The sequence below is a fragment of the Neorhizobium alkalisoli genome, assembly GCF_007829835.1.
Classification (GTDB): Bacteria; Pseudomonadota; Alphaproteobacteria; order Rhizobiales; family Rhizobiaceae; genus Neorhizobium.
Genome location: NZ_VIWP01000004.1, coordinates 283268 through 338918, shown reverse-complemented (window position 1 = coordinate 338918; position 55651 = coordinate 283268). Strand labels below are relative to the sequence as shown.

Genomic DNA, 55651 nt, shown 5'->3' with positions numbered 1-55651 from the left:
GAGCTCTTTTACGGCAATAGCAAGTGAAGGTGCTTCTGGATTCTCACCTGCTGGTCTGGCTTGTCGGGGCGTCAGACCGATTACCGGCGATGGCACGCGGCGCAATCGAAAATCCCGACAATATCATCTACTTCAGTTCGGCAAGCATCTGGGAACTATCTATCAAGCACGCCTCCGGCAGAGCGCGCTTGGCGCTACCTCCGATGCTTCTGTACGAAAAGCTGATAGATAACGACTTCAGAGAAGTTCCCGTGACTGCGGCGCACGGTTTGAGAACTGTTTCGCTCCCTGCCATCCACAAGGACCCGTTCGACCGGATCCTCATTGCGCAGGCCATGTCGGAGGAGATGATCCTTCTCACCTCCGACGCAGCGATGGCGCAATACGATGCTCCGGTCCGGCTGGTCCTTTAGATCGGGTCGCCGGACTTGGTGGCGAAGCGGTTGGCGTCGGCGCCGTAATGGGCAACATAACGCTCGGAAATCGACGCGATCGGCAGGACGATCAGCACGTCGGTCGTGTTGAAGGCGTGGTCGATGACCGCGCCATTGCCGACCATTGCGCCGAGACGCAGATAACCCTTGATCAGCGGCGGCAGTGTCGTGACAGCCCGGCGCGCGTTGATGTCGTCGAAAGGCATCAGATCCATGTTGGTATAAAGCTCGGGCAGAGCCGAGACCGCCCATTCCTCCTTGCCGAGCACCGTATGGTGCAGGAAGGACAGGGCCAGCGCATGTTCCTGCGGGTTGGTGCCCGAGAAGGAAGCGCAGCCGAACATGGCGCCCATGCCGTGCTTGACCGAATAGGACCAGTTGCCCTGCCAGAGAAGCTCGACGGTGCGCTTGGTGCGGTGTTGCGGCAGAACGCAGGAGCGGCCGAGCTCCATGAACTGCTTGTCCGGATGGCGGGCGAGAAGCGGCTCGATGTCATATTCGGAGGCCGAATAGAACCCGCCGTTCGCCATCGCCACTTCCTGCCGCAGCAGGCGATACGTGCCGACGATCTGGTCTTCGATCTCGCCTTCTATGGCATTGTCGACGACGAGAAGGTGGTCGCAGAATTCGTCATACTTGTCGAAATCCCGCCGGCGGGCCATTGCCTCGGGGCTGAGTTTCGCATGCATTTCTTCGGCAAAAACGCGAAAACGTACGGATTGTGCTGCATCGATCTCACGATCGTTGCGCGCAAGCCGCGTTTCCAGCGAGCCAATGCGGCCGAATACATCGCCGCTTTCCGGGATAGGCGCCGGTGCCTGGTTTGCTTCTGGGGTCAATTCGCGGTTCAGGAGCTCAAGTGCCATGGTGATTTTCCCCGTCCCGGTTCGATCACCGTCATAAAACATCTCTCTGCTACAGGAACGTGACAGAGACTGTCATAATAGGAACTGGGAACCTCAGCGTCAACGGACAGGTCAACGCGCCTGTTTCAGTTCCACCGCAGTGCGGCCAAGAAGTCGCACTTCCTCGATCAGCACGCCCGGATCCACCGGCTTCTGCAGCACTTTGCACGCGCCGTGTTCGATCACCTTGCGGCGCGCTTCGCCGCGGCTGTCGCCGGTCAGCACGACGACGGGGACGTCACGCACGTCGACAGCGGCCCGATGGGTGAGAAAATCGACGATCGTGCCGCCGGGCATATGCATGTCACAAATCACCAGATCGGCCGCCGCCTCGCCCAACGCACCCGTCAGGGATGGAAAATCCCCCATCAGCCTCACCCGATGCCCCGCCTTGCGCAGGATAGCGGAGACCAGCATGGCATTGACCGGATCATCCTCGCCGAGAAGGATGTCGAGACCGACTTCCTGATCGACCTTCTCCTCCTGTTTCGGAGGCGGTGCGGACGGTGCTGCCCTGTCGGCAAAGGCGTCACGCGTCCCGAATCCGCGCAGGCGACCGCTCAGGACGTCGATCAGCGACTTTTCGCGCAGCGGCCGGATCAGCCAGGCATCGAAGAAGTCCTGCGGCTGCGAGGCGCGCTCTTCCGGATTGACGAGAAGGATACGGTGCAGCGCCGAATGGGACGGCTCGCAGGCATATTCGGATGCCAGCCGGTGATCGACGATCAGGTCGGTATAGGGCGAGCCGATGGCGGCGGCGCGGTCGATCAGCATCTGGACATTCTGCGGGCTCGATACATGGCGGCAGACGCCGCCGAGTGTTTCGATGCTGGCGACGGTGGCGATGGCCGCCGGGCCCTCCGGTGCGAGCAGAAGGACGCGCGATCGCAGCAGCGCACGGCTGCGATCGTGATCCCCCGCTGCCGCATCTTCGGCAAGTCGCAGCGGGAAGCGGATAATGAAGGTGCTGCCGGTTCCCTTGCGGCTGGTGACGGAGAGCGAACCACCGAATTCGGACAGGATGCGGGACGCGATGCCGAGGCCAAGGCCCGTACCTTCGCTGCGCGCCTCGGCAGAGCCGACCTGTTCGTATTCACCAAATATCCGTATCTGCTCTTCGGGTGTCATTCCGGGGCCGGTATCGGCGACGGAGATCGCAATCATGCCGCTCTCTTCAAGCAGCACACGAACGAGGACGCCACCGATCGTGGTGAATTTCACCGCATTGCCAACGACGTTGAACAGAACCTGGCGCAGACGCGCGGGGTCGATATCGAGAAGTTCCGGCACTTCGGCCGACACCGTGGCCGCTATTTCGATGCGTTTGCCGTGGGCCCGCGGCGCCAGCATTTCGACCACGCCTTCGATCAGCTGGCGCAGGTCTGCGGCGCGGGTGTTCAGCCGGAAACGACCGGCCTCCAGCGTGGAATAATCGAGAAGATCCTCGACCAGCTGAGCGAGCGCATAACCAGACTGGCGGATGCCGCTCAGGTAATTCTGCTGCTCGGCGGTGAGCCGTGTCTGGCCGAAGAGATGGGTCATGCCCAAAATGCCGTTGAGCGGTGTGCGAAGCTCGTGGACGACGGTGGCGATCTGGCGCGACTTGGCGGCACTTTCCGCCTCGGCATTCTTCAGATCCCGTTGAAGCCTTGCGGATGGCGTGCTGCGCCGCCATTGCACGATGCGGGCCAGCAGGCCGCCGATCGAGCTGCGGGATGCCGGCTTTGCCTCTGAACCGAGGCCAATAGGAGGCACTCTCTGCTCGACGGTCGTTTCAACGACGTCGACAGACGCGGAAGACGCGAACGCTTCGGAGATACGTTCCTGTATTTCGGCAATATCGCGCATGGGAAGGAGCCTATCGAGGTTTCCTTCCCATTCCCTAGCGCAATCAGGTAAAATTTTGCTGATCGTTCTTTTTCGGGCCAAACAACTCGTCGAGGATGACGAAACCGGCACCGATGGTAATAAAACTGTCAGCCAGATTGAAGACTGCGAAGGACCATGTCTCGGTGTGGAACAGAACGTAGTCCACCACGTGACCATAAACGATACCATCGATCAGATTGCCGATCGCTCCAGCGATGATCAGCGCATAACCGATATGGGCAAGCGGCCTCTGTTTGGAGGTTTTCCGCCATAGCCAGATGACGAAAGCGACGATGATGATCCGCATGCCGATGATCACCTCGCGCTCCATGCCGGACAGAAGCGAGAAGGCGACGCCGAGATTATAGGTGCGATAGAGCGCCAGAACCGGCAGGAGCGGCACGGCCTGTTCCAGCGGCAGGTACATTTCGACGGCGATCTTGACCAACTGGTCGAGCAGGACGGCGATGGCGATGAAGATCACGGCGCTGAGCGGGCGGGACAGGAGGGCGCGGCTTTCCGTCATTTTCTTTCTTCCAGGGTCAGCAGATGGCGGCGGGCCTCGAATAGCATGACGGCGGTGGCGACGGCGAGATTGAGTGAATCCGCCCTGCCCTGCTGCGGAATACGCACTGTGCGGTCGGCGGCCTTGGCGAGATTGTCCGGCAGGCCGGACTGCTCGTTGCCCATCAAAATCACGACCGGCTTTTTCGCGTAATCGACGGTGCGGTAATCGACGGCGCCGGCGAGATGGGTGGCGACAACGGAGACACCGGCGCTCTTCTGCCAGTTCAGAAACTCTTCGGCCGAGCAGCGGATGACCGGCATGGCGAAAACCGAACCCATCGTGGCGCGCACGGTTTCCAGCGAGAACGGGTCGGTGCTTTCGCCGACCAGGATGACGGCGCTGGCACCGGCGGCATCGGCGGTGCGGATGATCGTGCCGAGATTGCCGGGATCACGGACACGGTCGAGGGCAACGAAGGTCTGCCCTTTGGCCGGAGCGAGATCGGAAAGACGCTGCCAGCGATGGGCGAAAATGCCGACCACCATCTGCGGATTGTCACGGCGGGTAATGGAGGACAGGACCTTTTCGCTGACTTCCAGCACAAGGCCGCCGCTCGCCACCGTCTTTGCTGCTACCTGTTCGACCAGAGGCTTGCCCTTGGCGGCCTTGGCATAGACCAGAGTGCGGATTTCCCAACCGAGTTCCAGCGCATCGATGACGAGTTTCAGGCCTTCCGCCATGAAGGTACCGCTCTCCTCGCGGTGCTTCTTGTCGGTGAGCGACTTGATGTCCTTGATGATCGGGTTGGCAAGTGAGGTGACTTCCTTCACCTGCCCTACCCGGCGCGGTCCTGTGTTCGAATAGTGCTCGCTCATGCGGGTACCCAGCGGCTGAAGAGGGAAGTGGACAATGCGCGACCACGGGTCTTGCCGTCGAGGCCTGCCTCGCGGATCACCAGTTCGCCGGATTCGACGACACCGCCGGCACCGCGCATGGTTTCACGCATCAATTCATGGATCGAATAGAAGCTGGCGCGGATGGAATAGGCAGTCAGTACGAGACCGACAGCATTCGGCGACAGGAGCTGGCGGCAGACATCGAGCATCAGCGGCAGGTGGTCGAACAGATGCCAGACCTCGCCATTCGGACCACGGCCGAATTTCGGCGGGTCGGTGAGGATGATGTCGTAATGATTACCGCGGCGTTCCTCGCGCAGGATGAACTTCATCGCGTCCTCGCAGATCCAGCGGATAGGCGCCTTTTCCAGCCGCGACATGGCCTGGTTTTCTCGGGCCCAGCCGATCGCCTTTTTCGAGGCATCGACATGCGTGACTTCGGCGCCGGCTGCAGCCGCGACCAGGGAGGCGACACCGGTATAGCCGAAAAGGTTCAGGACCTTGAGGGTGCGACCCTGGGCTTTGGCTTCCTCAACGCGGGCTTTCATCCATTCCCAATGGACGATCTGTTCCGGGAACACGCCGACATGGCGAAAGGCGGTGAAACGGCCAAGGAAATCAACGCCGAGCAGGGAGAGCGGCCAGGTTTCGCCGAGCGCTTCCGCCGGAAACCGCCAACGGCCCATGCCGTCCTCGTCGGTATCGCCGGTGAAGACAGCGCTTGCCTTTTCCCAGACATGATCCGGCAAGGTCGGCTGCCATAGAGCCTGTGCCTCAGGGCGGACGATGCGGTAATCGCCATATTGCTCGAGTTTCAGGCCGCGGCCGGTATCGATCAGGTGAAAATCGCCGGCGCCAGAGGATTCGAGAATGACGGGCACGCGCTCGGCCGGCAGGTCGCCGCTGCGCGGCCAGAGCGGGCGCGTCTCGACGGGTGCTGCCTGGCTCGCCTGCTGCTGCGGCTTTGCTTGTACGCGGGCGGGAGCATCCTTGCGCGCCGGGGCTTCCTTACGCACGGGGGCCTCGCTGCGGTGCGCCGGCTTTGCCGGCCCGGCGGTGCGGGACGGCCGGCTGCTACCGGCATCGGGCCGGCCCTTCGACAGCGGCCGCCTTTCCTTGTTCTTCAATGGGTCATCCGTTCGGGTTCATCAATTCAAGGCAGCAGATAACACTTGCACCGCATTCTTCAAAGTGCAGCCACCACCTTGCGGCATTTTTCCCGCCGTGCCGCCCTATCCGGACCTCTTGCCTCACCCGACGGCGCACCCCATGCTTAAGGACGAGACCGTCATGAATTCAAAGAAGACGGCCGGACGATGGGAGGAATCGCATGGAACCTCAGGACGAAGAAAAGGGCAGCGAAAGCCTGATGGGTGATATTGGCGGCGAGGAACGCATCGCCGCACCCCGTGACGTGGTCTGGGCAGCGCTCAACGATCCCGACATGCTGAAACCCTGCATTCCGGGCTGCCAGACACTGGAATGGATTTCTGCCAACGAGCTCGAAGCCAGTATCCGAGTAAGGATCGGGCCGATACCCGCGCATTTTTCCGGAAAGATCACACTGTCAGACGTGGTTGCGCCGGAGAGCTATACGATTTCCGGTCAGGGCAAAGGGGGCATTGCTGGCTTTGCCAAAGGTTCTGCAAAGGTGAGGCTCAAAGCCGATGGAAACGAGACGTTGCTGCATTACGAGACGGAGGCGCAACTCGGCGGGCGCCTTGCCAAGCTCGGCGCCAAGCTGATTGCGGCAGCGGCGCAAAAACTCGGCTCGCGTTTCTTTGCGGATTTCAGCGAGGCCGTGACCAGACGGGCCTCGGATGCCCGAAACGGCTGATTACTTGGACGGAAGCTGGGAGACGGTGCGCGGCGTGGTCGCGGCCGCATGCTGGCCCTGCCACTTCATCGCCTCGCGTGCCTCGACACGGGCCTGACGGCGATAACGGCCCTGGTTCCACCATGTGACGGCCGAACCAATCGCCATGCCGATCAGGACAGCAAGAATGAGGAATAAGAAGAAAGGTGCACTGACCGAGAGCATGCTGTCTTCGGGCCGGAAGGGATTGAGCGCGAGCGTGACGCTCTGGCGGTTGGCAACGGCGAGCACGATCAGCACGATGCCCAGCGGCACGAAGATCACGAGGCTGATGATCCGCTTCAACTTGCTCATAAAATTCTCCCGGCGCTTTTCAGTCGCGGCAGAAGATTGCCGCTCCTGATGGCAGAATAGGGGCGCCCGTCAGGCTTTCAAGGTGCTTCGGGGCGAGGCTGGCCCCCTGCCCGTCTCAATCTTCGTCTTCGTCGGCGAGGTCGGGATTAAGGCGCTCGCGCAATTCCTTACCGGTCTTGAAGAACGGCACCCATTTTTCCTCGACGAAGACGCTTTCGCCGGTGCGCGGATTGCGACCAGAGCGCGAAGGACGGTTTTTCACGGAGAAGGCACCGAAACCGCGCAATTCGACGCGGTTTCCGGCGGCCAGGGCATCGGTGATCTCGTCGAGGACCGCATTGACGATGTTTTCGACATCGCGATGGTACAGATGCGGATTACGCGCTGCGACGATCTGCACCAATTCAGACTTGATCACGTTTGCCCCCTGAAAAATTTGGACTTTCAGCCACGCCCAACCTGCCAAACGGAAACAAGACCGTCAAGGAACAACTTATCGGTGCCGAATACGCCCAGCGCTTCCGGTGACAGCTGGTCACCGAGACCGGCAAGCCGCAGGAACTGAACCATGGAGCGAGCAAACCAGAAGGACGAGGACTTCTCCTTGTCTTTCCAGTCGACGATCGGCAGGTCCTTGGCCACGCCGCGGGTCTGCAGATAGTCGCGGATGTCCTTTTCGCCGCCGAGCTTGTCGACCAGTTTGACGCCGAGCGCCTGGCGGCCTGTATAGATCGTGCCGTCGGCGATCTTCAAGACCTCTTCCCGCGGCATTTTGCGCCGGTCTGCGACGAGATCGACGAACCAGGCATAGCTGTCCATGACCATGTTGCGGATCATCGTCTTGGCTTCCTCGCTTGCCGGATGGAAAGGCGAAGGTTCGGCCTTGAGCGGCGAGGACTTGATCTCCTCCAGCGAGACGCCGACCTTTTTCAGCACTTCGTCGATCTGCGGATACTGGAAGATGACACCGATCGAGCCGGTGATCGAGCTTTCGCCGGCAATGATCTCGTCGCCGGCGGTCGCGATCATATAACCGGCAGAGGCGGCAAGCGTGCGCACTTCGGAGACGACGGGCTTCTTAGCGGCAACCTCGCGGATCGCCTTGAAGATGCGTTCGCCGCCATAGGTCGTGCCGCCCGGCGAATTGATCGAGACGATCAGCGCCTTCACCTTGTCGTTGTCGGCGATCGTCTCCAGCCGTTCCAGCAATTCCTTGTTGTCGACGATCATGCCGGAAATATCGACGCGTGCCACATGCGGAACCGCCGCGCTGGAATCGCTGCCAAGCGTGACGCGGTAAAGCGCAAAGCCGATACCCACCAGGAAGACCAGCGCGACCACGCGCCAGAAGCTCAGTTTACGCCGCAGATGCCGTCTTTCGGCAATTGCCATTGGATCCATCGATCATATCCCTCGTCTTGCCCGGTCAGCCCTGTCGGCTCCATGCCGCCTGTTTCGCATAGCCGATTCTGATGGCCAGCCGGCACCACATAGAAGCTTTTCTGGGCTTTCCAACCGCTCCTATCACGTTTTTATGTTGTCCATTATTGTTTGTTGATAAATAAAAACCATATTGGGGCCGGCATTACCCAGCCCGCATCACTCCCGTCCGTGTTCGAGACGGCTACCAGACAATGACCAGACCGGAAGGACCGGGCGCATCGCCATGCTGCAGCAGACCGCAAAACAGGCAGGCATAGCCGGCACGCTGACGTCGCGTACCGCGGCTTATCAGGCGGCACTTTCGCATTCCAAGCTGGTGCGCAAGCTGAAAGTCCTGTTGCCCGTGACCGCCGGCATCATTTCGGCCGCGTTCATCGGTGTCGCGATCCTCAAGACCTACCTGCCAGAGAACCTCTCGATCGAAAGTGCGCGGATTGAAAACGGCAAGATCGTCATGGAGAAGCCGGCTATTTCCGGCCGCAACCAGGACGGCATCAGCTATTCGATGATCGCGACACGGGCGCTGCAGGATATCCAGAACCCGAACATGATCAGCCTCGAGGACGTCAAGGCCGCAGTGCCGATCAATGACGACGTTATCGCCCGTGTGACCGCAAGCGGCGCAGACTTCGACCGCGGCGCCGACAAGCTGGATCTGACGAAGCCATTCGACGTCAATCTGAGCAATGGCATTACCGCCAAATTCAAATCCGCGCATCTCGACATTCCAGGCGGATTGATGAATACAGCCGACCCCGTCAATATCTCCATGAACGCAGGCTCGATTGTTGCGAACTCGATGAAGATAACGGATAAGGGGCATACAATCACCTTCATCGGGCAGGTTCGCGCCAATTTCGACCCCGTCCGCCTCCGCAACCAAGGCAAATAGGGCACGGCCGCCATGATCACTCGACGCCTTCATACTTTCTCCGCAGCCGTGATCGCAGCAGGCATCCTGTCCTGCGGTGCCATTGCGGCCCATGCCCAGACCACGTCCAGCTCTATGCCTGGGATGAAGCTTTCCAACGACCAGCCGATTCAGATCCAGAGCGACCAGCTCGAGATCAAGGATCAGGAAAAGAAGGCCTTCTTCACCGGCAATGTCCAGGTCGTGCAGGGTACGACGACGATGAAGGCCGGCAAGATGACCGTGCTTTACAAGCAGAAGGCGGCCGCTGCCGGCGACGCCGCTGCAGCTCCGGCATCGATCTCCAGCGGCAATGCCGATATCGACAAGATCTTTCTCGACGACACCGTGTTCCTGACCTCCGGCACCCAGCAGGCGACGGCCGATAACGGCCAGTTCGACATGGCAAGCCAGACCTTCGTTCTGACCGGCAAGCAGGTCGTGCTGTCCGACGGCCCGAACGTCTTCAAGGGCTGTAAGCTGACGGTGCAGATGCAGACTGGCCAGGCCAAGCTCGATGCCTGTGGCGGCCGCGTTGAAATCATGCTCGATCCGAAGTCGCGGCCGAAGCAATAGAAACCGTCTCCACGTGAAAATACCTTTTCTTTCCAGCCTGTCGGCCAGCCGGCAGCCCGCGCCCGAACCCTTCATCGCCCGCGACAAGGCGCGTTATGAAGGAACCCTGGTCGCGCACGGACTTTCCAAGACCTATGACACGCGTCGTGTCGTCAACGGCGTTTCGCTTGTCGTGCGCCGCGGCGAAGCGGTTGGCCTGCTCGGCCCGAACGGCGCCGGCAAGACGACCTGTTTTTACATGATCACCGGCCTCGTGCCGGTGGATGAGGGCATGATCGCCATCAATGGCGACGAAGTCACCCGCATGCCGATGTATCGCCGCGCCCGCCTCGGCGTCGGATACCTGCCGCAGGAAGCCTCGATCTTTCGCGGCCTGACCGTCGAGGAAAATATCCGCGCCGTGCTCGAAGTGCACGAAAAGAACCGCGACAAGCGCGAAGCCAAGCTCGACGAACTGCTTGAGGAATTCCACATCGGCCAGCTGCGCAAATCGGCTGCCGTGGCACTTTCGGGCGGCGAACGCCGCCGTCTCGAAATCGCCCGCGCGCTCGCGACCGACCCGGCCTTCATGCTGCTCGACGAGCCTTTTGCCGGCGTCGATCCGATTTCCGTCTCCGATATCCAAAACCTGGTGCGCCACTTGACTGCGCGCGGTATCGGGGTACTGATAACCGACCACAACGTGCGGGAGACGCTCGGACTTATCGACCGGGCCTATATCATCCATGCAGGCGAGGTACTGACACACGGCCGGGCTGACGACATCGTCAACAACCCCGACGTCCGCCGCCTTTACCTTGGCGACAAGTTCAGCCTTTAGCGAATAAAGAAATTTGATTTCGCTCAAAAGCGGCGCTTGACCAAATCTATCAAAAAAGCAATTCTTGTGCCAGATGCAGATCTGGCCGGGTGGGGGCCTGTCCCGGGTTTGCTCGAAGCGGCACAATGATCGTGCGGCTCACGGGTTCAAGGGGAGTTTCGCGTCCACCATGGGTTTATCCGCCAGTCTTTTTCTGCGACAGACGCAATCCCTGGTGATGACACCGCAGCTGATGCAATCCATCCAGCTGCTGCAGATGACCCATTTCGAGCTCAATCAATTCATTGCCCAGGAAGTCGAAAAGAACCCGCTGCTTGAAATTTCGGCAGGAGAGGGTGAAGGCAGCCTAGAAAACGCTCACGAGCATGGTCACGGCCATGATCGGCATGATCACGAGACCGGCCATAACGAGGCTTCCGGCGACCGCTACGGAGATGTTTCCAGCGAAGACGGTTCCGGTGACGGGCGGGATGAAAAGAATGCCCTCGACTGGTACGAGGGAACCGGCACGATCAGTGCTGCGAAAATTTCCGACGATCTCGATACCGGCTTCGAAAACGTCTTTCCCGACGACATGCCGCCGCGGCGCGCCGATGCACCGGAACTGGCCGGCCAGTGGAAATCGATGCCGGGCGGGGAATCCGGGGACGATTACGATCTCGAGGATTTCGTCGCCGGTCATCTGACTTTGCGCGACCATATCCAGCAGCAGCTTCCCTTTGCGATCGGCCCCGCTGCGGATCGCCTGACCGCCGTCCACCTGCTCGATCAGCTGGATGATGCCGGTTATTTCCAGGGTGATACCGAAGAGATCGCAGCCCAGCTCGGGCGCTCGTCCGAAGCCGTCGAAGCCATTCTCCAGAGCCTGCAACTGCTCGATCCGCCAGGCGTCTTTGCCCGTTCGCTCGGCGAATGCCTGGCGATCCAGCTGCGCCAGCAAGACAGGCTCGATCCCGCCATGGCGGCATTGATCGACCATCTCGACCTGCTCGCCAAGCGCGACTTCGCCTCGTTGCGCAAGATCTGCGGCGTCGATGACGAAGACCTGCTCGACATGCTGGCCGAGATCCGCAAGCTCAATCCGAAGCCGGGCGCCGGTTTCGAAGGCGGTCATTCCGAAGCAATCTCGCCCGACATCGTCGTCCGGCCCGCCACAGCTGGCGGCTGGGCGATCGAGCTCAATCCCGAGACACTGCCGCGGGTTCTGGTCAACCAGACCTATTTCAACACCGTTTCGAAACATTGCCCGAAAAACGGCAATGACCACAATTTCCTGTCGGAATGCCTGCAGAACGCCAATTGGCTGGCCCGCAGCCTCGACCAGCGGGCAAAAACGATCATGAAGGTGGCAACCGAGATCGTTCGCCAGCAGGACGCATTCCTGATGCATGGCGTCGACCATTTGCGGCCGCTTAACCTGAAGACCGTGGCCGAAGCGATCAAGATGCACGAATCGACCGTCAGCCGCGTCACCTCAAACAAGTACATGATGACGCCACGCGGCCTGTTCGAGCTCAAATATTTCTTTACCGTGTCGATCGGCTCGGCAGAAGAAGGCGGCGACACGCATTCGGCCGAAGCCGTGCGTCACCGCATCCGCCAGCTGATTTCCAGCGAGACGCCGGAAGCAGTGCTTTCCGATGACGATATCGTGCTGCGCCTAAAGGGCGGCGGCGTGGATCTCGCCCGCCGCACGGTCGCAAAATATCGCGAAGCGATGAACATCCCCTCTTCCGTGCAGCGCCGCCGGGAGAAGCGGGCGCTTGCCAAGCTCACACCGGCCTGAGGCGCTGAAAACCGCCGGAATGTGGACAGGCACGACCGGCACAAAGCCGGTACATTGACATCCCCAACGGTCAGGTTTATTAGCCCGCCGCAATCGGACCGGTGAAAACCGAAACCTCAATCGAGATCGCTGCACTCAATTTAGCCTTGTCGCGTTCAACGGCTTGGATGAGGAGGCGGCTTGGCGTAGACTGCAACACGCAAGTCACGACAAGAAGGAAAAATTCCATGAGTGTGCGTGTATCCGGTAAACATATGGAAATCGGTGACTCGTTCCGTCAAAAGATCGAGGACCACATCGGCGACGCGATTACTAAATACTTCGACGGCGGTTATTCCGGACAAGTCATTGTCGAAAAGTCCGGGTCTCGCTTTTCCGCAGATTGCAAGGTCCACCTCGATACCGGGGTTGTCCTGCATGCAGCGGGTGAAGCGAATGATCCCCAGGCGAGCTTCGATGCCGCCGCAGTGCGTATCGAAAAACGCCTGCGTCGCTACAAGCGCCGCTTGAAGGATCATTATGCCGGCAACCATGTGAATGGTGGCATAGAAGTTGCCTATACGGTAATGGATCGCGTTCCGGACGAGGATGACGAGGTGCCGGAAGATTTCGCACCCACGATCGTGGCGGAAAGCACCAAGCGACTGAAGACGATGTCGGTTGCGACCGCCGTGATGGCGCTCGATATGACCGACGAACCGGTTCTTCTCTTCCGCAGCCCTGGCAAGGAAGAGCTGAACATCGTCTACCGGCGCACAGACGGAAACATTGGCTGGATCGATTCCACCAATATAAAGAACTAACAGCTACGGGAGAGCGTCGGCCACGGCGCTCCCCTCGCCCTTCGCGGCAAAAGGATGAAGAGAATGGCGTTGGCAGATCTCCTGCAGCAAGATGCGATTATTCCTGCCCTGAAAGTCACCACCAAAAAACAGCTGCTGCAGGAACTGGCTGTCAAGGCAGCCAAGCTGACAGGCCTGTCCGAGCGCGAAATCTTCGACGTCATCCTGCAGCGGGAACGGCTGGGCTCAACCGGCGTCGGCCATGGCATCGCCATTCCGCATGGCAAGCTCGCCAATATTTCCTCGATCAAGGGCATTTTCGCCCGACTGGAAGCGCCCGTCGATTTCGAGGCGCTGGATGACGAGCCGGTGGATCTGGTGTTTCTGCTGCTTGCCCCCGAAGGTGCCGGCGCCGACCACCTGAAGGCGCTGTCGCGCATTGCCCGCGTGCTGCGCGACCAGGATCTTGTCGCCAAGCTGCGCAAGACCGATTCGGCTTCGGCCATCTATGCTTTCCTCAACGAGGAACAGGCGAACCACGCCGCATAAGACCCCACCAGGCACAAAAAAGGGCGCTGGAATTTCCGCGCCCCTTCAATTTTCCAAAGTCAGAAACGGACGAATGCCGGATGCATGCACCCGGCAGTCAAAATCGTCACTTCTTTTCGCCAGCCGGCTCGGCTGCTGCTTCCAGCTTCGGGCCGCCCTTGGCGACGCCGACCATGGCTGGGCGCAGAACGCGATCACCGATGGTGAAGCCGGCCTGGACGACCTGAACGACGGTATTGTTCGGAACGGCCGGGTTCGGGATTTCGAACATGGCCTGATGGAAATTCGGGTCGAACTTCTGGCCTTCCGCATCGATCTTCTTGACACCATGGCGATCGAGCGCCGAGAGCATGGCGCGCTCGGTCATCTCGACGCCTTCGAGAAGCGTCGTCAGAGTGGCATCGGCAGCGCCGCGGGTTTCGGCCGGGATGACGTCCAGCGCGCGGCGCAGGTTGTCCGACACGGCCAGCATATCACGGGCGAAGCCCGAAACGGCATAGGACTTGGCATCCTTGACGTCGCGTTCGGTGCGGCGGCGCAGGTTATCCATTTCAGCGGCGAGCCGCATGAAGCGGTCGCGAAGTTCGGCATTCTCGGCCTTCAGCAGTTCAAGCGGGTCCGGCTCGGAGGCAATCTCTGCATCGGCGCCGTTATCGGCCACGTCCTCGAAAGCGGCAGAAACAGCTTCAGCTGCCTTGTCGGCAGTCGCTGCGTCAGGTCCGTTCTTCTTGGTTTCGTCGGTCATGACGGTCTCCGGTTTTAAAAAATTGTTCTGGGATATCCCGCAGTGCGAGATTTGTGCCCGATATCGAGGTTCGGGGCGGAAAAATCAAGGCTTTCGGCGAAACTAGCGCGAGAGGCGGGCAAGAAGCTGCGCCGTATAGTCGACCATCGGCACGATACGGGAATAATTGAGCCTTGTCGGGCCGATGACACCTACCGCACCGACGATGCGGTCCTCGCCATCGCGATAGGGTGCGACGATCAGCGATGAACCCGAGAGCGAAAAGAGCTTGTTTTCCGAGCCGATGAAAATGCGCACGCCGGGACCGTTTTCGGCCAGTTCGAGAAGCTCGATCAGGCTGTCCTTCTTTTCGAGATCGTCGAAAAGAAGCCGCAGACGATCCAGATCGGCGGTATCGGCGAGGCCCTGAAGCAGGTTGGCGCGGCCACGGACGATCAACTGGCTTGGCTTGCCCTCCTCATGGTCGCCCGACCAGACGGCGAGGCCACGCTCAACGAGATCCTGAGAGAGGGTGACAAGCTCGCTCTGCACCTCGTCCTTCAGCCGTTTCAGCTGGTTGCGCAGTTCGAGCATGGTCTGGCCGCCGAGATGGGCGTTCAGAAAATTCGCAGCTTCCGTGAGCTGCGACGTCGTCACTCCCGCCGGCAGGTCGATGATGCGGTTTTCCACCTGATTATGCTCGCCGACGAGCACGGCGAGCGCCTTGGTGGGCTCCAGCCGGATGAATTCGACATGTTTGATGACCGGATCGCTCTTGGTGGTGATGACGATGCCGGCGCCGCGTGAGACACCCGAAAGCATCAAGCTTGCATCGGCGAGCAGGCTTTCCAGCGTCTGGTCGCGATTGGAGGGGCGGATCTGGCGATCGATGCTGGAGCGCTCGTCTTCGGAAAGATCGCCGACCTGCATGAAGGCATCGACGAAGAAACGCAGCCCCGTCTGGGTCGGCAGGCGGCCGGCGCTGATATGTGGCGAATAGATGAGGCCGAGCTCTTCCAGATCGCTCATGACATTGCGCACCGAGGCCGGTGACAGCGACATGGGCAGGAGGCGCGACAGATTGCGCGAGCCGAGCGGCTCACCGGTTTCGAGATAACCTTCCACGATGCGGCGAAAGACTTCCCGCGAACGGTCGTCCAATGCGCCGCCCTGACTGTCGATCGGTCCCGGAAATGCCATCTATCCCTTCGCAATATTGTTGGCGATACCGACAAAATATAGTCATTCACCGTGCATCCGCAAAAGGGAAATTGTTTGCAACACACAGGCCGGAGTCTTAGAAGGCGGACATACACAAAGAGGAGTACAGCATGCGCCCTTCAGGCCGACAGACGAACCAGATGCGCAAGGTCTCGTTCGAACGGAATTTCTCCAAGCACGCGGAGGGATCGTGTCTCGTGAAATTCGGCGACACGCATGTGCTCTGCACGGCGAGCCTCGAAGAAAAGACGCCGCCGTGGCTGCGCAATAGCGGCAAGGGCTGGGTCACCGCCGAATACGGCATGCTGCCGCGCGCCACCGGCGACCGCATGAAGCGCGAGGCCGCGACCGGCAAACAGGGCGGCCGCACCCAGGAAATCCAGCGCCTGATCGGCCGTTCGCTGCGCGCCGTGATCGATCTCGAAGCGCTTGGCGAAAAGCAGATCACCATCGACTGCGACGTCATCCAGGCCGATGGCGGCACCCGCACCGCGGCCATTACCGGCGGCTGGATTGCGCTTTACGACTGCCTGAAATGGATGGAAACGCGCTCGATGATCAAGCTCGACAAGGTTTTGAAGGACCATGTCGCAGCAATCTCCTGCGGTATTTTTGCGAACCAGCCGGTGCTCGATCTCGACTATCTCGAGGATTCGGCCGCCGAGACCGATGCCAATTTTGTCATGACCGGCGCTGGCGGCATTGTCGAAATTCAGGGCACGGCCGAAGGCAAGCCTTTCAGCCAGGAAGAGTTTTTGCAGCTCCTGTCGCTGGCGCAGGCCGGCACACAGGAACTGGTGGCGCTGCAGAAGGCGGCGATCGCTTAAGTTCTGCAGGCGCTAGGGCATATCATTTCCGGTGCCGGTAACGATTGTCGTATCCGGCGCAGGATTATGGCCATGAGGCTCGGGAAAGAGCGATTTTCCGGGCTTCGGCCAAGGTCGAAATGCCCACCAGAAGACGGCGGCCAGCACTGCGCCACCGAGAACAAGGCCCGCAACAACTGATATCAGGATCGGCATTGGCACCCTCCCGGCCAGGCTTGGCCGTTTGCAGCGGATGCCACCATCCTAACAAATGGCCTCACGATGATCGACGGCATTCTTGAAACCGCGCTTTATGTCGATGACCTTGACGCCGCCGAGGCGTTTTATGATGACCTGCTCGGACTGACAAAAATCCTGCGGGCCGGAGACCGGCATATCTTCTTCCGCTGCGGGCCCGGCATATTGCTGATCTTCAATCCAACCGAGACCATAAAGCTGCCGCCAGCCGATGCATTGCCGGTGCCGCCGCACGGAACGTCCGGAGCCGGGCATATCTGCTTCCGGATGGATGGCGAGGCGATTGACAGAATGGCGGAAAAGCTCAACAAGGCGGGCATTGCGATCGAAAGCGACTTCCGCTGGCCAAACGGTGCCCGCTCGATCTATTTCCGCGATCCGGCCGGCAACAGCCTGGAATGTGCAGAGCCGAAACTCTGGAACCTAGAATAGGAATTTCATGCGCAAGCTCGATACCAAGACGATCGTCGTCGCCAGCCATAATGCCGGAAAGATCCGCGAGATCGCCGACCTGATCGGCCCGTTTGGTTTTTCGGCGAAATCGGCAGCCGAGCTGAAATTCGAGGAACCGGACGAGACCGGCACCACCTTCGAGGAAAATGCGGCGATCAAGGCACTCGCCTCAGCAAAGGCTTCCGGTCTGCCGGCGCTGTCAGACGATAGCGGCATCGTCATCGACGCGATGGATGGCGCGCCCGGCGTCTACACCGCCAACTGGGCTGAGCGCGAGGACGGCACGCGCGATTTTCAGATGGCGATGGAAAAGGTCGAGAAGGCGCTTGCAGACAAGGGCGCGATCGCGCCGGAACAGCGCAGCTGCCGTTTCGTCAGCGTACTCTGCCTTGCCTGGCCGGACGGCCACACCGAGCTTTTCCGCGGCGAGGTCGAAGGCACGTTCGTCTGGCCGCCACGTGGCACGGCCGGTTTCGGCTACGACCCGATTTTTCAGCCGGAGGGTTATGACAAGACCTTTGGCGAGATGAGCGGCGAGGAAAAGCACGGCTGGAAGCCGGGTGACGAACATGCGCTGTCGCACCGGGCGCGGGCCTTCAAGCTCTTCGTCGAGACCTGCCTGGAGGCTTGAGTTTAGTTGAACACGCTCGCCCCCATCGTGGCCGACACGCTTTTGCCCGATACCGGTGAACCCGGTTTCGGCGTTTATGTGCATTGGCCTTTTTGCGCGGCGAAGTGTCCCTATTGCGATTTCAACAGCCATGTCCGCCATCAGCCGGTGGATCAGGAACGGTTTACCGCCGCCTTCCTGAAGGAGATGGAGACGATGCGCCGCATGAGCGGCCCGAAGACGGTGACCAGCGTTTTCCTCGGCGGCGGCACGCCTTCGCTGATGGACCCGGCCACCGTCGAGGCGATCCTCAACGGGATCTCCCGCCATTGGCATATGCCCGACGGCATCGAGATCACCATGGAGGCCAACCCCTCCAGCGTCGAAGCCACGCGTTTTCGCGGTTATCGGGCTGCCGGCGTCAACCGAGTCTCGCTCGGCGTGCAGGCGCTGAACGATGCGGACCTTAAATTTCTAGGCCGTCTGCATGACGTTGCCGACGCGCTGAAGGCGATCAAGCTGGCGCGCGACATCTTTCCACGCATGTCCTTCGACCTCATCTATGCACGGCCGAGACAGACGGTGGAGGAATGGGAGGCGGAGCTTGCGCAGGCCATCTCCTATGCCGTCGATCACCTTTCGCTCTACCAGCTGACGATCGAGGAAGGCACGCCCTTCTACGGCCTGCACAAAGCCGGCAAGCTGATCGTGCCCGATGGCGATCAATCGGCAGCGCTTTACGAGGCGACGCAGGAAATTACTGCGCGGCACGGGATGCCGGCCTACGAAGTTTCCAACCACGCCCAGCCGGGCGCAGAAAGCCGCCATAACCTCACCTATTGGCGTTACGGCGATTATGCCGGCATCGGTCCCGGCGCCCATGGCCGCCTCAGCCGCGGCTCCCAAAAGATCGCGACCGCTACCGAGCGTCGTCCGGAAACCTGGCTGGAACAGGTGGAAGCGCAAGGTCATGGAATGGTCGACCAGGAATTGCTGGGTTACGACGAGCAAGCCGACGAATTGCTTTTGATGGGCCTTCGCCTGCGCGAAGGCGTCGATCTTGCCCGCTGGCAGCAGCTTTCCGGCCGTGATCCCAATCCGGACCGCGAGCAGACTTTACTGGAACACGGGTTTATCGAACGCATCGGCAATTCGAGACTGCGCTGCACGCCGAAGGGCATGCTGATCCTCGACGCGGTCGTGGCCGATCTCGCCTTCTGAGACCCAGCGAGGTTTTTCAGTCTTTCACCGCCATGACCTGCAGCCATTCGGTCGGCTTACGGTCATAGGCGCCACCAAGATCCTGAGCGATCTCGACACTCTTCCATTCCAGCGCTGCATAGGCGTTCCCGAGCCATTCTCGCGATGGGTAGTTGAAGAAGCGACCGAGCGCGTCAAAACCTTCCGCCTCGCCTGCTTTGAAGCTGGCATAAAAAACGCCACTAGGGCGCAGCGCCCGGTGGATACGGGAAAGAATGCCGGCGAGGTTTGCGCGGGGGACATGCAGGAGGCAGGCATTGGCCCAGATGCCGTCGAAGGCGCTTACGCTTTCAATGTCTTCGAAGCGCAGGACATCCACAGCGACGCCAAGGCGCCTGGATGCCTCCTCTGCCATTTCCGGAACGCCATCCGTCGGCGTGACGGAAAAGCCGCGGGCGATCATCGCGGCGCTGTCGCGGCCATTGCCACAGCCGAGTTCGAGGATGGCCGCCTCCGGCGACAGTTTTTCGAGAAAACGGTCGAGCTGTTTCGGGCTCGCCTTGGAGAGCTCCGCCGCATAGATGGCGGCATTTTCGGCATAGAATTGAGCGGTCTCGTTCCTGCCGTCGCTCATCGGCCATTTACCTCTGGGACAAAAGCAGCTTCGTGCCGAAACCGATGAAGACGGTCGCGACACCGAGGTCTATCTTGCGCTTGGCGCGGATATAACCCGCAGCGACGGCCGGATGGGTGATGAGGGCGATCAGGCAGGTGTAATAAAGTGTCGAGATCGCGATCATCTCGGCAATGGCCGCGAGGCCATAATAAAAAGGCGTGCCGACCGGCATGGTCGCGGCAAACAGCGAGGCGACGAAAAGCGCCGATTTCGGATTGGCGAGATTGGTGGCAAGGCCCATGCGATAGGCCGTCTTCAAGGGCACATCGATGCGCGCTGCGGCAATCTCGGGCGCATGACGGCGCGACTTGCGCAGATCGAGAAACACTTTGACACCCAGCCAAACGAGATAGAGCCCGCCGGCAATCTTAAGCCCCAGATAGGCAAAGGGGGCGGCCTGGAACAGGACGTTGATACCGAGCCAGCCAGCAAGTCCCCAGCAGAACGTGCCGGTGATCGTGCCCGCAGCAGCGGCGACCGCGACTTTGCGCGGTGAGGTCAGGCAATAACGAATGGCAAGCAGCGTGCTTGGGCCGGGCGTGATGCAGGCGATTGCCCAGATTGCCGCGACGGACAGGAAAAACATTTTTTGAAGGCCCCGATATTCTCGAAACCAAGACATGCGCCCCGATTTGAGATCGGTCAAGCGCAGGATCGCCTGTCAGCCATCCCGTAAATGCATTGCAGACGGTCCCGCGATTTGCGGGACCGTCTTGTCAAAACGATCAGGCGTTATTTTCGTTGATCAGGCGCTTCAGAAGCTCGACTTCATGGCTGAGCTTGGTATCGCCGGAGATCAGGTCCTCGATCTTGCGGACGGCATGCAGGACCGTCGTGTGATCGCGACCGCCGAAACGACGGCCGATTTCCGGGAAGGAACGCGGCGTCATGGTCTTCGACAGGTACATGGCGACCTGGCGCGGCTTGACGATGACGCGGGTGCGGCGGTTCGAGACCAGCTCCTGGCGCGAGACATTATAATGCCGTGCGACAATGCGCTGGATGTCCTCGATACGGACGCGCTTGGCTTCGCCGGCGCCGACCAGATGGGCCAGCAGCTCGTCAACACGGTCGATCGTCAGCGACGGCTCAAAAGAGCGGCGGAAGATCAGCTGGTTGAACGCGCCTTCGAGTTCGCGGCCGCTATTGGCGACATTGCGCGCAACGTGGCTCAGAATCTCGGCCGGAATATCCAGCGACGGATCGTCCTGCTTGGCGACAGCCAGACGGTGCTTCATCATCTCGAAACGCATGTCGTAATCGGGCGCTTCGAGTTCGATGGCAACACCACCCTGAAGGCGCGAACGGACGCGCGGATCAAGCGATTCCAGCTCCCAGGGCGCACGGTCGGCGGCAACGACGACCTGCTTGGCGCTGTCGAGCAGCATGTTGAGGAGATGGCAGAACTCGTTCTGGATCATCTTGCCCTGCAGGAACTGCATGTCGTCGATGATCAAAAGATCGATATTGCGCAACGAGTCCTTGAGCGTCAGGGCGTCGTTGTCGCGAATGGCGGTTGCGAAACGCCACATGAAATATTCGGCGGTCAGATAAACGACGCGCGGCATGCGGGCGCTGCCAACGGCGGCATTGGCAATGGCCTGCAGAAGATGCGTCTTTCCAAGGCCGACATTCGAATGAATGAAGAGCGGATTGAAGCGGACGGCACCGGCACCGGCTTCGGCAATCGTCTTGGCGGCAGCAAGCGCAACGCGGTTGGAAGCGCCTTCGACGAAGGTTTCAAAGGTAAAACGGCTATCGAGCGGCGAACCGAACAGCGGGCCCGGCTGCGAGGCACGGATCGGCGTGGAAGCGGCGGTCGGGAAAGTGGCGATCTTGCCGATCTCGCGCGGCATCGAAGCGCGCGGTGCGGCCGGAGCGGCGGTTTCCTGGCTCATCGGTGCGCGATCTTCGGCAACCGGCGCCTTGGCGACCGTGCGGCTTGCGCTGCGCACCAGGATCTCGACCTTGAGGATTTCAGCGTCCTCGGCCTGGAAGATGGTGGTGATCAGATCGAGATAACGGTTGTTGATCCAGGACTTGAGAAAAGTCGTCGGGACCGTCAGCCGCACAACACTCTTTGAGATCGAATGGAGCTTCAACCTCGCGAACCAGCTTGCATAAACGTCCTGACCAACCTGTGCCTTCAGACGTGCGCTGAAACGCTCGAAAAGAGCATCATGCTTCATTTCTGATGTGTCCCCTGCCGCTTGGGAGCAAACGGAATCATACGCTTCCCGTGCAGGCTCGCCGTTACCAGCCGCACGAAACGAAACGGTGTTCATTTGCATTAGTTTTGCCGCCTTCTAAAAACAGCCCGGCGGTTCTTTGCCGCCAGGATCAACCTCGTTCAAAGGCGCGGCAGATCATTCCCCGAAGAGAAGCTTTGCCGCACATCCCCTTTTTCAAGCCACGGCTCGCATGCCATGACTGTTAGGCGCAGCCCGCCTCGTAAACGGCCTGCCCCTGCGGGAGCCAACCCGCATTCCCGAATGTGCCATCCTCGTCATGGCAATCCGGGCTTTCATTCTCCACTGTCCGGTCACTTGCGTTTCCAGACATTCACCCTCCGGTCAAAGACCGGCTTATTACGCAAACCAGAAGCGTCGCCGGAAATGCCGATTTCCAGGCTGCAACCCTTGGTTATTTAGGAAACGGGAATTTAGTCCCGCAACAAGTGGCAGAAAGTGCGTAACCTAACCCGGATGGGTAGGCGTTGGCAGCTCTCTGTAGTTTTCCCCGTGCCCCTTGCTGGAATTCATTTAGGCAGGATCGACTGACAAGATCAACGATGAATTTTACGCAAAATTAAGAGCCGGGCGTTGACTCTTGGGACGTGATTTGAATGTCACAGACGCCGTCACGGAGAATCCAAATTGAATCAATGGGATTCAAATTTTGGCCGATGCCGACGCCCCGATTCAGAGAAAAAATAAAAAAGTCCTTGACTCGAAATTGGCCCCTTCGAGTGTGCCAAAACTGTGGCACGATCCTAACTACCTCGCTCAAGCTATTGTTTTTAATTGGAAATTTCTGTCACGCCAGTGACACGGAAACGTCAATGAGCCGGATAAGAACCAAACGTCTGAATAGAAACACAAAGAGCCCGGTCTTGCGACCAGGCTTCTTGTTTAATGCTCAACGAAATGTGAATTAGGCGGAAAGTGCCTTCACACGGGCAGCGAGGCGCGAGACCTTGCGGGATGCCGTGTTGCTGTGCAGGACGCCCTTGGTGGCTGCACGCTGGATCTCCGGCTGAGCTGCCTTGAGGGCTGCTGCTGCGACCGACAGATCGCCCGTTGCGATGGCTTCTTCAACCTTGCGGATGAAACCACGTACGCGCGAACGGCGAGCCTTGTTGACTGCGGTACGGCGAGCGATCTTGCGGGTCGCCTTTTTCGCCGAAGTTGTATTGGCCATTTATGCCTCTCTACGAATTCGAACCAAAACTCCGCCACTGCCGCGTCGGTCCTGCGACCCTTGATCCAGCAATTCGGGAGCAATAGAGGAAGCCGTTGATCAGGCTTTCCCAACTGTGGGCGGGCATATAGCTGGAATAGATGCGGCAGTCAACGCGCATTTTGATGGTTTGCGCGGTCTATCATCGGTTCCGGAAGGCGGGTTTGCGCTTTTCGACAAAGGCCGCCATGCCTTCCTTCTGGTCTTCGGTGGCAAACAGCGAGTGGAACAACCGGCGCTCGAACCGCAGACCTTCCGTCAGCGTCACCTCGAAGGAGCGGCTGACCGCCTCCTTTGCCATCATCACGGCCGCGCGCGGGAAGGAGGCAATTTTCTGCGCCGCCTCGACCGCCTCGTCGATCAGCCGCTCGGCCGGCACGATGCGCGAGACGAGCCCTGCCCTTTCCGCTTCCGCTGCATCCATCATACGGCCCGTCAGGACGAGATCCATGGCCTTGGCCTTGCCGACAGCCCTGGTGAGGCGCTGCGAGCCGCCGGCGCCCGGAATGATGCCAAGTGTGATTTCCGGCTGGCCGAATTTCGCCGTGTCGGAGGCAATGATGAAATCGCACATCATCGCCACTTCGCAGCCGCCACCGAGCGCAAAGCCGGAAACGGCAGCGATCAGCGGCTTGCGGAAGGTCGAGACGGCATCCCAGCCGCCGATGAAATCGCTGACATAGGCATCGACGAAATCGAGACCCTGCATTTCCTTGATATCGGCACCAGCGGCAAAGGCCTTTTCCGAGCCTGTGAGGACGACAGCGCCGATGGCGTCGTCCTTCTCATAAAGGGAGAGGACATCGGCAAGCTCGGCCATCAGGGTCGAATTCAACGCATTCAGCGCCTTCGGCCGGTTGAGGGTAACAAGCGCCACGGAACCGCGGATTTCGGTCAGCAGGGTTTCGTAGCTCTTCGTCTCGTCGCTCATGGGGATGTCTCCTCTCGATATGGTGTCGGCCGTTATTTCCGGCAGCCGATTACTTCTGGCAGGATGGGCAGTAGAAGGTGGAACGGCCCGCCTGGGTGATGCGGGCGACCGTACCGCCGCATCCCGCCGTCCGGCAAGGTTTTCCCTCCTGGTCATAGACCGAGAAGGAATGCTGGAAATAACCGAGCGAGCCATCCGTCTGGATATGATCACGCAAAGACGAGCCGCCGGCGGCGATCGCATCGGCGATCACCTCGCGGATCGACTCGTTCAGGAGGAGAAGCTCCTTGTTCGGCTTGCCGGTCTTCGTGACGATCGTTCCCGCCGCCCGCTCGGGCGAAAGATGTGAACGCCAGAGCGCCTCGCAGACATAAATATTGCCAAGACCGGCAATGACCTTCTGGTCGAGCAGCGTGCTCTTCAACGGCTGTGCCTTGCCCGCGAAACGGGTGGCAAGATAATCGGCATCGAGCGCATTGCCGGTCGGCTCCGGACCGAGCTCGGCAAAGGCCGGGTAAAGATCGAGTTCGCTGCGCTTCGACAGATGCATGAAGCCGAAACGGCGAGGGTCATTGTAGATGACCTTCACGAGACGCTCTTCCCGCTCCAGGTGAAAAATCACGTGATCGTGCTTACCGTCCTTGGAGCGTGAATGATGAAACTCGCCGAGTGTCTCGTCTTCTATCCGGAACGAGCCGGACATGCCGAGATGGGCAATCACGGTGAGATCGTTCTCAAGATCGATCAGCAGGTATTTGGCGCGGCGGCCAAGCGACACGATGCGGCGGCCGGCGACGGCTTCGGCAAAATTTTCCGGCAGCGGAAAGCGCAGGTCGGGGCGGTTCAATTCCAGCCTAGCGAGCCTTGCGCCCTCCATGGCCGGGGCAAGGCCGCGACGGACGGTTTCCACCTCTGGCAATTCGGGCATGGCTCTCCAACTTCCTGTTTCAACTCGGCCGCTCGCGGTCTATAGAACGATCGCCCCATGGACGACAGGCGGCTGCAGTCACATCTATAAGCGTGAAGCTTCAGATAGCGAGGCAGTGGCGATTTCGCTATGGTCGCCCCACATTGAGTTACCCGAGTTTGCCGAAGGAGTTTTCGATGACCGAAGCACGCACCAGCGCCGAAGGCGGCATGGAAACGTCCTACGGCTTCCGCAAGGTTGCCGATGGCGAGAAGCAGGGTCTCGTCAACGAGGTCTTTCACAAGGTCGCCAAGCGCTATGACGTGATGAACGATGTCATGTCGGTCGGCATGCACCGTGTCTGGAAGGATGCGATGATTTCGGCGCTGAACCCGCGCAAGGACGACGCTTACCGCACGCTGGACGTTGCCGGTGGCACGGGCGACATTGCCTTCCGCATCGTCGAGGCGTCCGGGCGCAAGGCGCATACGACCGTGCTCGACATCAACGGCTCGATGCTGGCCGTCGGCGCCGAGCGGGCTGAAAAGAAGGGACTTTCCGACAACCTCACCTTTGTCGAGGCGAATGCGGAATCGCTGCCCTTCGAGAACAATTCCTTCGACGCCTATACGGTCGCCTTCGGCATCCGCAACGTGCCGCGCATCGACGTGGCGCTCTCCGAAGCCTATCGCGTGCTGAAGCGCGGCGGCCGGCTGCTGGTGCTGGAGTTTTCCGAGGTCGAGCTTCCGGGTCTGGAAAAGATCTATGACGAATGGTCTTTCCGCGCGATCCCGCGCTTCGGCAAGATGATCACCGGCGATGCCGAGCCCTACCAGTATCTGGTGGAATCGATCCGCAAGTTTCCGAACCAGGAAAATTTCGCGACGATGATCCGCACGGCCGGTTTTTCGCGCGTGACCTATACGAGCTATACCGGCGGCATCGCCGCCCTGCATTCCGGCTGGAAGCTCTGATCGCATGAGCACAATAGGCGCCTATTTCCGGCTCGCCCGCGTCGGCTGGGTTCTCGTGCGCGAGGGCGTGGTCTCCGACATACCCACGCAGGGCCTGCCGCCCGTGGTCGGCCTGTTCAAATCGCTGATCCAGCCTTTTGCCAGCAAGCGGGCGCTGAAACAGAAACGCTCCGAGCGGCTTGCGCGCGCCGTCGAGCGGCTCGGACCGTCCTATGTGAAGATCGGCCAGTTTCTGGCGACCCGGCCGGACGTCGTCGGTGTCGACTGGTCGGTCGATCTTGCGCTTCTGCAGGACCGGATGGCCTTTTTTCCGACGACCGCCGCCCGGTCCGCGATCGAGAGCTCGCTCGGCCGCAAGGTGGACGAACTCTATGCCGATTTCGGCGAACCGATCGCCGCAGCCTCGATCGCGCAGGTGCATCCCTGCATCGTCGACGGACAAAAAGTGGCGGTCAAGGTCGTGCGTCCCGGCGTGCGCCAGCGTTTTGCCAATGATATCGAAGGGCAATATCTGCTCTCGCATCTGCAAGAACGCTTCATTCCCTCCAGCCGGCGCCTGAAGCCGGTCGAGGTGACGCGCACGCTCGAGCAGACGACCAAGATGGAAATGGACCTGCGCCTTGAGGCGGCAGCCCTTTCCGAGATCGCCGAGAACACCAAGGACGATCCCGGTTTTCGGGTGCCGAGCGTCGACTGGGAGCGCACCGGCCGCGACGTCATCACCATGGAATGGATCGACGGCGTCAAGATGAACGATATCGAGAGCCTGCGCGCTGCGGGCTACGATCTCGAAAAGCTTGCCGAAATCCTGATCCAGTCCTTCCTGCGCCATACCCTGCGTGACGGCTTCTTCCACGCCGATATGCATCCCGGCAACCTCTTCGTCGACAATACCGGCACGATCGTCGCCGTCGACATGGGCATTACCGGACGGCTCGGCAAAAAGGAGCGGCGGTTCCTGGCCGAAATCCTCTACGGCTTCATCACCCGCGATTACCTCCGCGTGGCCGAAGTGCATTTCGAGGCCGGTTACGTGCCGGCCCATCACGATGTCGCGGCGTTTGCGCAGGCGATCCGCGCGATCGGCGAACCGATCCACGGCCAGCCGGCCGAGACGATTTCGATGGCGCGGTTGCTGGCCCTGTTGTTCGAAGTGACCGACCTGTTCGAAATGCAGGCAAGGCCGGAACTGATCCTGTTGCAGAAGACCATGGTCGTCGTCGAAGGCGTGTCGCGCATGCTCGATCCCCGCTTCAACATGTGGAAAGCCTCCGAACCTGTCGTCGGCGACTGGATTCGCGACAATCTCGGACCGAAGCGGATCGTCTCCGACCTGCGCGACGGCGTGAAGGCGATGGTGAAGCTGGCCGAGGCGGCCCCTGAAATCGCAGCACGCACGGAAAAATTCCACCAGGAAGTCATGCATATGACGGAAAACGGCCTGCGCTTCGACGCCGAGACCGCGGACGCGATCGGACGTTCGGAAGCGCGGCACAGCCGTTCCGGCCGCTGGGCTCTCTGGATCATCGCAATCGCCCTCGTCGTCATCGCCTTTTCTGTCGGTTGATCCTTTCGCCCCTGCAACATCGTATGTCCAACTTCTGGGATATACCCTGACCGGGGATATGGATTAGTGTGTCGAGAAAAAGGGATGAGATGTCCGGCACACTGAAGCATATCGAACTGACGGGTCAGCCGATCGGATTTGCGGAACTCCTGCTGATCGGCAAGGCGGAGGCGTCTATCAGCGCCAATCCCGACGGCCTTGCCCGCGTCGCCGCTGCCCGCGCCATTCTCGAAAGCACGATTGCCCATGGCACGCCCGTCTATGGCGCGACGACCGGCGTCGGCGCGATGAAGGACGTCGCCTGGACAAATGAAGAAATCGATATCTTCAATCTCGGCCTTGTGCGCGCCCACCATTTCGGCACCGGCGAACCCTTTGCCTGCTCGGTCGTACGCAATGCCATGGCAATTCGGGTGAATACGGCACTGACCGGTTATGTCGGCTGCTCGACGGAACTGGTTCAGGCCTATCTCGATCTTCTGCATGCCGATGTCATTCCGGTCGTGCGCCGCACCGGTTCGATCGGCTGCGCCGATATCGGCCTGATGGGCCAGATCGGTGCGGTGCTGACCGGCGTCGGTGAGGCGATCTACAAGGGCAAGAGATTGCCTGCCGTGCAGGCCTTTGCCGAAGCGGGCATCGCACCGGCCAGAATGGCACCGCGTGACAGCCTTGCCTCACTCAGCGTCAATGCCGTGAGCTTTGCCGCCGCCGCAGGGGCAACCCGCACGGCGGCCGGCGCGATCCGCACCCTGCTTGCCACCGGACTGACGGCGGCCGGTGCGATGGGCGCCTCGCGCGATCCGTGGATCGCCGTCACCCATGTCGGCACCGCCCGCGAGGCGATGATCGGTCAATGGCTGTGCAATGCTTCCGAAGGCTGGGATTGGCCGGAAGCGACGCATGTGCAGGACCCGCTCAGCCTCAGGATGATCGCTCAGGTATTCGGCTCGGTGTTCGAAAGCGTGCTGACCGCCGGCCACAAGGTTCTGGCCGCGACCGGTCGCTCCGACGACAATCCTGTCATCGCCGAAGGCCGGGTGCTGACCTCTGGCGGATCGCTGCCGCTCGACGTCACCGTGCTGCTCGAATCCGCCTCGCTCACCATGGCGCATGCGGCCCGCAACGCCTTCAACCGATGCGTCCTGCTCGGCAACGGCCAGAGGCGCGACCTGCCGGTCAATCTGGTGCCGCCGGGCGCGATCGCCACCGGTTTCGGGCCGATCATCAAGCTGGCCGGCGAAATCTTTTCGCGCGTGCTGTCGATGACCAATCCGGTCTCGGCCCAATCGCTTGTCGTTGCCGGCGGGATGGAGGATGAGGCGGCCTTTCTGCCGCTCGTGATCGAACGGTTCGAACGACAGGTGCAGGCGCTGAAGCGTCTGGCGGCGCTTGAGGCGCTGCTGGCGGCGCAGGCGATGGATATCCATGGCGACCAGCCGGGTGGTGCCGTAAAGCTCGTCTATGACGCCGTGCGCCGGCATGCGGCCTTCTATACGGTGGACAGGCCGCTTTCGGCCGAGGTAGAGGCGATCGAGGAAGAACTGGCGTCGGAAGCTTTTCTGACCGAGCTGATCGACATCTCGCCGATCCACGCAATCGACGGGTTTTTCGCGCTCGGCAATTTCGAGCACAGATACTGATACGCGGAGAGCAGCTGCGGCAAGTCGCGGTTGACGATCACCTTCAGGCCCGCCGATATCACGCCGTTTCACAACTTTCGGCTGGCCTTTATTCCGCCGCTTCTTCATTCTTTGCTAAGGAATAGTTTCCTGTGCGGAGGTTTTGCATGGCGCTTGGCGCTTCCCGACGTTTGGCTGACGGCGTTGTGGCCGTCGAAACGATGACACGCTTTGCGCTCGCCGTCCTGGCGCTGGCCTCCGGCGTCTATACCTATCTCGGTGCCCGCACGATCCTCGACGGTTCGCCGACCGCCGTGTTCTTTGCGGCAATCATTTATTCGGCCTCCGTCTCGGTCGGCATCTATGCCTTCTGGTCCTATATGGCGCGGTTCTATCCGCATGTGACGAACCGGACCGGCCGCACAGCGCTGCTCGGCGTCATGGCGGTTGGTGCCGCGATGATCATGGCGATGTCGAGCTGGCTCAATGCTGCCGCTCTTGCCGGATCTGCTGCTGTGGAACAGCATCTTTCCGAAACGGTCGAAGATTATACGGCCGATCTCGACCGCGCCCACCAGAACGCGCTGGCTGCCCAGAGCCTGCTGCCCGATATCCAGCGCGCCGGTGAACGGTTTGCGCAGCTGGCCGGTGTCGAGCGGCAATCCGGCTCGCTCACCGGCACGACCGGTTCGGGCAGCGTCGTGCAACTCCTGACCCAAATGTCGGCGCAGATGAAATCGCTGGAGGCCGGCATCAATGCCTCGCGCGAACAGGTGAACGACCTTTTTACGCAGGGGCAGAAGCGGCTTGAGACGATGCGCTCGCTGGTTTCGGCACCGGGCAATATCGAGCCGCGCGCCGACCAGTTTTCGACCGAGGCCGTGGCGCTGACAGGCGTTATCACCTCGCTGGCGCAGACTTCGATCGCACCCTCCATCCGCCGCGCCGCCGACGACCTGTCACTCGGTTTCATCGCCCCGGTGCCGGATGGCGCCGCTCCCGATCTCGTCAATCGTCAGAACCAGGTGATGGAGACGGTGAAGGCATCCGTCGCATCGCAATCGAAGGCGCTGGCCAAGGCGGCCGACGAGATTCTTTCGCGACCACCGGTGCAGGAAAGGCGGTTCGTGCCGCTCTCGCCGGCAGCAGCCGTGCTGACCTATGCGCAGGATTTTATCCCTGCCTGGGCGGGGGCGATCTCGATCGACCTTCTGCCCGGCGTGATGGTGTTCATTCTCGCCGTCGTGCATGGCGCGATCCGCAAACAGGAACAGGCGCTTCCCTTTGCAGACCGGATCACCGCCGGAGAGCTGCTGGCGGCGCTCGAAGTGCAGCGGGCCATTGCGGCAAACGGGATGAGCCTCGAGGCCGCGACCGCAAGGGCCGAGGCCCGCTCGGAAGCGGCTGCGGAAGCCAAGGCCGATGCGGATACGGATACGGAAAAGCCAAACGAGGCGCGGGCGAAAGACGAGCATTCGGACGAAGCGAACAATATCACCAGCCTCGACCTGAAATCGCGCCGGGATCGCTCGCATGAGGATCGGTGAGGCGATCCGCAGACTGGATGACGGCGTCATCATGCGTGGCGCCTTCTATATCCTGCTTGCTTCCTCGGTGGTGTTTCTGGTCAATGATGTCAGGGAGATTGCCTCCGCTAATACCGACCTTCCGGCCTATGATCCCCTGCGCGAGGACCAGCCCGTTCTTCCACCGGCGCTGACCGAGGGCGTGCCGGCAGCGCCGCCCGTAAAACCTTCGACACCTGCCGAAGTATTGCGCAAGCCGATGACATTCGAGCTTGGCAGCGGCGGCGTGATGAAGGCCGAAGGGGCGATCGAGCCGGGTGCGGCCGAGCGGTTTGCCACAGAGATCGAGGCACGCGGCGAATATGTGAAGGTGATCCTGCTCAATTCGCCGGGCGGCTCCGTCAGCGATGCGATCGCCATGTCAAAGCTGATCCGCCAGAAGAAGCTCGATACAAAAGTGGCGTCGAAGGGGCTTTGTGCCTCCTCCTGCCCGATCGTTTTTGCCGGCGGCGTCAAAAGGGTTGCGGAAAAGGATGCCGTGATTGGCGTGCATCAGGTTTTCAACGGCGGCAAGGCGCGCCCGACAGCCGATGAGGCCATGTCCGGCGCACAGGCGACGACGGCGCGCGTGGCACGGCATCTGCAGGACATGGGGATTGCGCCCGGCCTCTGGCTGCATGCGCTCGAAACGCCGCCGGACCGGCTTTATTATCTGACGCCGAAAGAGATGGCGGAATTCAAGCTGACGACCGACGCACAGCCGGTCGCCATCAAGAAGAACTGATCAGTTGCCGGCCTTCGCCAGCTTTTTCGAGACGAAGGCAGCTATAAGGGCGGCCAACAGCATCGCGCCCGTGAAGGCGACGACCGCCCACCAGCCATCTGCGCTCCAGAAATGGCCACCGAGCGAACCGGCGACGCTAGAGCCGAGGTAATAGCCCAAAAGGTAGAGCGATGACGCGTGACCCTTGGTGCCGCGGGCAAGCCGGCCGATCAGCGCGCTCGCCACCGAATGGGCCATGAAGAAGCCGGAAGTGACCAGAACGATGCCGAGGATAATCAGCGGCAGCGGTGTTGCAAGCGTGATGAGAACGCCGGCTAGCGCCAAAAGAATGCCGACCGGCATGACGGTGAAATGGCCGAAGCGATCGCCCAGCAGGCCGGCAGCCCAGGAGGCTGCTATGCCGAACAGGTAGACGGTGAAGATCAGGCCGAGTTCCGTCTGGTTCAGGTGATAGGGATCGGCGACGAGGCGGAAGCCGGCATAATTGTAGATCGTCACGAAGGAGCCCATCAGCAGGAAGCCGATGGCGAACAGCAGCGCCATGACCGGGCGCGAGGCATGGCCGAGCCAGGCATCGACGTGGAAACGCATGTGCGAGCGGCGCGGCGCAAAATTGCGTGAGGGCGGCAGGAGGGTGAGGAAGCCGATGGCGGCGATAATGCCCATCGCGCCAATACCGGCCAGCGCCAGACGCCAGGAGAAATATTCGGCCAGAATGCCGGTGACGACGCGGCCTGCCATGCCGCCAAAGGCATTGCCGGCGATATAGAGGCCCATCGAGGCGCCAAGTCCCTTGGGATCGATCTCTTCCGAGAGATAGGCCATGGCGACGGCCGGCACGCCGCCGAGCAGCAGGCCTTCCAGCGCGCGGATGAACAGCAGTGCCGTCCAGCCGGGCGTCACGGCGCAGGCAATGGTGCAGAGCGAGGCGCCGAGCAGCGAGGCGAACATCAGGCTGCGGCGGCCGAACCGTTCCGAGACGGCGGCTGCGCAGACGATGGCGACGGCAAGGAAGCCGGTGGAGAGCGATAGCGACAGCGAGCTCGAGGCCGGGCTGACGCCGAAATCCGCGGCGAAGATCGGCATCAGAGGCTGGACACAGTAAAGAAGCGCGAAAGTGGAGAAACCCGACATGAAGAAGGCGAGGCTGGCGCGGCGATAGGCCGACGTGCCTCGCACGAGGAACTGTTTGGGTTGCTCGGGTTCTATCTGCGGTTCGATAGACGGAGTTTCGACGGGGATGGCAATGGATTGGGCAGCACTGGGCATGATGGGAGAACCTTTCTTGCGAAAAAGGTAGCCAGCGCGGCATCATTTGTCCAATATATGAAGGGTGCGATCTTGATAGCCTTTGGATATACCGATGGAACTGCGCCATATCCGTTATTTTCTCGCGGTCGCAGACGAGGGCAATTTTACCCGCGCCGCGGCAAAGCTCGGCATCGGCCAGCCGCCGCTCAGCCAGCAGATCCGCGACCTCGAAACCGAGATCGGCACGGCACTCTTTCACCGTGTGCCGCATGGCGCGGAACTGACGGCGGCAGGCGAAGCCTTTCTGCCGCAGGCGAAAGCCTCGCTGGCGGCAGCTGAAAGCGCCCGGCTTGCGGCCCAGCGTGCGGCGCGGGGCGAGACCGGGCGGCTGGCGCTGGGTTTTACGGCTTCAGCAACGTTCAATTCGATGGTGACGGAAGCGATCCGGCATTTTCGTCGCAGATGGCCGGATGTTGCACTGTCGCTGACCGAGATGAACAGTGACGGGTTGATGGGCAAGCTCACCCGCGGCGAGATTGACGTCGCCTTCATCCGCCCCGGTCTGGAAGATCCGCGCGAGGTCAGACTGAAACGGTTGCCGGACGAGCGTATGCTGATCGCGTTACCCGCAAACCATAGGCTCGCGGCAAATAAAAGCCTGCCGCTGGAGGCGATTGCCGGAGAGCCTTTTGTGTTGTTTCCGCGCACGGTCGGTCTCAGCCTCTACGACGATATCCTGAAGGCCTGCAGGGCTGCGGGTTTCGAGTTGATCGTGACGCAGGAGGCGCCGCAGATACCCTCCGTCATCACCCTCGTCGCCGCTGATATCGGCGTTTCGATCGTGCCGGAATCGGTGACCAAGATCGGCATGGAAGGCGTCGTCTATAGGCCGATCGACGGGCCACCGCTGGTGGCGCGGTTGGGGCTTGCGATGATGAAGGGGCAGCGCTCGCCGATTGCGCTCAACATGATGAGTTTGCTGAAGGCAACCGACGAGGCTGATTGACAGGTAAAACTCAATCGTTAGCCGGCTTTATTTCCCGTTCGCAGAAGGTTATGCGGTTGCTGAACGGGTCGGTGACCGAAACTTCCAGTCCCCATGGCGCCTGTTCGAGACCGGGGCGCATATAGGGATAATTCTTGCCGATCAGTTCCTTCTGAAAAGCTTCGGCGCCCGAGATCGGCACGAAGACTCGCGCGCCCGGCGAGGCATCACCCGCATGTTCGGAGAGATGCAGCAGCATGCCGCTGCGCGAGACCTGGCAATAGAGCGGCGCGGTGGGTGCGAAACGGTGTTCCCAATCAACGGTGAAGCCGAGAAAATCGCGATAGAATTCCATCGCTTTTTCGACCGAAAAGATACGGAAGATCGGGATCGCCGGCTGGATCGTTATCTTCTCCGGCCGCTCCTGCTTCGGCTCTAAAACCTCGATCTTGGCGGCGAGAATATTCCAGTTGTCGTAACCGAACTGGGCGGCCACGAGTTCGAGCGCCTGAGCGTGGCTGATCTCGACCTGTTTCTCGGCCATGGCCTCGCGGAGAGCCTTGGCCATTGCTTTTGCATCGCGGAAATCGCGCATTTTTCATCCTTCCGATAGACGAACGGCAAGATCAGTGCCCGCATTGCTGATCCGTTCGTCATCATTGGCCGGATGGCAAGGATGAGAGGCGGTTGGATACATTCACCGTGGCGAAAAACCTGCGGGCGGCTGGCCGTATCCGGCCGCTGCCAGAGATAACAGGCAGGTTTTCACCGCACAAGGTGCCCGCGCCACGGGCAAGATCAATGGGTCGACTGGCTGGTGAAGATCGGGCCGTCATTGCGCTTGGCTTGGAAGAGCGGCCGGGTCTTTTCGGTCATCACCTCGGTGGCTGCGACGGCGGCACTACGGATCGCCTTGTCGGCGACATCGGCGACCTTCCGGTCTACGCGGCGGTCCTTGGGTGCCGGCTGGCGCCGTTCCCCGCTCTCTTCCGTCAGGATCGCGGCCGCTGCATTGGCGCCGGCGACAAGGGCACGGGCCAACATTTCGCGGCCGGTGCGGCTAGCTAGCATGTGTTTCAGGAGAGACGATTTGCGGATGGATTTCGGCACCTTGAAACCGGCCACCGTCTTCGGAACGATATCTTGCGACATGGTATGATCTCCTCGGTCTCGACGTCTCGTTTCCCTCCAAACGTCCTCCACCCGCTGCGCGTTCCCGTTTACCAGCTGGCCGCGAGCCGATTGCAACGGGAGATGCAAAGGCATAGCTTGCGGCAAATTTTTCGCAGTTTTACGGAATGGCAGGACGGACAAGGGCATGGAACTTTCGGGCAAGCGCATCCTTCTCGTCATCTCCGGCGGCATCGCGGCTTATAAGAGCCTCGACCTGATCCGCCGCCTGCGGGAACGCGGCGCTTCCGTGCGACCGGTGATGACCAGGGCGGCGCAGGAATTCATCACGCCGCTTGCGGTCGGCGCGCTTTCGGCAAGCCATGTCTATCTTGACCTCTTTTCGCGCGAAGACGAACAGGATGTCGGGCATATCAGGCTTGCGCGCGATACCGACCTCATCGTCGTTGCCCCCGCCAGCGCCGACCTGATGGCAAAAATGGCGCATGGGTTGGCCGACGACCTGGCAAGCGCTGTGTTGCTTGCGACCGACAAACCGGTGCTGATCGCGCCTGCGATGAACCCGAAAATGTGGGCGGCGGCGCCGACCCAGCGCAATGCAAAGACGCTGAAGGCGGACGGCATTCATTTCATCGGCCCGATGGCCGGCGAGATGGCCGAAAGCAAGGAAGCTGGGATCGGCCGCATGGCCGAGCCGCTGGAGATCGTCGCTGCCGCCGAAAAGCTGCTTGGCGGAGACAACAGGCCGCTGGCCGGCAGGACGGCGATCGTTACCTCCGGCCCGACCCATGAGCCGATCGACCCGGTGCGCTATATCGCCAATCGATCCTCCGGCAAGCAGGGGCATGCGATTGCCGCCGCGCTGGCAAAACTCGGCGCAGACGTGACGCTTGTTTCCGGGCCCGTGACAATCCCTGATCCGGCCGGCGTGAAGGTCATGCATGTGGAACGGGCGGATGAGATGCTGGAAGCGGTGACATCCCGCCTGCCCGCCGATATCGCCGTGATGGTCGCAGCCGTTGCCGACTGGCGTGTGGCGGCTTCCGCCGACCAGAAGATCAAGAAGCAGCCGGGTGAAGCACCGGCACCGCTCGTGCTTGCCGAAAACCCGGATATTTTGAAAACCGTCGGACATCACGCAGACCGGCCGAAGCTGGTAATCGGTTTTGCGGCCGAGACGCAGGATGTGGAGAAGAACGGCCGCGCCAAGCTGGAGCGCAAGGGCGCCGACCTGATCGTCGCCAATGACGTTTCTCCGGAAACGGGCATCATGGGCGGCGACCGCAACAGCGTGAAGATCATCGCGCCCGATGGCATCGAGACATGGCCGGATCTCGGCAAGGACGAGGTTGCACAGCGGCTGGCGGCTTTGATCGCTGCAAAGCTCGGCTGAGCCTGCGGGAGATTTGGAATGAGCCTGTTCACGCAAGAAGGGTTTGATGCCTTCGTCAAAAGCCTTCCCGGCACGTCCTTCGTCGATCAGTGGGATTCCCATGTCGCCAAGGTCGGCGAGAAGGTGTTTACGCTTCTTTCCGGAGCCGGCGATCAGGCGCGGGTCGTGGTCAAATGCACGGAAGAGAGTTTTGAGATCCTGACGGCGCTCGATGGGATCGGTCAGGCACCCTATTTCGCCAAACGCAAATGGGTCGAGATCCAGGCGACAGCGCCGCTTTCACAGGATGAGGTGAGCCACTATCTCACCCGCTCCTATCAGCTGGTGGCGGGCGGCCTGACGAAAAAGCTGCGGCAGGAACTCGGCATTATCCTGCCAGAAAACCGGTAGTTCTGGAAATCACGCCGCTTCGGCGAGAGCGCCCGGCCGAAACATCAATGCCTGCATGCCATCCGGGCAGACCCTCACTGCGCTGCCATCCGGGATTTCCACCCAGGTATCGGCCTCGTCATTGAGCGGTTCCGACACGAGGCAATAGCCCGACTTTGCGCCGGCTGCTCCACCCATCGGTGCTGCATAAAGCGTCGGTGGCTTGTGGTCGGTGGCGTAACGCACGGCATAAAGCTGGCGGCCGTTGGAGAAACAGGCGGTAAAGCGCACCAGCGCCTCGCCCGATTTTTCCATCGAAACGGTTTCAACCGCGGCAATCGCCTTTTCCATCGCGCCGAGCGGATCGGTTTCGAGACCGAATTGCAGGGAGAGAAGGAAAATCAGCTCGGAATCCGTCGTGCCGGTGCGGGCTGCGAAAAGTTCGTCCGACAGCATGGCTTCCAGATGGCGGCGGATAGCTTCGAAACCGGCGATCTGGCCATTGTGCATGAAGGACCATTCGCCGTGCACGAAGGGATGACAGTTGTCGCGTCTTGTGGCGCCCGTCGTTGCGGCACGGACATGGGCGAGGAACAGCGGCGAGCGGATCTGGCGGGCGATGCTGCGAAGATTGCAGTCGGACCAGGCGGGCAAAATGTCGCGGTAGCGGCCGGGCTCCGGCCGGTCGCCATACCAGGCGATGCCGAAGCCATCGCCATTGGTGGCGGTCTTGGCGCGCGTCGCACAATGGGACTGCTCGATCAGGGAATGCGCGGGCGAGGAGACAAGCTCTTCAAGATAAAGCGGTTCGCCACGATAGGCTGCCCAACGGCACATCGATCTTTCTCTTCCAAAATCACCGCCCCGAGGCGGCTAGAATCCACACAATGAAGGGTCTCGACAAAGGCTTAATCAAACATGAATCGGGACGTTTCATGACCGTTTTTTGACGGTCGGCCATTCACTTTTTGCGACGCAATGTTGCGGTGCGAGGTTGTCGTGGCGAAGTTAAGGCCTAAATCCGGCGGCATGAATGTCGAGAGCAACTCAGAAACGGACGTGACGACGTCCCCCGCCGAGCGGATCCTATCGGAACTCAAACTCAATCCGGAGAACTGGGCGCTGTTCCTCGATATCGATGGAACGCTGATCGATCTTGCCGAAACGCCGGATGGGATCGTCGTGCCGGAAAGCCTTCCCCGCGACCTGCACCGCCTTTCCGAACTGCTCGGCGGCAGGCTGGCGCTGGTGACCGGCCGGGCGCTTCCCTATGCCGATCGGCTGTTTTCGCCCTGCCGTTTTCCGATTGCCGGCCTGCACGGCGCGGAACGCCGCTCTCCTTCCGGCAGGATAGAGCGGATCGAGCCGGGCGCGGAATTCGAGAGGATCAAGCGCGCGCTCGAGACGGAGGCGCGCGACTGGCCGGGCGTGCTGATCGAGGACAAGGGGCTGGCGGTTGCCGCCCATTACCGTCAGGCGCCGAACCAGAAGGATGCGGTCGAGACGGCGATGGTGCGTTATCTCGGTCAGGCCGGCGCGGATTTCACGCTGCAGCGCGGCAAGATGGTGGTCGAGATCCGCCCTTCTCGCGCCAGCAAGGGTGATGCCCTGAGGGCTTTCCTCGAAGAAGCGCCCTTCGCGGGCGCCAAGCCGATCGCGATCGGCGACGATGTCACCGACGAGGCTATGTTCAAGGTCGCCAATGAACTCGGCGGATCATCGATCCGCATCGCCGAGAATGCGTCGGGAACCGAAGCACAGGCAATCCTTCCCTCGGCTGCCAGGCTGCGCGAAATCATCGCCGCGCTTGCCGCATCCGCACAATAACAAAATGGGGCCAATTAGGCCCAACAGGGCATTGCCCGAAAGGACTTAACCGTGAGCCGACTAGTGGTCGTATCGAACCGTGTCACCGTGCCGCAAAAGTCGGGCGATGCGCCCGCCGGCGGGCTGGCCGTGGCGCTTCAGGCAGCGCTCGAGGAGCGCGGCGGCATCTGGATGGGATGGTCCGGCAATTCCAGCGGCGAACGCGGGCCGGAAAAGCTCGATATCCGCGAACATGGCAATATCACCTATGCACTGACGGATCTCACCGACACGGACGTGGAGGAATATTACCACGGTTTCGCCAACCGGGTTCTCTGGCCGATCTGTCACTACCGGCTGGACCTTGCCGAATATGGCCGCAAGGAAATGGCGGGTTACTTCCGCGTCAACCGTTTCTTCGCCCACAAGCTGGCGCCGCTTCTGAAGCCGGACGACATCATCTGGGTGCATGACTATCACCTGATCCCGCTTGCTGCCGAATTGAGGCAGATGGGTTTCAAGAACAAGATCGGCTTCTTCCTGCACATTCCCTGGCCGCCGGCGGATGTACTCTTCGCCATGCCGGTGCATGAACAGATCATGCGTGGGCTTTCGCAATATGACCTGGTCGGTTTCCAGACCGATTTCGACCTCGACAATTTCGGCGGTGGCCTGGTGCGTGAGGGTATCGGCGAAAGGCTGGAAGGTGGCAAAAAGTTCTCGACCTATGGCCGCACCTTCAAGGGCGGCGCCTATTCGATCTCGATCGAGACAAAGGCCTTTGCCGAATTTGCCGTCAAGGCGTCGAAAAGCTCCATGGTGCGCAAGGCGCGCCAGAGCGTGGAAGGCCGCGATCTCATCATCGGGGTCGACCGGCTGGACTACTCCAAAGGCATTACCCAGCGGATCGACGGTTTCGAGCAGTTCCTCAAGCTGAACCCGGCCTATCAGAACAAGGTGACCTATCTGCAGGTCACACCCAAATCCCGTTCCGAGGTGCCGGAATACGAGCAGATGCAGCGCACTGTCGCCGAACAGGCCGGCCGGGTGAATGGCGCACTCGGCACGGTCGATTGGGTGCCGATCCGCTATGTCAACCGTTCGGTGCCGCGGCCTCTTCTCGCCGGCCTTTACCGGCTGGCGAAGATCGGCCTGGTGACGCCACTTCGTGACGGCATGAACCTCGTTGCCAAAGAATATGTCGCGGCACAGGACCCGGAAGATCCGGGCGTTCTGGTTCTCTCCCGCTTTGCCGGCGCCGCCCGCGAACTTTCCGGTGCGCTGCTGGTCAACCCTTACGACATCGAAGGCACCGCCCATGCCATCGCCCGTGGCCTCACCATGTCGCTGGACGAGCGCAAGCAGCGCTGGGAAAAGATGATGGAACACCTGTTGAAATACGACATCAACCGCTGGTGCGACGATTTCCTCAAAGACCTGACGGAAGAGTGAGAAGGCTGCCTGATCCGATTTTATCCACGGCCGCGATGACGTCCGGCAAAAATGAATACAACTTTAGGTAAATTTTTCCGCCATCCTAAACTCTTTCGCGTTATCCGGTCGTTCTGCGGAACGATGACGGAGCCTCGCCTTGGGACGAAGTATCAGCGGCAAGCATTATGCGATCGGCGTCTGGACACGAATCGGCGTCTTCGCAGTCGTCACGATCGGTTTTCCGCTCTTCGTCTACGGGATGATCACTCTTCTGGGGGCAAGCAAGGTTGGCGGCGCCTCGGGCGCGCTTGCTCTGGTGCTTGGCCTTTATCTCAAGCCCGTCATCTATCTCGCGCTGACATTTTCAATGCTGCGGATTTCCCTGAGGCGCGCAAGGACGCTTAACCTGCCTGCCTTGATCGGGATCTGCGTGCCACTGTTCTTTTTCGCGGATCTCGGCTTCGGCATGACATTCGGATCTTTCTGGGCGGTCGGTTTTTCGCTCGGCATCCTACATATGCCTGTGCCTGCCTCCCTGATCGCAGGTGTCGTCACGACGCTTACTCTTGGCTTTCTCCATGAGTTCGAGGAGACATGGAGCCCAAAGCTCGCGACGCTCTATACGGTCTGGAAAGTGCTGCTTTTCACGCTTCTGGGCTTTGGCCTGCTCGGCATCCTGCCGCAGCTTGCGATCTGGTTCTTTCCCGGCAGCGCGCATGTCATCGTCTCCGCGCTGCAGATACTCGGATATCTACGATCTGCCTGGATATACCCACACGTGCTGCTGATCGCGTTCATGGTAGTCTCCTCGGCTCTTGTCGCCGCAAGCCGAGAAAGACCGCATGATGTGCAACGCCCTCCGTCGCGCCGTGTGCCGACTGGACCCGCGGGCAACCAGGCGCCGCTATTCGGCCCGCGAAATGCGCGCTAGGCCTGCATAGCGCCAGGGACTTGCCGGGGATTTTGCAAGCGACAGGGGCGACGATCAAGACCAGCGCTTGGCAAAGCGTCGCAATGGGTTAAGTTGCCGTCTCGCCTCACGAAAAGGATTGATCCATGAAAATCAGCGCCCGCAACCGCCTCAAGGGCAAGGTCGTGTCCGTTACCAAGGGTGCCACGACCGCGCATGTGCGCATCGATATCGGCAATGGCATTGTCGTCACCTCCTCGATCACCAATGAAGCGGTCGACGAGCTGGGCCTCGCCGTCGGCGTGGACGCCTATGCGGTGGTAAAAGCTTCCGACGTCATGGTCGCGGTCGACTGATCACGCCATGTCAGCTTTGGAAAACGTGACGTCCGAGCGGATTGCCGCCGCAGAAGCGCTGATCCGCCCCTATATCCGCCGTACGCCGGTCATGCGGGTCGATATGCGCGATTTTGGCGCCCAGGCGCGCAAGATCGACCTGAAACTCGAATGCCTGCAGCATTCCGGCTCGTTCAAGGCGCGTGGCGCCTTTACCAACCTTCTGACGCGCGATGTGCCGGATGCCGGCGTCGTGGCTGCTTCCGGCGGCAATCACGGTGCCGCCGTTGCCTATGCGGCAATGCGGCGTGGCGTGCCGGCCCATATTTTTGTGCCGAGCGTGGCCTCGCAGGCGAAGATCGACCTCATTCGCTCCTATGGCGCGGAGCTGGTGGTCGGTGGCGATCGCTACAATGACGCGCTGCTTGCCAGCGAAGCCTATGTGGCGAAAAGCGGCGCCATGTCCGTGCATGCCTATGACCAGATCGAGACCATGGCCGGCCAAGGCACGCTCGGCAAGGAGATCGAGGACGATCTGCCGGAGATGACGACATTGCTCGTCGCAGTCGGCGGCGGTGGCCTGATCGGCGGCATTGCCTCCTGGTTCCGTGGACGCGTGAAGATCGTGGCCGTCGAATCCGATGGGGCACCGACGCTTTACGAGGCGTTCAAGGCCGGACATCCTGTGGATGCGCCGACAGGCGGTATCGCAGCGGATTCGCTTGCGCCGAAACAGGTGGGGCAGCTGATGTTCCCGGTGGCCCAGAATTATGTGGAGCGGCCGCTTCTCGTCTCAGACGACGAGATTCTCGCCGCACAGAAGGCGCTCTGGGCCGGTGCCCGCGTGGTGGCCGAACCGGGCGGGGCCGCCGCCTTTGCGGCGCTGCTGTCGGGCAAATACGTACCCGCTGCGGACGAGAAAGTCTGCGTTCTCGTCTGCGGATCGAACACCACAGCCGTCAAGTTCGGCTGATAGGAAACCGGATATCACGCCGCTTTCGCGACGTGATATTCCTTGATGGCGACCATCTTGATGGCCGGGAAACGCTCGGCCTCGTAACGCAGCGAAAACGCGTCCTGCGCCAGGAAGACCGGATCGCCGTCAAGATCGCGGGCGATATCGCCGCGCTTGACGTTGAGGAATTTTTCGAGCTCGGCCGGCTGGTCCGACGAGATCCAGCGGCAGACGGAAAAGCGCGACATTTCGAACGAGACCGGCAGCGTATATTCCGCCGAGAGCCGCTCCTTCAGAACGTCGAGCTGCAGCGCGCCGACGACGCCGACAATGGCGGGCGAACCGTCTTCCGGCGAAAACAGCTGCACGACACCCTCTTCGGCCATCTGCTGCAGCGCTTCCTTCAGCTTCTTTGCCTTCATCGCGTCCTCCAGCCGCACGCGGCGGAGGATTTCCGGCGAGAAGTTCGGGACGCCCTGGAAGACCAGCGCCTCGCCTTCGGTCAGCGTGTCGCCGATCCTGAGCGTGCCGTGGTTCGGAATGCCGACCACGTCACCGGCAAAAGCGGTGTCGGCGATGTGGCGTTGCGAGGCGAAGAAGAACTGCGGCGCGGTAAGGCCGAGCTGCTTGCCGGTGCGGGCAAGGCGCGCCTTCATGCCGCGCTCGAGCTTGCCCGAGCAGATACGCGCGAAGGCGATGCGGTCGCGGTGGTTCGGGTCCATGTTGGCCTGGATCTTGAAGACGAAGGCCGTCATCTTGTCCTCATCCGCATGAACCTTGCGGATATCAGCCACCTGGTCGCGCGGCGGCGGAGCGAAATCGGCCAGCGCATTGATCAGGTCGCGGACGCCGAAATTGCGCAAAGCCGAGCCGAAGAAGACCGGCGTCATATGGCCTTCGAGAAAAGCCTTCTGGTCGAACGGGCGGCAGGCTTCGCGTGCCAGCTCGACTTCATCGATAAAGGCCTGACGTTCGTTTTCCGGCAGACGGTCTGCCACGGCCTGCGGGCCGTTGACGGTGATCGCGTCCTCACTGTCAGGACCACGTACCCGGTTTTCGGCAAGGTGATAGGACCCGCAAAAACTCTTCGAGCGGCCGATCGGCCAGGTGACGGGGGCCGTATCCAGCGCCAGCTTTTCCTCGACCTCGTCGAGGACCTCGAAAATGTCGCGGCTTTCGCGGTCCATCTTGTTGACGAAGGTGATGATCGGGATGTCGCGCATGCGGCAGACTTCGAACAGTTTTAGCGTCCGCGGCTCGATGCCCTTGGCGGCGTCGATGACCATGATGGCCGCATCTACTGCCGTCAGCGTCCGATAGGTGTCGTCGGCAAAGTCTTCGTGACCGGGCGTATCGAGGATGTTGAAGACCTTGTCGGCATATTCGAATGTCATCACCGAGGTGACGACCGAGATGCCGCGCTCACGCTCGATCTTCATCCAGTCCGACCGGGTCTGGATACGATCCTTCTTCGCCTTGACTTCGCCGGCGAGCTGAATGGCGCCGCCGAACAGGAGAAGTTTTTCGGTGAGTGTCGTCTTGCCCGCGTCCGGATGGGCAATGATCGCGAATGTGCGACGGCGGGATACCGCCTCGGCAATGGTTTCGGGCATGTTTCAAATCCTGTGAATTGCCGCGTATCTAGCGATTAAAGCCCGTCTTTGCAATTGACCTGCCAGCCTAGGCGACAAACTAGTGAGCCATGAGCACCAATCTTGTCCCCTCCCCGAAACTCGGCCTGCTGCGTCTGCCGCATGCCGATGGCCTTGACCTGCCCGCCTATGAGACCGCAGGCGCTGCCGGCATGGATCTGCGCGCGGCCCTTGCCGACGGCACCCCGATGACGCTTGCGCCCGGCGCCCGCGCGCTGGTGCCGACCGGTTTCGTGTTCGAAATTCCGCAGGGCTATGAAGTGCAGATCCGCCCGCGTTCGGGCCTTGCCTTCAAGAACGGCATCACCTGCCTCAACACGCCCGGCACGATCGACAGCGATTATCGCGGCGAGGTGAAGGTTTTGCTGGTCAATCTGGGCACGGAAGATTTCGTGATCACCCGCGGCATGCGGATTGCCCAGATGGTGATGGCGCCGGTAACGCAGGCGAATGTCGTGGAGATTGCCGAGGCGGGCGAAACGGCGCGTGGCGCCGGCGGTTTCGGCTCGACCGGTGTCTAAGAGATTACCTCAGCCGTGCTGGCCGGGACAGGTTTCCGGCTGGCCATCCAGCCCTTCCTGAAGCCGTTCGAAGGTGACGCTGCCTGAGCCGGAGACGGGCCGGCGCAGGACATAAAGGCTGTCGAAATCCTCGCCTTTCCATTTCGGCACCTGGTCCTTGTCGCCACCACCTGCCTTCACGAGCGATTTCACCAGCTTGACGATCTCTTTGTGCTCCCAGGCGACGAAGACCAGTTCGGAACGGCCGGACGTCGGCGCAAGCGCCGTCTTCAATCCATCGAGATCGTCAAAACCGACGGCGGTGTCGACCGGCAGCCCGTCGGCAATCGCGGTGGGCTCGATCGTCGCAAGCGGCCGGATATAATCGTAATCGACGCCCTCATCTTCCTTACGCTTGGCCGGGTCCGGCGCGAGAAGGCGATCCGGGCGGTCGAACAGGCGGGCGAGAACCGGCGGCAGCGCAAGTGCGCGGTTGAGACCTTTGCAGCTGAGCTGACCAAGACCGGCCGCCGGCTTTTCGCCATGACGCATGAAAACGATCGTCTGGACGGCCTCCGGAGCCGCGGATGCGGCGAAGCAGGGGCTGGCGACCGACAAAGTTACCGAAAATACGAGGCCGTGAAAGACCAGATAGTGGCGGATGTTCATGGCGCGAAACCTCATTCGGGCGATGGGCAAGGCGTATACCTGCATATGACAGGCGACAAGACCCAGCCGCCACCGCGCATCTGGCCTGCGTGGAATGTGATTTGGTCTCAGGCGGCTTTCGATCGAAAAGATTATTTTTGCTATCCGACGATTTGCGGAACGAATTTCCATCTTGCGCCGCTCGGCGGAGCGGCGTTGCTGGCATTCCCACGACCCAAGGCCTAGTTTCTCCGGCATATTCAAGGAGAGTACCATGTCCGAAAACAAGCCGGGACGCGGCAAAGTCTATTCCTCCATCACCGAGACGATCGGCAACACGCCGATCGTGCGGCTCGACAAGCTGGCGAAGGAAAAGGGCGTAAAAGCCAATCTTCTCGCCAAGCTGGAATTTTTCAATCCGATCGCTTCAGTCAAGGACCGCATCGGCGTCGCGATGATCGAAAGCCTGGAAGCGCAGGGCAAGATCACGCCCGGCAAATCCGTGCTGGTCGAGTCGACTTCTGGCAATACCGGCATCGCGCTTGCCTTTGCGGCCGCTGCCAAGGGTTACAAGCTGATCCTCACCATGCCTGAGACGATGTCGGTCGAGCGCCGCAAGATGCTGGCTTTGCTCGGCGCCGAACTGGTGCTGACCGAGGGGCCGAAGGGCATGAAGGGCGCAATCGCCAAGGCCGAGGAACTGGCCGCGACCCTGCCCGACGCCGTCATTCCGCAGCAGTTCGAAAACCCGGCCAATCCGGAAATCCATCGCAAGACGACGGCCGAGGAAATCTGGAACGATACGGATGGTGCAGTCGATATCTTTGTCGCCGGCATCGGCACCGGCGGAACGATTACCGGCGCTGGCCAAGTGTTGAAGAGCCGCAAGCCGGGCTTGCAGGTGATCGCGGTCGAGCCGGAAGAATCGCCCGTCCTTTCCGGCGGCCAGCCCGGTCCCCACAAGATCCAGGGCATCGGCGCCGGTTTTGCGCCCAAGATCCTCGATACGGAAATCTATGACGAGATCGTCACCGTCTCGAGCCCGGAAGCGATGGAGATGGCCCGCCTCGTGGCACGGCTTGAAGGCGTGCCGGTTGGCATTTCCTCCGGTGCGGCGCTGACGGCCGCGATCGAGGTCGGCAGCCGGCCGGAAAACGAGGGCAAAACGATCGTGGTGATCATTCCCTCCTTCGCCGAACGTTATCTCTCGACTGCGCTGTTTGACGGGCTGGGCGGCTGATCCGCTCAATCCATTCCCTTGCCAATAGAGCTTCGCACAAGGGATTCCACGGGCATCCATCCAGCCCAAGCTCCTGGGCTGGAAAGGTCTTTTCGCCGCGCAGATGCGCGTCGGCGGGGTTCCTGTCTCAAGGACGGGAATGAGGTCCGTGACAACCTCGACCGCCAGGCTGCTGTGAACGTAGAATGCTTGCTGTCTGGGCGCGGTGGTCATATCGCGCCCGGATTCGCTTCAGTCATTCAGCCCCTTGCCTTCGAAAATCATCGGCATGGATTTGTCGATCCGCGCTTCCCGGGTCTTTGCCTGCTTGGCGCCGGCGAAAAACAGAAGGTAGGCGCGCTGCCGGCCGGGCGTCAGGGCTTCGAAGGCAGATTTCAGCGCGGCATCGTTATCAAGCCGGGTTTGAAATTCTTCCGGAACTGGAAAATCCTCGGTCTTTCGATATTCCACCTTCATCCCGGCCTGTTCGACCGCCACGGCTTCTTTGACATAGGCCGTCAGAACATCCTTCATCCGCTCGATTTCGCCGACATCGGTGAAACGGATCTGGCGGGCGCCCTGCACATTGTCCGACTGCTTGATCAGGATGCCATCCGGGTCCCTCATCAACGCGCCTTTGAAGAAGAGCAGCGCGCAATATTCCTTGAAGCCGTGGATGATGATCACATTGGCATTTTCAATCGTGTAACAGGGCTGCCCCCATTTCTGGTCTTCGGTCAGGCCGCAGGAGAGCACGAGGCGGCGCAGTGCCAGCTGTTCCTCCCGCCAGGTTTTCTGCTCTTCGAAATAGGCGTCGATCTTGGGATTGGTCTTCATATCGGCCATCACCCTCCCCTCTCGCGGCCCAAACGGCACCGCCCCTTCTCAACTCCAGAGGATGGCTAACACGTTTCACGCGGCTCGGCCTAGGCCAAGCACCCAGATGAGGCAAGAAGACCGGTTCTTCAGGGCAACCTCATGCCGGCGCCATGGCAAGCCGCTCGCCCGCCATGCGATAGGAAATCGCCTCGGCGAGATGAATGCGCCCAACCGCGTCCTTGCCATCGAGATCGGCCAGCGTGCGCGCGACCTTGAGAACACGATGATAACCGCGGGCGGAAAATTTCAGCTTTTCGGCGGCATCGCGCAGGAGCTGCAGTCCGCCGGGATCGGGGTTGGCGAATTTCTCGATGAGAGATGTCGAACAGCGGGCATTGGTGGCGCCGGTGGCAGTAGCAATATCGGCTCCGGCTATTTCGAAACGCTCTCGCTGCTTTTCCCGCGCAGCCTTCACACGCCGAGCTACATCGGCGCTCGGCTCGGCCGGGGCCGGCCGGATCAGATCGGCGGCGGAAACGGCTGGAACGTCGATGCGGATGTCGATCCTGTCCATCAGCGGGCCGGAAATGCGCGCCTGATAATCGGCAGCACAGCGCGGGCCGCGGGCGCAGCTGTGACCCGGCTCGCCGGCCATGCCGCAGCGGCAAGGGTTCATCGCCGCAACCAGCTGGATATTGGCCGGATAGGAGACGCGGTGATTGGCGCGGGCAATGACGCATTCGGCCGTTTCCAGAGGCTGGCGCAAGGCATCGAGAACCTGCGGTGAAAATTCTGGAAACTCGTCGAGAAAGAGGATGCCATGATGGGCAAGCGATGCCTCTCCCGGCCGCGCCCGCAAGCCGCCGCCGATCAGGGCCGCCATGGTGGCGGAATGGTGTGGGGAGCGATAGGGCCGGCGATCCGAAAGTTTTCCGCCGGAAAGCTGGCCGGCGATCGAATGGATCATCGACACTTCCAGCAGTTCCGCTGCCGAAAGCGGTGGCAGGATGGAAGGAAGCCTTGCCGCCAGCATCGATTTTCCGGAACCGGGCGGGCCGACCATCAGCAGGTTATGGCCACCGGCGGCTGCGACTTCCAATGCCCGCTTGGCGCTTTCCTGGCCCTTGATGTCGATCAGATCCGGCAGATCTGCGGGAAGTGCACGCATGGCCGGCACGGGGCGTGACAAGACCTGCGTGCCGCGAAAATGGTTGGCGAGCGCGATCAGGCTGCGGGGTGCGAGAATATCGATGCCGGAGCCGGCCCAGGCCGCTTCCGCGCCGCTATCCGCCGGGCAGATCAGCCCCTTGCCAAGCGCATTGGCGCCGATCGCGGCCGGCAGCGCGCCGGCGACGGGGGCGAGCGTGCCATCAAGATTGAGCTCGCCGAGCACGACATAACCGGCAAGCGCATCCGCAGGGATGGCACCGAGCGCCGCCATCAGGCCGAGCGCGATCGGCAGGTCGAAATGGCTCCCTTCCTTGGGAAGATCTGCGGGAGCGAGGTTTACCGTGATCTTTTTGGGCGGCATGGCGAGCCCGGAGGCATGCAGCGCCGCTTGCACCCGCTCACGGCTTTCGGCCACCGCCTTGTCCGGCAGGCCGACGATATACATGTTGAGTTTTCCGGGTCCGATCATGACCTGCACGTCGACCGGAACGCCCTCTATGCCCTGAAATGCAACCGTGCTGACGCGCGCGACCATGAGACCCCCGCAACAAACATCATGTCTGCCGGGAGAAGCCCGAAGTTGCTCCATGCCAGCAATTGCAATCTGGCATGGAAAAAGGAATAAAACAAGAACGTTCGCCGAACAATTTCCCGCTTGCGCTGTATCACGGTTGTAGGCGGTTGTAAGCCAAGAACAAATGCAAATCGGACCGAGATCAGCGAGAAATCGATCCCGATTTTGCATCAGGCGCGCTTGGCCTCGATCGCATCCCACATCAGGCTTGCGACATCGGCGCCACCGAATTTCCTGACTTCACGAATGCCAGTCGGCGAGGTGACATTGATCTCGGTCATGTAATCGCCGATCACGTCGATGCCGACAAAGATAAAACCACGCTCGCGCAGGGCCGGCCCGATGCGGGCGCAGATTTCCTTTTCGCGGGCAGTGATCTCGGTTGCCTCTGCGCGGCCGCCGACATGCATGTTGGAGCGGCTGTCGGTTTCCGCGGGCACGCGGTTGATGGCACCGACGGGCTCGCCATCGACCAGCAGGATGCGCTTGTCACCCTTGCGCACCGCCGGCAGGTAGGCTTGGGCGATATAGGGCTCGCCGCGATACATCTGGCCGAACATTTCCAGAAGCGAGGTGAAATTGCGGTCGTCGCGGGCGGAATGGAAGACGCCTGCGCCCCCATTGCCGTAAAGCGGCTTGAGGATGATATCGCCCATCTCATCCCGGAAGCGGGCGATTTCAGTCGGATCACGGGAAATCAGCGTTGCCGGCATCAGATCGGCAAATTCGGTGACAAAGATTTTTTCCGGCGAATTGCGCACCCAGGCCGGATCGTTGACGACCAGCGTCTTCGGATGAACGCGCTCGAGCAGATGGGTCGAAGTGATGTAGCCCATGTCGAAAGGCGGATCCTGGCGCAGCTGCACCACGTCCATCATCGACAGGTCGATGCGCTCGCGTTCGCCGAGGGTGAAATGATCGCCCTTGATATCGCGCACCTGCAGCGGTTCCATGGCGGCAAAAATCTTGCCATCGCGCATGGTCAGCCGGTCGGGCGTGTAATGGAACAGTTCATAGCCGCGCGACTGCGCTTCCAGAGCCATTGCGAAAGTGGAATCGCCGGCAATGTTGATGCCGGAAATATGGTCCATCTGGAATGCGACTTTGCGGATTTTCGCCATGACTTCAGCCCCCTAGAATTGGCTTGCCTCATGTAGGACCTGATGTGGCGAATGGCAACCTCGCGATTGACGATCAGGCGAGCGGGCCGCCCAGCTGCCTGAATTTGAGATGACGGGAGAGGAAGCCGCCCAGTCGATAGAGATAAGCGAGCGGCGTCGGGAAGGGCCGGCGCACGAAGGCGATCTTGCGAACGTAGCTGCCGACGTTCCAGGTGGCCCAGGTGCCACCCTTGAAATAAGCGATGTCGCCGGCTTGCAGAACCCGGTTCATGCCGCATTCGGTGGTGACGCTTACCTCGCCTTCGAGAATGACAACCGTCTCATCCCAGCCGAAATACCAGCGGAAGGCACCCGCGGTGCAATCCCAGACGCAGGTCGAAGCGCAATTGTCGGGTGCGTTGGAATGGAGGCCGGCGCGCGCCTGCGGGGTGCCGGACAGGATCCATTCCGGGTTGATCGGCGCCGGTTTCAGCTCCAGGGATTGCGGCTCGGCGGCAACGAAGGAGATAACGGGTGCCCGAGCCGGCATTCCCGCCTTGTAGCGGACACCAAGCGCGGCTGCTACCGCAACGATCACATGCAAAGCCATGGAGCCCCCTTCAATACGAACGTGAAGGGAGCCTAGTCACCAAGAGTAAGATCGCCGTTCAGAGAACCACTAGAAGTTTAGTGATTCTTCCGATTTGGCGGGCCAAGATGCGCCTGGTCAGATGACAGGTTCCACCGGAGCCAGCCTGGCTTCGGCCGGAATGCCGCCGGCCAGGCGTTTGCCGGTTTCCTTGTCGAAGAAATGCAGGCGGCGCGGATCGATGGTGAAGGACATTTCCGGCGTGAGCGGCGTTTCCGGGGAAACGGCTGCCGTCACCGACTGATCGCCGACCGTGCCATGCACCAGGCGCTGCGAACCGAGCTCCTCGGCATATTCGAGGCGGAAAGGCAGGGCGTTATCGCCGGCTTCCACAAGCCGCAGGTCTTCGGCGCGCATGCCGACCGTGACGGCACCCGAGGTCGGCGCAAACCCCTTGAGATCGATCATGGCCGGGCCGATGGCGAGCCTGTCGCCATGCAGTTCGGCCTTGACGAGGTTCATGGCCGGCGAACCGATGAAGCTGGCAACGAAGGTGGAGGCCGGGGCGTGATAAACTTCGAGCGGTGCGCCGACCTGCTCGATCTTGCCGCCGTTGAGAACGACGAGGCGGTCGGCGAGCGTCATCGCCTCCAGCTGGTCGTGGGTGACGTAGATCGAGGTCGTGCCAAGACGGCGCTGAAGGCGCTTGATTTCGCCGCGCATCGAGACGCGGAGTTTTGCATCAAGGTTGGAAAGCGGCTCGTCGAACAGGAAAACGGCCGGCTTGCGCACGATGGCGCGGCCCATGGCGACGCGCTGGCGCTGGCCGCCGGAAAGTGCCTTCGGCTTGCGCTCCAGATACTGGCCGATTTCCAGCATGCGGGCGGCTTCCGCGACGCGCGTATCGATCTCTTCGCGCGGCGTCTTGCGGTTTTTCAGGCCGTATTCGAGGTTCTGCTTCACCGTCATATGCGGGTAGAGCGCATAGTTCTGGAAGACCATGGCGATGTCGCGGTCAGCCGGCTCGACATTGTTGACGACGCGCGGGCCGATCTTCACCTCGCCCTCGGAAATCGATTCCAGGCCGGCGATCATGCGCAAAAGCGTGGACTTGCCGCAGCCGGACGGGCCGACGAGGACGATGAATTCGCCATCGGCGATATCGAGCTCGATGCCGGAGACGGCGCGCACGCCGCCCGTATAGATCTTGCCGACATTCTCGACGTTGATGGAAGCCATGATTATTTCTCCGTCTCAACCAGGCCTTTGACGAACAGGCGCTGCATGAAGATGATGACAAGGACTGGCGGCAATGCTGCCAGAATGACGCCGGTCATCACCAGGTTCCACTGGGTATCGCCGTCAAGCACGGCGGCCAGGCGCTTGATGCCCATCACGACCGTGTAATATTGCGGTTCGGTGGTGATCAGAAGCGGCCAGAGATACTGGTTCCAGCCGAAGATGAACATGATGATGAAGAGTGCCGCGATATTGGTGCGCGACAGCGGCAGAAGGATATCCCAGAAGAATTTCATCGGGCCTGCGCCATCGACACGCGCTGCCTCCATCATCTCTTCGGGAATGGTCAGGAAGAACTGTCGGAACAAGAAGGTGGCGGTGGCAGACGCGATGACCGGGATGACGAGGCCGGAATAGGAATTCAGCATGCCGAGATCGGCAATGACCTTGTAAGTCGGCAGGATGCGCACTTCGATCGGCAACATCAGCGTCATGAAGATCAGCCAGAAGGCGATGACGCGGCCGGGAAAGCGGAAATAGACGATCGCGAAGGCCGAGATGATCGAGATGGCGATTTTACCGACTGCGACCAGCACCGCCATGATCAGGCTGTTGCCGAGCATCGACAGGAAGGGCAGCGTCCCTGCACGGGTCGAGCCGGCGCCGAGCAGGGTGCCGTAATTGTCGAGGAAATGGTCACCGGGCGTCAGCGGCACGAGACCGCTCATGAATTCGGTCGGGCCGCGCGTCGAGGCTATGAAGGCCAGATAGACCGGAAACACCACGGTCGCGATGCCAAGGATCAGCACCAGATGGGTGAGGAAATTCAGGAAGGGGCGATTTTCTACCATGTCAGCCTCAATACTGGACCTTGCGTTCGATCCAGCGGAACTGGACGATGGTCAAAGCGACGACGATGAGCATCAGGATGACCGACTGGGCTGCGGACGGGCCGAGGTTCAGGCCGACGAAGCCATCGGCATAGACCTTGTAGACCAGGACGTTGGTGGACTGCGAAGGTCCGCCTTCGGTGGTCGCATCGATGATCGGAAACGTGTCGAACATCGCATAGGTGATGTTAATGACGGCGAGGAAGAAGGTCGTCGGCGACAGGAGCGGGAAGATGATCGTCCAGAAGCGCTTGACCGGCCCGGCGCCATCGATGGCAGCCGCTTCCGTCAGCGAATGCGGGACGGATTGCAGGCCGGCGACGAAGAACAGGAAATTGTAGGAGACCTGCTTCCAGGCGGCGGCGATGATCACCAGCACCATCGCATCACCGGCATTGACGCGGTAATTCCAGTCGTAGCCGAGGAAATGCAGGATGTAGGGAATGATGCCGATGCTCGGGTTGAACATGAACCACCAGAGCAGGCCGGATGCGGCCGGCGCCACGGCATAGGGCCAGACGAGCAGCGTCGTGTAGAAACGCTGCGAGCGGATGACGCGATTGACGCAGACCGCAAACAGCAGCGACAGGCCCATGGACAGCACGGTGACGCCGACGGAGAAGGTCAGCGTGACGATCAGGGAATTCAGGTAATCGGGATCGCCGATCAGGCGCTTGTAATTGGCAAACCAGACGAACGTATCCTTCAGGCCGAATGGGTCCTGACGCAGGAAGGACTGCCAGATGGCCTGCGCTGCCGGCCAGACGAAGAAGATCAGGGTGATGATCAGCTGCGGCGCGAGCAGGAAATAGGGTAGGATGCGGCTGTGAAAGACGGTACGTTTTGTCTGCATGGCGGGCTCCCGAATGCGGCCTACCTCAAGGAAACGCCCTCCCCGGTAAAACCGGAGAGGGCATGATGAAAAGACCGAAGCTTAGTTCGAGTTTGCGGCTTCGAATTCGCGCAGCATGGCATTGCCCTGCTTTGCGCCGTCGTCGAGAGCCTGCTGGCCGGTCTTCTTGCCAGCCAGAACGGCTTCGAGCTGCTGGTCGAGGATGTCGCGGATCTGCGTCAGGTTGCCGAAGCGAACGCCCTTGGAATTGTCGGTCGGCGTGCCGCGGGTGATCTGCTTGATGGCGATATCAGAACCCGGGTTCTTGGCGTAGTAGCCCTGGCTCTGACCAAGCTCGTAAGCAGCGTTGGTGATCGGCAGGTAACCGGTGAACTGGTGCCAGTCAGCCTGAACTTCCGGCTTCGACAGGTAGGTGAAGAACTTGGCGGCGCCCTTGTAGACGTCCTTGTTCTTCTGGCCGTTCAGAACCCAGAGGGTTGCGCCGCCGATGATGGAGTTCTTCGGGTCCTTGGTGACAGCGTCGTCATAAGGCATCGGAGCGAAGCCGACCTTGAAGTCCTTGGCGTTGTTGATGACGCCGGCGCGCGAAGCGGAGGAGTTCATGTAGACGGCGCACTGCTGCGAGTAGAACATCGGAGCAGCGTCAGCACCGGCGCTCGGGCCGCCATACTTGTAGACGCCTTCGTCCTGCCACTTCTTCAGCTGATCCCAGAACTTGGCCTGGTTCGGGCCGTTGAAGGTGAGTTCAGCCTTCAGGCCGCCAAAGCCGTTCTGCAGCGTGCCGTAAGGCAGGTTCTGGATGGCGGAGTAGTTTTCCAGACCAACCCAGCTTGCGCCGTAGGACATGGTGAAGCCGCACTTGGCAGCGCCGGAAGCGACGATCTTCTTGCCCATTTCGCCGAGCTCAGCCCAGGTCTTCGGAGCGACTTCCGGATCAAGGCCAGCCTTCTTGAAGACGTCCTTGTTGTAATAGAGGATCGGGGTCGACGAGTTGAACGGCATCGACAGGATGTTGCCCTGCGGGTCCGAATAATAACCGGTGACCGGAGCGAGGAACTTGGACGGATCCCAAGGTTCGCCAGCATCCTTCATCAGCTGGTAGACCGGGTATACGGCGCCCTTGGCGGCCATCATCGTGCCGGTACCGACTTCGAAGACCTGAACGATGGCAGGCTGCTGGCCGGCGCGGAAAGCGGCGATCGCAGCGGTCAGGGTTTCAGGGTAGGTGCCCTTGAAGACCGGAACGATCTTGTATTCGCTCTGGCTGTCGTTGAACTTCTGAGCGACTTCCTCGAGCTTTTTGCCGAGTTCGCCGCCCATGGCGTGCCACCAGGTGACTTCGGTCGCGGCGAGCGACGAAGTTGCCGAAAGAGCGACTGCGAGCGCAGCCATCGAAAGCTTTTTGAACATTGTCCTGTCCTCTCCGCCTTGGTTGGGATTGGAGGACGCAATAGGGGTAGGCTGTGACAGGCCCGTAACAGTTTTGTGTCAGATTTGTTACGAGTGCACGCCTTTGCAATAATTTCATCCAGCCGTCAGAAAGCTGTCAGAACGCATCCTGAAAATGGCGGGGCAAACGGCCGGGTATGATCGCAACGATATCGTAACGTTGCGACAGACGGTGAGCATCTTTGCGGCGGGCAAGCCAGATGTCGCTGGCGGCCCGGATACGCTTCTGGGCGAAGAGTGATACGGCATCGATTGCCTCACGCTCGCCGACACGCGCCTTGACCTCGACGAAAACGACAACATCACCCTTGCGGACGATCAGGTCGATTTCGCCGCCCTTGGTGCGATAACGAACGGCGAGAATGCGGTAACCCTTGAGCAGAAGAAAGACGGCGGCGAGATATTCGGAAACGTGGCCGCGGCGCTCTGCCCTGCGACGCTTCCTCGTTACCTCATCCCCCCTTTCATCCCTTTGGGCCATCGCCGCCCTTCATTTCGATCAGCCGCTGATAAAGATCCTTGCGCGGCAGACCGGTGAGGCGGGCAGCCTCGGTCGCGGCCTTGGCCGTCGGCATGGACTGCATAAGATCGCGCAGGATCACGTCCACCTCGGCGCCTTCCGGCGCCGCCTCGGGTGCGGGCGGCTCGATGAGGAGGACGATCTCGCCCTTCACCGTGCGCTCGTCGTCATAATAATCTGCAAGCTCGGACAGGGTGCCGCGACGGAATTCTTCAAATGTCTTGGTGAGTTCGCGGCAGACACAGGCGCGGCGCTCGCCGCCCAAGACATCTACGGCAGCTGCAACGGTTGCGCCGATGCGATGCGGGGATTCGAAAAAGATCAGCGTTGACGGCACTTTCGCAAGCTCGGACAGACGGTCTCGGCGCGCCTTGTCCTTGTGCGGCAGAAAACCGGCAAACAGGAAGGTGTCGGACGGCATGCCGGCGCCGACCAGCGCCGTCAACGGCGCCGAGGCGCCGGGAATGGGCACGACACGATGGCCCGCTTCGATC

At 60.9% G+C, this 55651-nt stretch carries 60 protein-coding genes (2 of these 60 cut by a window edge); 28 read left to right on the top strand and 32 right to left on the bottom strand.

Annotated elements, in window-relative coordinates:
• Both FHW37_RS17410 and FHW37_RS17405 read left to right on the top strand, forming a co-directional pair.
• Positions 1 to 27: the end of a type II toxin-antitoxin system Phd/YefM family antitoxin gene (locus FHW37_RS17410; RefSeq protein WP_145638639.1), read on the top strand. It extends 243 nt beyond the left edge of the window; the window shows 27 of its 270 coding nt (coding positions 244-270); its start codon lies beyond the left edge, outside the window; it ends in the stop codon at positions 25 to 27.
• Positions 24 to 413 carry a type II toxin-antitoxin system VapC family toxin gene (locus tag FHW37_RS17405; protein WP_145638637.1) on the top strand — a complete coding sequence of 130 codons (390 nt, stop codon included), beginning with the start codon at positions 24 to 26 and terminating at the stop codon, positions 411 to 413. The genes FHW37_RS17410 and FHW37_RS17405 overlap by 4 nt, the downstream gene beginning before the upstream one ends.
• Here FHW37_RS17405 and FHW37_RS17400 read toward each other — a convergent pair.
• The 5 genes from FHW37_RS17400 to FHW37_RS17380 all read right to left on the bottom strand — a co-directional run bounded on the left by FHW37_RS17400 (position 410) and on the right by FHW37_RS17380 (position 5739).
• A complete protein-coding gene (locus FHW37_RS17400; protein ID WP_145638635.1) occupies positions 410 to 1300 on the bottom strand; it encodes a GNAT family N-acetyltransferase in 891 nt (296 codons plus the stop codon). The genes FHW37_RS17405 and FHW37_RS17400 overlap by 4 nt on opposite strands.
• A gap of 111 nt (positions 1301 to 1411) precedes the next feature.
• On the bottom strand, positions 1412 to 3187 hold the full coding sequence (locus tag FHW37_RS17395; protein WP_145638633.1) for a hybrid sensor histidine kinase/response regulator: 1776 nt from the start codon (positions 3185 to 3187) through the stop codon (positions 1412 to 1414).
• 43 nt (positions 3188 to 3230) lie between these two features.
• A complete protein-coding gene (gene lspA / locus FHW37_RS17390; RefSeq protein WP_145638631.1) occupies positions 3231 to 3734 on the bottom strand; it encodes a signal peptidase II in 504 nt (167 codons plus the stop codon).
• Positions 3731 to 4591, bottom strand: a complete 861-nt coding sequence (locus FHW37_RS17385) for a TrmH family RNA methyltransferase (RefSeq protein WP_145638629.1) — start codon at positions 4589 to 4591, stop codon at positions 3731 to 3733. Before FHW37_RS17385 ends, lspA begins: the two co-directional genes overlap by 4 nt.
• Complete coding sequence (locus FHW37_RS17380) at positions 4588 to 5739, bottom strand: class I SAM-dependent methyltransferase (protein WP_145638627.1); 1152 nt, start codon at positions 5737 to 5739, stop codon at positions 4588 to 4590. The genes FHW37_RS17385 and FHW37_RS17380 overlap by 4 nt, the downstream gene beginning before the upstream one ends.
• Positions 5740 to 5942: 203 nt before the next feature.
• Between FHW37_RS17380 and FHW37_RS17375 the strand changes: the two genes are divergently transcribed.
• Positions 5943 to 6449 carry an SRPBCC family protein gene (locus tag FHW37_RS17375; RefSeq protein ID WP_246690807.1) on the top strand — a complete coding sequence of 169 codons (507 nt, stop codon included), beginning with the start codon at positions 5943 to 5945 and terminating at the stop codon, positions 6447 to 6449.
• Here the strand turns inward: FHW37_RS17375 and FHW37_RS17370 are convergent, their stop codons facing one another.
• From FHW37_RS17370 to sppA, 3 genes are all read right to left on the bottom strand, one after another.
• A complete protein-coding gene (locus tag FHW37_RS17370; protein WP_145638625.1) occupies positions 6450 to 6782 on the bottom strand; it encodes a lipopolysaccharide assembly protein LapA domain-containing protein in 333 nt (110 codons plus the stop codon).
• 115 nt (positions 6783 to 6897) lie between these two features.
• A complete protein-coding gene (locus FHW37_RS17365; RefSeq protein ID WP_186458324.1) occupies positions 6898 to 7218 on the bottom strand; it encodes an integration host factor subunit beta in 321 nt (106 codons plus the stop codon).
• Positions 7219 to 7226: 8 nt separating this feature from the next.
• The gene (gene sppA / locus FHW37_RS17360; RefSeq protein WP_145638620.1) at positions 7227 to 8183 is read right to left on the bottom strand and encodes a signal peptide peptidase SppA; all 957 of its coding nucleotides are present in this window, start codon (positions 8181 to 8183) and stop codon (positions 7227 to 7229) included.
• A gap of 268 nt (positions 8184 to 8451) precedes the next feature.
• On the opposite strand from sppA, the gene lptC reads away from it, so the two are divergent.
• The 6 genes from lptC (at position 8452) to ptsN (ending at position 13648) form a co-directional block, all read left to right on the top strand.
• A complete protein-coding gene (gene lptC / locus FHW37_RS17355) occupies positions 8452 to 9117 on the top strand; it encodes an LPS export ABC transporter periplasmic protein LptC (protein ID WP_432442874.1) in 666 nt (221 codons plus the stop codon).
• Between the two features lie 12 nt (positions 9118 to 9129).
• Positions 9130 to 9711 carry an LptA/OstA family protein gene (locus FHW37_RS17350; protein ID WP_145638617.1) on the top strand — a complete coding sequence of 194 codons (582 nt, stop codon included), beginning with the start codon at positions 9130 to 9132 and terminating at the stop codon, positions 9709 to 9711.
• A gap of 37 nt (positions 9712 to 9748) precedes the next feature.
• Positions 9749 to 10531 (top strand): LPS export ABC transporter ATP-binding protein, encoded by a 783-nt coding sequence (gene lptB / locus FHW37_RS17345; RefSeq protein WP_246690825.1) that lies wholly within the window; start codon positions 9749 to 9751, stop codon positions 10529 to 10531.
• A 169-nt stretch (positions 10532 to 10700) separates the two neighbouring features.
• A complete protein-coding gene (gene rpoN / locus FHW37_RS17340) occupies positions 10701 to 12317 on the top strand; it encodes an RNA polymerase factor sigma-54 (RefSeq protein ID WP_145638614.1) in 1617 nt (538 codons plus the stop codon).
• A 227-nt stretch (positions 12318 to 12544) separates the two neighbouring features.
• Entirely contained in the window at positions 12545 to 13120 is a 576-nt protein-coding gene (gene hpf / locus FHW37_RS17335) for a ribosome hibernation-promoting factor, HPF/YfiA family (RefSeq protein WP_145639294.1), read from the top strand.
• Positions 13121 to 13183: 63 nt separating this feature from the next.
• Positions 13184 to 13648 carry a PTS IIA-like nitrogen regulatory protein PtsN gene (gene ptsN / locus FHW37_RS17330; RefSeq protein WP_145638612.1) on the top strand — a complete coding sequence of 155 codons (465 nt, stop codon included), beginning with the start codon at positions 13184 to 13186 and terminating at the stop codon, positions 13646 to 13648.
• Positions 13649 to 13754: 106 nt separating this feature from the next.
• Here ptsN and grpE read toward each other — a convergent pair whose 3' ends face one another.
• Complete coding sequence (gene grpE, locus FHW37_RS17325) at positions 13755 to 14393, bottom strand: nucleotide exchange factor GrpE (protein ID WP_145638610.1); 639 nt, start codon at positions 14391 to 14393, stop codon at positions 13755 to 13757.
• A 102-nt stretch (positions 14394 to 14495) separates the two neighbouring features.
• A complete protein-coding gene (gene hrcA, locus FHW37_RS17320) occupies positions 14496 to 15572 on the bottom strand; it encodes a heat-inducible transcriptional repressor HrcA (protein ID WP_145638608.1) in 1077 nt (358 codons plus the stop codon).
• A gap of 131 nt (positions 15573 to 15703) precedes the next feature.
• Here hrcA and rph point away from each other — a divergent pair, with 131 nt between their 5' ends.
• The 4 genes from rph to hemW all read left to right on the top strand — a co-directional run bounded on the left by rph (position 15704) and on the right by hemW (position 18941).
• A complete protein-coding gene (rph, locus tag FHW37_RS17315) occupies positions 15704 to 16420 on the top strand; it encodes a ribonuclease PH (protein ID WP_145638606.1) in 717 nt (238 codons plus the stop codon).
• 261 nt (positions 16421 to 16681) lie between these two features.
• Positions 16682 to 17089 (top strand): VOC family protein, encoded by a 408-nt coding sequence (locus tag FHW37_RS17310; protein ID WP_145638603.1) that lies wholly within the window; start codon positions 16682 to 16684, stop codon positions 17087 to 17089.
• A gap of 7 nt (positions 17090 to 17096) precedes the next feature.
• Entirely contained in the window at positions 17097 to 17741 is a 645-nt protein-coding gene (rdgB, locus tag FHW37_RS17305) for an RdgB/HAM1 family non-canonical purine NTP pyrophosphatase (RefSeq protein WP_145638601.1), read from the top strand.
• Positions 17742 to 17747: 6 nt separating this feature from the next.
• Complete coding sequence (hemW, locus tag FHW37_RS17300) at positions 17748 to 18941, top strand: radical SAM family heme chaperone HemW (protein ID WP_145638600.1); 1194 nt, start codon at positions 17748 to 17750, stop codon at positions 18939 to 18941.
• A gap of 16 nt (positions 18942 to 18957) precedes the next feature.
• Here hemW and FHW37_RS17295 read toward each other — a convergent pair whose 3' ends face one another.
• The 6 genes from FHW37_RS17295 to mutM all read right to left on the bottom strand — a co-directional run bounded on the left by FHW37_RS17295 (position 18958) and on the right by mutM (position 24914).
• On the bottom strand, positions 18958 to 19554 hold the full coding sequence (locus FHW37_RS17295) for a class I SAM-dependent methyltransferase (RefSeq protein ID WP_145638597.1): 597 nt from the start codon (positions 19552 to 19554) through the stop codon (positions 18958 to 18960).
• Between the two features lie 7 nt (positions 19555 to 19561).
• Positions 19562 to 20182 (bottom strand): LysE family translocator, encoded by a 621-nt coding sequence (locus tag FHW37_RS17290; RefSeq protein ID WP_145638595.1) that lies wholly within the window; start codon positions 20180 to 20182, stop codon positions 19562 to 19564.
• Positions 20183 to 20321: 139 nt separating this feature from the next.
• Entirely contained in the window at positions 20322 to 21887 is a 1566-nt protein-coding gene (gene dnaA, locus FHW37_RS17285; RefSeq protein ID WP_145638594.1) for a chromosomal replication initiator protein DnaA, read from the bottom strand.
• An 862-nt stretch (positions 21888 to 22749) separates the two neighbouring features.
• Positions 22750 to 23016 (bottom strand): 30S ribosomal protein S20, encoded by a 267-nt coding sequence (gene rpsT, locus FHW37_RS17280; RefSeq protein WP_145638592.1) that lies wholly within the window; start codon positions 23014 to 23016, stop codon positions 22750 to 22752.
• A gap of 181 nt (positions 23017 to 23197) precedes the next feature.
• Positions 23198 to 23986, bottom strand: coding sequence for an enoyl-CoA hydratase (locus FHW37_RS17275; protein WP_145638589.1), 789 nt, complete (start codon positions 23984 to 23986; stop codon positions 23198 to 23200).
• Between the two features lie 49 nt (positions 23987 to 24035).
• Entirely contained in the window at positions 24036 to 24914 is an 879-nt protein-coding gene (gene mutM / locus FHW37_RS17270; protein WP_145638587.1) for a bifunctional DNA-formamidopyrimidine glycosylase/DNA-(apurinic or apyrimidinic site) lyase, read from the bottom strand.
• Between the two features lie 176 nt (positions 24915 to 25090).
• Here mutM and ubiE point away from each other — a divergent pair, with 176 nt between their 5' ends.
• From ubiE to FHW37_RS17245, 5 genes are all read left to right on the top strand, one after another.
• On the top strand, positions 25091 to 25867 hold the full coding sequence (ubiE, locus tag FHW37_RS17265; RefSeq protein ID WP_145638585.1) for a bifunctional demethylmenaquinone methyltransferase/2-methoxy-6-polyprenyl-1,4-benzoquinol methylase UbiE: 777 nt from the start codon (positions 25091 to 25093) through the stop codon (positions 25865 to 25867).
• 4 nt (positions 25868 to 25871) lie between these two features.
• Positions 25872 to 27434, top strand: coding sequence for a 2-polyprenylphenol 6-hydroxylase (gene ubiB / locus FHW37_RS17260; RefSeq protein WP_145638583.1), 1563 nt, complete (start codon positions 25872 to 25874; stop codon positions 27432 to 27434).
• 89 nt (positions 27435 to 27523) lie between these two features.
• Positions 27524 to 29077, top strand: coding sequence for an aromatic amino acid lyase (locus tag FHW37_RS17255; RefSeq protein ID WP_145638581.1), 1554 nt, complete (start codon positions 27524 to 27526; stop codon positions 29075 to 29077).
• 146 nt (positions 29078 to 29223) lie between these two features.
• Positions 29224 to 30603, top strand: a complete 1380-nt coding sequence (locus FHW37_RS17250; protein WP_145638579.1) for a hypothetical protein — start codon at positions 29224 to 29226, stop codon at positions 30601 to 30603.
• Complete coding sequence (locus FHW37_RS17245; RefSeq protein ID WP_145638577.1) at positions 30590 to 31366, top strand: ATP-dependent Clp protease proteolytic subunit; 777 nt, start codon at positions 30590 to 30592, stop codon at positions 31364 to 31366. Before FHW37_RS17250 ends, FHW37_RS17245 begins: the two co-directional genes overlap by 14 nt.
• Here FHW37_RS17245 and FHW37_RS17240 read toward each other — a convergent pair whose 3' ends face one another.
• Positions 31367 to 32635: an MFS transporter gene (locus FHW37_RS17240; protein ID WP_145638575.1), complete on the bottom strand. Its 1269-nt coding sequence runs from the start codon at positions 32633 to 32635 to the stop codon at positions 31367 to 31369.
• A 94-nt stretch (positions 32636 to 32729) separates the two neighbouring features.
• Between FHW37_RS17240 and FHW37_RS17235 the strand changes: the two genes are divergently transcribed.
• Positions 32730 to 33623, top strand: coding sequence for a LysR family transcriptional regulator (locus FHW37_RS17235; RefSeq protein WP_145638573.1), 894 nt, complete (start codon positions 32730 to 32732; stop codon positions 33621 to 33623).
• A 10-nt stretch (positions 33624 to 33633) separates the two neighbouring features.
• Here the strand turns inward: FHW37_RS17235 and FHW37_RS17230 are convergent, their stop codons facing one another.
• Both FHW37_RS17230 and FHW37_RS17225 read right to left on the bottom strand, forming a co-directional pair.
• Positions 33634 to 34197 carry a glyoxalase superfamily protein gene (locus FHW37_RS17230; protein ID WP_145638572.1) on the bottom strand — a complete coding sequence of 188 codons (564 nt, stop codon included), beginning with the start codon at positions 34195 to 34197 and terminating at the stop codon, positions 33634 to 33636.
• Between the two features lie 203 nt (positions 34198 to 34400).
• The gene (locus FHW37_RS17225; protein WP_145638570.1) at positions 34401 to 34754 is read right to left on the bottom strand and encodes a hypothetical protein; all 354 of its coding nucleotides are present in this window, start codon (positions 34752 to 34754) and stop codon (positions 34401 to 34403) included.
• Between the two features lie 166 nt (positions 34755 to 34920).
• On the opposite strand from FHW37_RS17225, the gene coaBC reads away from it, so the two are divergent.
• Both coaBC and FHW37_RS17215 read left to right on the top strand, forming a co-directional pair.
• Positions 34921 to 36126: a bifunctional phosphopantothenoylcysteine decarboxylase/phosphopantothenate--cysteine ligase CoaBC gene (gene coaBC, locus FHW37_RS17220; protein ID WP_145638568.1), complete on the top strand. Its 1206-nt coding sequence runs from the start codon at positions 34921 to 34923 to the stop codon at positions 36124 to 36126.
• An 18-nt stretch (positions 36127 to 36144) separates the two neighbouring features.
• Entirely contained in the window at positions 36145 to 36516 is a 372-nt protein-coding gene (locus FHW37_RS17215) for an MmcQ/YjbR family DNA-binding protein (protein ID WP_145638566.1), read from the top strand.
• A gap of 9 nt (positions 36517 to 36525) precedes the next feature.
• On the opposite strand, the gene FHW37_RS17210 is transcribed toward FHW37_RS17215, so the two are convergent.
• The gene (locus tag FHW37_RS17210; RefSeq protein ID WP_145638564.1) at positions 36526 to 37332 is read right to left on the bottom strand and encodes a class II glutamine amidotransferase; all 807 of its coding nucleotides are present in this window, start codon (positions 37330 to 37332) and stop codon (positions 36526 to 36528) included.
• A 192-nt stretch (positions 37333 to 37524) separates the two neighbouring features.
• Between FHW37_RS17210 and otsB the strand changes: the two genes are divergently transcribed.
• The 5 genes from otsB to FHW37_RS17185 all read left to right on the top strand — a co-directional run bounded on the left by otsB (position 37525) and on the right by FHW37_RS17185 (position 41953).
• Positions 37525 to 38322, top strand: a complete 798-nt coding sequence (gene otsB, locus FHW37_RS17205; RefSeq protein WP_145639293.1) for a trehalose-phosphatase — start codon at positions 37525 to 37527, stop codon at positions 38320 to 38322.
• A 51-nt stretch (positions 38323 to 38373) separates the two neighbouring features.
• Entirely contained in the window at positions 38374 to 39753 is a 1380-nt protein-coding gene (otsA, locus tag FHW37_RS17200) for an alpha,alpha-trehalose-phosphate synthase (UDP-forming) (RefSeq protein WP_145638562.1), read from the top strand.
• 139 nt (positions 39754 to 39892) lie between these two features.
• Positions 39893 to 40666, top strand: coding sequence for a hypothetical protein (locus tag FHW37_RS17195; protein WP_145638560.1), 774 nt, complete (start codon positions 39893 to 39895; stop codon positions 40664 to 40666).
• A 125-nt stretch (positions 40667 to 40791) separates the two neighbouring features.
• Entirely contained in the window at positions 40792 to 41001 is a 210-nt protein-coding gene (locus FHW37_RS17190; protein ID WP_145638558.1) for a TOBE domain-containing protein, read from the top strand.
• Between the two features lie 7 nt (positions 41002 to 41008).
• Positions 41009 to 41953, top strand: a complete 945-nt coding sequence (locus tag FHW37_RS17185) for a threonine/serine dehydratase (RefSeq protein ID WP_145638556.1) — start codon at positions 41009 to 41011, stop codon at positions 41951 to 41953.
• A gap of 14 nt (positions 41954 to 41967) precedes the next feature.
• Here FHW37_RS17185 and FHW37_RS17180 read toward each other — a convergent pair whose 3' ends face one another.
• Positions 41968 to 43548 (bottom strand): peptide chain release factor 3, encoded by a 1581-nt coding sequence (locus tag FHW37_RS17180; protein ID WP_145638554.1) that lies wholly within the window; start codon positions 43546 to 43548, stop codon positions 41968 to 41970.
• An 89-nt stretch (positions 43549 to 43637) separates the two neighbouring features.
• Here FHW37_RS17180 and dut point away from each other — a divergent pair, with 89 nt between their 5' ends.
• Complete coding sequence (gene dut, locus FHW37_RS17175; protein ID WP_145638553.1) at positions 43638 to 44108, top strand: dUTP diphosphatase; 471 nt, start codon at positions 43638 to 43640, stop codon at positions 44106 to 44108.
• A 9-nt stretch (positions 44109 to 44117) separates the two neighbouring features.
• Here the strand turns inward: dut and FHW37_RS17170 are convergent, their stop codons facing one another.
• Positions 44118 to 44756 (bottom strand): hypothetical protein, encoded by a 639-nt coding sequence (locus tag FHW37_RS17170; protein ID WP_145638551.1) that lies wholly within the window; start codon positions 44754 to 44756, stop codon positions 44118 to 44120.
• A gap of 253 nt (positions 44757 to 45009) precedes the next feature.
• Between FHW37_RS17170 and cysK the strand changes: the two genes are divergently transcribed.
• Positions 45010 to 45975, top strand: coding sequence for a cysteine synthase A (gene cysK, locus FHW37_RS17165; RefSeq protein ID WP_145638549.1), 966 nt, complete (start codon positions 45010 to 45012; stop codon positions 45973 to 45975).
• A gap of 231 nt (positions 45976 to 46206) precedes the next feature.
• On the opposite strand, the gene FHW37_RS17160 is transcribed toward cysK, so the two are convergent.
• The 10 genes from FHW37_RS17160 to rsmI form a co-directional block, all read right to left on the bottom strand.
• On the bottom strand, positions 46207 to 46800 hold the full coding sequence (locus tag FHW37_RS17160; RefSeq protein WP_145638547.1) for a YdeI/OmpD-associated family protein: 594 nt from the start codon (positions 46798 to 46800) through the stop codon (positions 46207 to 46209).
• Between the two features lie 130 nt (positions 46801 to 46930).
• Positions 46931 to 48478, bottom strand: a complete 1548-nt coding sequence (locus tag FHW37_RS17155) for a YifB family Mg chelatase-like AAA ATPase (protein ID WP_145638545.1) — start codon at positions 48476 to 48478, stop codon at positions 46931 to 46933.
• A 209-nt stretch (positions 48479 to 48687) separates the two neighbouring features.
• Positions 48688 to 49638: a glutathione synthase gene (gshB, locus tag FHW37_RS17150; protein WP_145638543.1), complete on the bottom strand. Its 951-nt coding sequence runs from the start codon at positions 49636 to 49638 to the stop codon at positions 48688 to 48690.
• A 73-nt stretch (positions 49639 to 49711) separates the two neighbouring features.
• Entirely contained in the window at positions 49712 to 50227 is a 516-nt protein-coding gene (locus tag FHW37_RS17145; RefSeq protein ID WP_145638542.1) for a cupin domain-containing protein, read from the bottom strand.
• A 117-nt stretch (positions 50228 to 50344) separates the two neighbouring features.
• Positions 50345 to 51445: an ABC transporter ATP-binding protein gene (locus FHW37_RS17140; RefSeq protein WP_145638540.1), complete on the bottom strand. Its 1101-nt coding sequence runs from the start codon at positions 51443 to 51445 to the stop codon at positions 50345 to 50347.
• Positions 51446 to 51447: 2 nt separating this feature from the next.
• Positions 51448 to 52296, bottom strand: a complete 849-nt coding sequence (ugpE, locus tag FHW37_RS17135; RefSeq protein WP_145638538.1) for a sn-glycerol-3-phosphate ABC transporter permease UgpE — start codon at positions 52294 to 52296, stop codon at positions 51448 to 51450.
• Between the two features lie 7 nt (positions 52297 to 52303).
• The gene (gene ugpA / locus FHW37_RS17130) at positions 52304 to 53188 is read right to left on the bottom strand and encodes a sn-glycerol-3-phosphate ABC transporter permease UgpA (protein WP_145638535.1); all 885 of its coding nucleotides are present in this window, start codon (positions 53186 to 53188) and stop codon (positions 52304 to 52306) included.
• Positions 53189 to 53269: 81 nt separating this feature from the next.
• Complete coding sequence (gene ugpB / locus FHW37_RS17125; protein ID WP_145638533.1) at positions 53270 to 54598, bottom strand: sn-glycerol-3-phosphate ABC transporter substrate-binding protein UgpB; 1329 nt, start codon at positions 54596 to 54598, stop codon at positions 53270 to 53272.
• A gap of 136 nt (positions 54599 to 54734) precedes the next feature.
• On the bottom strand, positions 54735 to 55118 hold the full coding sequence (locus FHW37_RS17120) for a YraN family protein (RefSeq protein ID WP_145638531.1): 384 nt from the start codon (positions 55116 to 55118) through the stop codon (positions 54735 to 54737).
• Positions 55102 to 55651, bottom strand: partial view of a 16S rRNA (cytidine(1402)-2'-O)-methyltransferase gene (gene rsmI, locus FHW37_RS17115; protein ID WP_145638529.1) — the 3' portion only. It continues 392 nt past the right edge of the window; only the last 550 of its 942 coding nucleotides appear in the window; its start codon lies off the right edge, out of view; it ends in the stop codon at positions 55102 to 55104. Before rsmI ends, FHW37_RS17120 begins: the two co-directional genes overlap by 17 nt.

Coding starts and splice junctions, on each gene's coding strand:
- coaBC (WP_145638568.1), top strand. CDS start 34,921: ATGGAACTTTCGGGCAAGCGCATCCTTCTCGTCATCTCCGGCGGCATC.
- FHW37_RS17400 (WP_145638635.1), bottom strand. CDS start 1,300: ATGGCACTTGAGCTCCTGAACCGCGAATTGACCCCAGAAGCAAACCAG.
- FHW37_RS17310 (WP_145638603.1), top strand. CDS start 16,682: ATGATCGACGGCATTCTTGAAACCGCGCTTTATGTCGATGACCTTGAC.
- FHW37_RS17240 (WP_145638575.1), bottom strand. CDS start 32,635: ATGCCCAGTGCTGCCCAATCCATTGCCATCCCCGTCGAAACTCCGTCT.
- rpoN (WP_145638614.1), top strand. CDS start 10,701: ATGGGTTTATCCGCCAGTCTTTTTCTGCGACAGACGCAATCCCTGGTG.
- grpE (WP_145638610.1), bottom strand. CDS start 14,393: ATGACCGACGAAACCAAGAAGAACGGACCTGACGCAGCGACTGCCGAC.
- FHW37_RS17350 (WP_145638617.1), top strand. CDS start 9,130: ATGATCACTCGACGCCTTCATACTTTCTCCGCAGCCGTGATCGCAGCA.
- FHW37_RS17395 (WP_145638633.1), bottom strand. CDS start 3,187: ATGCGCGATATTGCCGAAATACAGGAACGTATCTCCGAAGCGTTCGCG.
- FHW37_RS17185 (WP_145638556.1), top strand. CDS start 41,009: ATGTCAGCTTTGGAAAACGTGACGTCCGAGCGGATTGCCGCCGCAGAA.
- FHW37_RS17255 (WP_145638581.1), top strand. CDS start 27,524: ATGTCCGGCACACTGAAGCATATCGAACTGACGGGTCAGCCGATCGGA.
- hrcA (WP_145638608.1), bottom strand. CDS start 15,572: ATGGCATTTCCGGGACCGATCGACAGTCAGGGCGGCGCATTGGACGAC.
- FHW37_RS17370 (WP_145638625.1), bottom strand. CDS start 6,782: ATGAGCAAGTTGAAGCGGATCATCAGCCTCGTGATCTTCGTGCCGCTG.
- FHW37_RS17295 (WP_145638597.1), bottom strand. CDS start 19,554: ATGAGCGACGGCAGGAACGAGACCGCTCAATTCTATGCCGAAAATGCC.
- FHW37_RS17375 (WP_246690807.1), top strand. CDS start 5,943: ATGGAACCTCAGGACGAAGAAAAGGGCAGCGAAAGCCTGATGGGTGAT.
- FHW37_RS17275 (WP_145638589.1), bottom strand. CDS start 23,986: ATGAGCGACGAGACGAAGAGCTACGAAACCCTGCTGACCGAAATCCGC.
- ugpA (WP_145638535.1), bottom strand. CDS start 53,188: ATGCAGACAAAACGTACCGTCTTTCACAGCCGCATCCTACCCTATTTC.
- FHW37_RS17225 (WP_145638570.1), bottom strand. CDS start 34,754: ATGTCGCAAGATATCGTTCCGAAGACGGTGGCCGGTTTCAAGGTGCCG.
- FHW37_RS17155 (WP_145638545.1), bottom strand. CDS start 48,478: ATGGTCGCGCGCGTCAGCACGGTTGCATTTCAGGGCATAGAGGGCGTT.
- ubiE (WP_145638585.1), top strand. CDS start 25,091: ATGACCGAAGCACGCACCAGCGCCGAAGGCGGCATGGAAACGTCCTAC.
- FHW37_RS17160 (WP_145638547.1), bottom strand. CDS start 46,800: ATGGCCGATATGAAGACCAATCCCAAGATCGACGCCTATTTCGAAGAG.
- lspA (WP_145638631.1), bottom strand. CDS start 3,734: ATGACGGAAAGCCGCGCCCTCCTGTCCCGCCCGCTCAGCGCCGTGATC.
- dnaA (WP_145638594.1), bottom strand. CDS start 21,887: ATGCAAATGAACACCGTTTCGTTTCGTGCGGCTGGTAACGGCGAGCCT.
- FHW37_RS17215 (WP_145638566.1), top strand. CDS start 36,145: ATGAGCCTGTTCACGCAAGAAGGGTTTGATGCCTTCGTCAAAAGCCTT.
- FHW37_RS17250 (WP_145638579.1), top strand. CDS start 29,224: ATGGCGCTTGGCGCTTCCCGACGTTTGGCTGACGGCGTTGTGGCCGTC.
- rpsT (WP_145638592.1), bottom strand. CDS start 23,016: ATGGCCAATACAACTTCGGCGAAAAAGGCGACCCGCAAGATCGCTCGC.
- FHW37_RS17190 (WP_145638558.1), top strand. CDS start 40,792: ATGAAAATCAGCGCCCGCAACCGCCTCAAGGGCAAGGTCGTGTCCGTT.
- FHW37_RS17245 (WP_145638577.1), top strand. CDS start 30,590: ATGAGGATCGGTGAGGCGATCCGCAGACTGGATGACGGCGTCATCATG.
- gshB (WP_145638543.1), bottom strand. CDS start 49,638: ATGGCGAAAATCCGCAAAGTCGCATTCCAGATGGACCATATTTCCGGC.
- rph (WP_145638606.1), top strand. CDS start 15,704: ATGCGCCCTTCAGGCCGACAGACGAACCAGATGCGCAAGGTCTCGTTC.
- FHW37_RS17385 (WP_145638629.1), bottom strand. CDS start 4,591: ATGAGCGAGCACTATTCGAACACAGGACCGCGCCGGGTAGGGCAGGTG.
- ubiB (WP_145638583.1), top strand. CDS start 25,872: ATGAGCACAATAGGCGCCTATTTCCGGCTCGCCCGCGTCGGCTGGGTT.
- mutM (WP_145638587.1), bottom strand. CDS start 24,914: ATGCCCGAATTGCCAGAGGTGGAAACCGTCCGTCGCGGCCTTGCCCCG.
- FHW37_RS17180 (WP_145638554.1), bottom strand. CDS start 43,548: ATGCCCGAAACCATTGCCGAGGCGGTATCCCGCCGTCGCACATTCGCG.
- FHW37_RS17140 (WP_145638540.1), bottom strand. CDS start 51,445: ATGGCTTCCATCAACGTCGAGAATGTCGGCAAGATCTATACGGGCGGC.
- sppA (WP_145638620.1), bottom strand. CDS start 8,183: ATGGATCCAATGGCAATTGCCGAAAGACGGCATCTGCGGCGTAAACTG.
- otsB (WP_145639293.1), top strand. CDS start 37,525: ATGAATGTCGAGAGCAACTCAGAAACGGACGTGACGACGTCCCCCGCC.
- ugpE (WP_145638538.1), bottom strand. CDS start 52,296: ATGGTAGAAAATCGCCCCTTCCTGAATTTCCTCACCCATCTGGTGCTG.
- FHW37_RS17235 (WP_145638573.1), top strand. CDS start 32,730: ATGGAACTGCGCCATATCCGTTATTTTCTCGCGGTCGCAGACGAGGGC.
- FHW37_RS17120 (WP_145638531.1), bottom strand. CDS start 55,118: ATGGCCCAAAGGGATGAAAGGGGGGATGAGGTAACGAGGAAGCGTCGC.
- FHW37_RS17290 (WP_145638595.1), bottom strand. CDS start 20,182: ATGTTTTTCCTGTCCGTCGCGGCAATCTGGGCAATCGCCTGCATCACG.
- rdgB (WP_145638601.1), top strand. CDS start 17,097: ATGCGCAAGCTCGATACCAAGACGATCGTCGTCGCCAGCCATAATGCC.
- cysK (WP_145638549.1), top strand. CDS start 45,010: ATGTCCGAAAACAAGCCGGGACGCGGCAAAGTCTATTCCTCCATCACC.
- dut (WP_145638553.1), top strand. CDS start 43,638: ATGAGCACCAATCTTGTCCCCTCCCCGAAACTCGGCCTGCTGCGTCTG.
- FHW37_RS17210 (WP_145638564.1), bottom strand. CDS start 37,332: ATGTGCCGTTGGGCAGCCTATCGTGGCGAACCGCTTTATCTTGAAGAG.
- FHW37_RS17230 (WP_145638572.1), bottom strand. CDS start 34,197: ATGCGCGATTTCCGCGATGCAAAAGCAATGGCCAAGGCTCTCCGCGAG.
- FHW37_RS17170 (WP_145638551.1), bottom strand. CDS start 44,756: ATGAACATCCGCCACTATCTGGTCTTTCACGGCCTCGTATTTTCGGTA.
- ugpB (WP_145638533.1), bottom strand. CDS start 54,598: ATGTTCAAAAAGCTTTCGATGGCTGCGCTCGCAGTCGCTCTTTCGGCA.
- hpf (WP_145639294.1), top strand. CDS start 12,545: ATGAGTGTGCGTGTATCCGGTAAACATATGGAAATCGGTGACTCGTTC.
- ptsN (WP_145638612.1), top strand. CDS start 13,184: ATGGCGTTGGCAGATCTCCTGCAGCAAGATGCGATTATTCCTGCCCTG.
- FHW37_RS17145 (WP_145638542.1), bottom strand. CDS start 50,227: ATGGCTTTGCATGTGATCGTTGCGGTAGCAGCCGCGCTTGGTGTCCGC.